The sequence below is a fragment of the Paraburkholderia atlantica genome, from assembly GCF_009362785.1.
In the GTDB taxonomy this organism is placed as follows: Bacteria; Pseudomonadota; Gammaproteobacteria; order Burkholderiales; family Burkholderiaceae; genus Paraburkholderia; species Paraburkholderia atlantica.
In genome coordinates, this window is record NZ_WHNQ01000001.1 from 114,499 (window position 1) to 171,164 (window position 56,666).

General features: G+C 63.5%; 52 protein-coding genes and 1 tRNA gene (2 of these 53 only partly in view). 27 read left to right on the forward strand and 26 right to left on the reverse strand.

Annotated features, from left to right (window positions below):
• Together GCT19_RS00515 and GCT19_RS00520 are read right to left on the reverse strand one after the other, a co-directional pair.
• Positions 1-1,333, reverse strand: partial view of an ATP-binding cassette domain-containing protein gene (locus tag GCT19_RS00515; protein ID WP_018431607.1) — the 5' portion only. Its footprint begins 602 nt before the window's first position; only the first 1,333 of its 1,935 coding nucleotides appear in the window; it begins with the start codon at positions 1,331-1,333; its stop codon lies beyond the left edge, outside the window.
• Positions 1,334-1,493: 160 nt separating this feature from the next.
• Positions 1,494-1,895 carry a DUF4399 domain-containing protein gene (locus tag GCT19_RS00520; RefSeq protein ID WP_013088816.1) on the reverse strand — a complete coding sequence of 134 codons (402 nt, stop codon included), beginning with the start codon at positions 1,893-1,895 and terminating at the stop codon, positions 1,494-1,496.
• 308 nt (positions 1,896-2,203) lie between these two features.
• Here GCT19_RS00520 and GCT19_RS00525 point away from each other — a divergent pair, with 308 nt between their 5' ends.
• The 3 genes from GCT19_RS00525 to GCT19_RS00535 all read left to right on the forward strand — a co-directional run bounded on the left by GCT19_RS00525 (position 2,204) and on the right by GCT19_RS00535 (position 3,860).
• The gene (locus tag GCT19_RS00525; protein ID WP_013088815.1) at positions 2,204-2,395 is read left to right on the forward strand and encodes a rubredoxin; all 192 of its coding nucleotides are present in this window, start codon (positions 2,204-2,206) and stop codon (positions 2,393-2,395) included.
• Between the two features lie 233 nt (positions 2,396-2,628).
• Positions 2,629-2,703, forward strand: a tRNA-Arg gene (locus tag GCT19_RS00530).
• Positions 2,704-2,921: 218 nt separating this feature from the next.
• On the forward strand, positions 2,922-3,860 hold the full coding sequence (locus tag GCT19_RS00535; protein WP_026227943.1) for a class I SAM-dependent methyltransferase: 939 nt from the start codon (positions 2,922-2,924) through the stop codon (positions 3,858-3,860).
• Positions 3,861-3,884: 24 nt separating this feature from the next.
• Here the strand turns inward: GCT19_RS00535 and GCT19_RS00540 are convergent, their stop codons facing one another.
• The 4 genes from GCT19_RS00540 to GCT19_RS00555 all read right to left on the reverse strand — a co-directional run bounded on the left by GCT19_RS00540 (position 3,885) and on the right by GCT19_RS00555 (position 6,354).
• A complete protein-coding gene (locus tag GCT19_RS00540) occupies positions 3,885-4,724 on the reverse strand; it encodes a hypothetical protein (RefSeq protein ID WP_152850752.1) in 840 nt (279 codons plus the stop codon).
• A 151-nt stretch (positions 4,725-4,875) separates the two neighbouring features.
• Positions 4,876-5,583: a glutathione S-transferase C-terminal domain-containing protein gene (locus tag GCT19_RS00545; RefSeq protein ID WP_013088812.1), complete on the reverse strand. Its 708-nt coding sequence runs from the start codon at positions 5,581-5,583 to the stop codon at positions 4,876-4,878.
• Positions 5,584-5,711: 128 nt separating this feature from the next.
• Positions 5,712-5,933: a hypothetical protein gene (locus GCT19_RS00550; protein WP_013088811.1), complete on the reverse strand. Its 222-nt coding sequence runs from the start codon at positions 5,931-5,933 to the stop codon at positions 5,712-5,714.
• Positions 5,934-6,162: 229 nt separating this feature from the next.
• Complete coding sequence (locus GCT19_RS00555; RefSeq protein WP_013088810.1) at positions 6,163-6,354, reverse strand: CsbD family protein; 192 nt, start codon at positions 6,352-6,354, stop codon at positions 6,163-6,165.
• A 204-nt stretch (positions 6,355-6,558) separates the two neighbouring features.
• Between GCT19_RS00555 and GCT19_RS00560 the strand changes: the two genes are divergently transcribed.
• From GCT19_RS00560 to GCT19_RS00580, 5 genes are all read left to right on the forward strand, one after another.
• Positions 6,559-6,885: a hypothetical protein gene (locus tag GCT19_RS00560; protein ID WP_152850753.1), complete on the forward strand. Its 327-nt coding sequence runs from the start codon at positions 6,559-6,561 to the stop codon at positions 6,883-6,885.
• Positions 6,886-7,046: 161 nt separating this feature from the next.
• Positions 7,047-8,339, forward strand: coding sequence for a DNA (cytosine-5-)-methyltransferase (gene dcm / locus GCT19_RS00565; RefSeq protein WP_321576726.1), 1,293 nt, complete (start codon positions 7,047-7,049; stop codon positions 8,337-8,339).
• 30 nt (positions 8,340-8,369) lie between these two features.
• A complete protein-coding gene (locus GCT19_RS00570; protein WP_152850754.1) occupies positions 8,370-8,816 on the forward strand; it encodes a very short patch repair endonuclease in 447 nt (148 codons plus the stop codon).
• Positions 8,817-9,057: 241 nt separating this feature from the next.
• The gene (locus GCT19_RS00575) at positions 9,058-9,561 is read left to right on the forward strand and encodes a YbhB/YbcL family Raf kinase inhibitor-like protein (RefSeq protein WP_018431615.1); all 504 of its coding nucleotides are present in this window, start codon (positions 9,058-9,060) and stop codon (positions 9,559-9,561) included.
• A gap of 120 nt (positions 9,562-9,681) precedes the next feature.
• The gene (locus GCT19_RS00580) at positions 9,682-11,100 is read left to right on the forward strand and encodes an MFS transporter (RefSeq protein ID WP_084598208.1); all 1,419 of its coding nucleotides are present in this window, start codon (positions 9,682-9,684) and stop codon (positions 11,098-11,100) included.
• Between the two features lie 166 nt (positions 11,101-11,266).
• Here GCT19_RS00580 and otsA read toward each other — a convergent pair whose 3' ends face one another.
• From otsA to GCT19_RS00615, 7 genes are all read right to left on the reverse strand, one after another.
• Complete coding sequence (gene otsA / locus GCT19_RS00585) at positions 11,267-12,694, reverse strand: alpha,alpha-trehalose-phosphate synthase (UDP-forming) (protein ID WP_013088804.1); 1,428 nt, start codon at positions 12,692-12,694, stop codon at positions 11,267-11,269.
• Between the two features lie 232 nt (positions 12,695-12,926).
• Positions 12,927-13,139 (reverse strand): hypothetical protein, encoded by a 213-nt coding sequence (locus GCT19_RS00590; protein ID WP_013088803.1) that lies wholly within the window; start codon positions 13,137-13,139, stop codon positions 12,927-12,929.
• A 199-nt stretch (positions 13,140-13,338) separates the two neighbouring features.
• Entirely contained in the window at positions 13,339-13,575 is a 237-nt protein-coding gene (locus GCT19_RS00595; protein WP_375791983.1) for a hypothetical protein, read from the reverse strand.
• Between the two features lie 140 nt (positions 13,576-13,715).
• The gene (locus GCT19_RS00600) at positions 13,716-15,116 is read right to left on the reverse strand and encodes a sigma-54-dependent transcriptional regulator (protein WP_013088801.1); all 1,401 of its coding nucleotides are present in this window, start codon (positions 15,114-15,116) and stop codon (positions 13,716-13,718) included.
• A 27-nt stretch (positions 15,117-15,143) separates the two neighbouring features.
• Positions 15,144-15,329, reverse strand: a complete 186-nt coding sequence (locus tag GCT19_RS00605; RefSeq protein WP_152850755.1) for a hypothetical protein — start codon at positions 15,327-15,329, stop codon at positions 15,144-15,146.
• 74 nt (positions 15,330-15,403) lie between these two features.
• Entirely contained in the window at positions 15,404-15,655 is a 252-nt protein-coding gene (locus GCT19_RS00610; RefSeq protein ID WP_018431619.1) for a hypothetical protein, read from the reverse strand.
• A gap of 100 nt (positions 15,656-15,755) precedes the next feature.
• A complete protein-coding gene (locus GCT19_RS00615; RefSeq protein ID WP_152850756.1) occupies positions 15,756-16,073 on the reverse strand; it encodes a DUF883 family protein in 318 nt (105 codons plus the stop codon).
• Between the two features lie 360 nt (positions 16,074-16,433).
• On the opposite strand from GCT19_RS00615, the gene GCT19_RS00620 reads away from it, so the two are divergent.
• The 3 genes from GCT19_RS00620 (at position 16,434) to GCT19_RS00630 (ending at position 18,949) form a co-directional block, all read left to right on the forward strand.
• Positions 16,434-17,492, forward strand: a complete 1,059-nt coding sequence (locus tag GCT19_RS00620) for a sigma-54 interaction domain-containing protein (RefSeq protein WP_013088798.1) — start codon at positions 16,434-16,436, stop codon at positions 17,490-17,492.
• 345 nt (positions 17,493-17,837) lie between these two features.
• Positions 17,838-18,416, forward strand: coding sequence for a hypothetical protein (locus GCT19_RS00625; RefSeq protein WP_152850757.1), 579 nt, complete (start codon positions 17,838-17,840; stop codon positions 18,414-18,416).
• Positions 18,413-18,949 (forward strand): hypothetical protein, encoded by a 537-nt coding sequence (locus GCT19_RS00630; RefSeq protein WP_152850758.1) that lies wholly within the window; start codon positions 18,413-18,415, stop codon positions 18,947-18,949. Before GCT19_RS00625 ends, GCT19_RS00630 begins: the two co-directional genes overlap by 4 nt.
• 67 nt (positions 18,950-19,016) lie before the next feature.
• Here GCT19_RS00630 and GCT19_RS00635 read toward each other — a convergent pair whose 3' ends face one another.
• A complete protein-coding gene (locus GCT19_RS00635; protein WP_013088795.1) occupies positions 19,017-20,363 on the reverse strand; it encodes an ABC transporter ATP-binding protein in 1,347 nt (448 codons plus the stop codon).
• A 19-nt stretch (positions 20,364-20,382) separates the two neighbouring features.
• Positions 20,383-22,134, reverse strand: a complete 1,752-nt coding sequence (locus tag GCT19_RS00640; protein WP_018431624.1) for an ABC transporter permease — start codon at positions 22,132-22,134, stop codon at positions 20,383-20,385.
• 780 nt (positions 22,135-22,914) lie between these two features.
• Between GCT19_RS00640 and GCT19_RS00645 the strand changes: the two genes are divergently transcribed.
• Together GCT19_RS00645 and GCT19_RS00650 are read left to right on the forward strand one after the other, a co-directional pair.
• Positions 22,915-24,606, forward strand: a complete 1,692-nt coding sequence (locus tag GCT19_RS00645; RefSeq protein WP_026227948.1) for a sensor domain-containing diguanylate cyclase — start codon at positions 22,915-22,917, stop codon at positions 24,604-24,606.
• 170 nt (positions 24,607-24,776) lie between these two features.
• Positions 24,777-25,043, forward strand: a complete 267-nt coding sequence (locus tag GCT19_RS00650) for a hypothetical protein (protein ID WP_013088792.1) — start codon at positions 24,777-24,779, stop codon at positions 25,041-25,043.
• Between the two features lie 60 nt (positions 25,044-25,103).
• Here the strand turns inward: GCT19_RS00650 and GCT19_RS00655 are convergent, their stop codons facing one another.
• The gene (locus GCT19_RS00655) at positions 25,104-26,420 is read right to left on the reverse strand and encodes an ATP-binding protein (RefSeq protein ID WP_018431626.1); all 1,317 of its coding nucleotides are present in this window, start codon (positions 26,418-26,420) and stop codon (positions 25,104-25,106) included.
• On the reverse strand, positions 26,404-27,129 hold the full coding sequence (locus tag GCT19_RS00660) for a response regulator (protein ID WP_018419780.1): 726 nt from the start codon (positions 27,127-27,129) through the stop codon (positions 26,404-26,406). Before GCT19_RS00660 ends, GCT19_RS00655 begins: the two co-directional genes overlap by 17 nt.
• Before the next feature lie 218 nt (positions 27,130-27,347).
• Here GCT19_RS00660 and GCT19_RS00665 point away from each other — a divergent pair, with 218 nt between their 5' ends.
• A complete protein-coding gene (locus GCT19_RS00665) occupies positions 27,348-27,881 on the forward strand; it encodes a periplasmic heavy metal sensor (protein WP_152850759.1) in 534 nt (177 codons plus the stop codon).
• Positions 27,882-28,020: 139 nt separating this feature from the next.
• On the opposite strand, the gene GCT19_RS00670 is transcribed toward GCT19_RS00665, so the two are convergent.
• Complete coding sequence (locus GCT19_RS00670; RefSeq protein WP_152850760.1) at positions 28,021-28,731, reverse strand: pirin family protein; 711 nt, start codon at positions 28,729-28,731, stop codon at positions 28,021-28,023.
• A 602-nt stretch (positions 28,732-29,333) separates the two neighbouring features.
• Between GCT19_RS00670 and GCT19_RS00675 the strand changes: the two genes are divergently transcribed.
• The 5 genes from GCT19_RS00675 (at position 29,334) to GCT19_RS00695 (ending at position 34,381) form a co-directional block, all read left to right on the forward strand.
• Positions 29,334-30,110, forward strand: a complete 777-nt coding sequence (locus tag GCT19_RS00675; protein WP_152850761.1) for an ABC transporter substrate-binding protein — start codon at positions 29,334-29,336, stop codon at positions 30,108-30,110.
• A 281-nt stretch (positions 30,111-30,391) separates the two neighbouring features.
• Complete coding sequence (locus GCT19_RS00680; RefSeq protein WP_018431630.1) at positions 30,392-31,081, forward strand: ABC transporter permease; 690 nt, start codon at positions 30,392-30,394, stop codon at positions 31,079-31,081.
• Positions 31,078-31,791 carry an ABC transporter permease gene (locus GCT19_RS00685; protein ID WP_018419774.1) on the forward strand — a complete coding sequence of 238 codons (714 nt, stop codon included), beginning with the start codon at positions 31,078-31,080 and terminating at the stop codon, positions 31,789-31,791. Before GCT19_RS00680 ends, GCT19_RS00685 begins: the two co-directional genes overlap by 4 nt.
• A 37-nt stretch (positions 31,792-31,828) precedes the next feature.
• Positions 31,829-32,608: an ABC transporter ATP-binding protein gene (locus GCT19_RS00690; RefSeq protein ID WP_008918159.1), complete on the forward strand. Its 780-nt coding sequence runs from the start codon at positions 31,829-31,831 to the stop codon at positions 32,606-32,608.
• Positions 32,609-33,223: 615 nt separating this feature from the next.
• On the forward strand, positions 33,224-34,381 hold the full coding sequence (locus GCT19_RS00695; RefSeq protein WP_018431631.1) for a porin: 1,158 nt from the start codon (positions 33,224-33,226) through the stop codon (positions 34,379-34,381).
• A 183-nt stretch (positions 34,382-34,564) separates the two neighbouring features.
• Here GCT19_RS00695 and glnK read toward each other — a convergent pair whose 3' ends face one another.
• Both glnK and GCT19_RS00705 read right to left on the reverse strand, forming a co-directional pair.
• Positions 34,565-34,903 carry a P-II family nitrogen regulator gene (glnK, locus tag GCT19_RS00700; protein WP_006048444.1) on the reverse strand — a complete coding sequence of 113 codons (339 nt, stop codon included), beginning with the start codon at positions 34,901-34,903 and terminating at the stop codon, positions 34,565-34,567.
• 102 nt (positions 34,904-35,005) lie between these two features.
• Entirely contained in the window at positions 35,006-36,706 is a 1,701-nt protein-coding gene (locus tag GCT19_RS00705; RefSeq protein WP_152850762.1) for an NAD+ synthase, read from the reverse strand.
• A 150-nt stretch (positions 36,707-36,856) separates the two neighbouring features.
• On the opposite strand from GCT19_RS00705, the gene GCT19_RS00710 reads away from it, so the two are divergent.
• Together GCT19_RS00710 and GCT19_RS00715 are read left to right on the forward strand one after the other, a co-directional pair.
• Positions 36,857-38,026 carry a GNAT family N-acetyltransferase gene (locus GCT19_RS00710; RefSeq protein ID WP_152850763.1) on the forward strand — a complete coding sequence of 390 codons (1,170 nt, stop codon included), beginning with the start codon at positions 36,857-36,859 and terminating at the stop codon, positions 38,024-38,026.
• A gap of 10 nt (positions 38,027-38,036) precedes the next feature.
• Positions 38,037-38,354 (forward strand): GIY-YIG nuclease family protein, encoded by a 318-nt coding sequence (locus tag GCT19_RS00715; protein ID WP_152850764.1) that lies wholly within the window; start codon positions 38,037-38,039, stop codon positions 38,352-38,354.
• Positions 38,355-38,360: 6 nt separating this feature from the next.
• Here GCT19_RS00715 and GCT19_RS00720 read toward each other — a convergent pair whose 3' ends face one another.
• Positions 38,361-40,457, reverse strand: a complete 2,097-nt coding sequence (locus GCT19_RS00720) for an FUSC family protein (RefSeq protein WP_152850765.1) — start codon at positions 40,455-40,457, stop codon at positions 38,361-38,363.
• A gap of 287 nt (positions 40,458-40,744) precedes the next feature.
• Positions 40,745-41,272: an inorganic diphosphatase gene (gene ppa / locus GCT19_RS00725; protein WP_013088778.1), complete on the reverse strand. Its 528-nt coding sequence runs from the start codon at positions 41,270-41,272 to the stop codon at positions 40,745-40,747.
• A gap of 297 nt (positions 41,273-41,569) precedes the next feature.
• On the opposite strand from ppa, the gene GCT19_RS00730 reads away from it, so the two are divergent.
• From GCT19_RS00730 to GCT19_RS00745, 4 genes are all read left to right on the forward strand, one after another.
• On the forward strand, positions 41,570-43,009 hold the full coding sequence (locus tag GCT19_RS00730; RefSeq protein ID WP_152850766.1) for an aldehyde dehydrogenase family protein: 1,440 nt from the start codon (positions 41,570-41,572) through the stop codon (positions 43,007-43,009).
• Between the two features lie 91 nt (positions 43,010-43,100).
• Complete coding sequence (locus GCT19_RS00735) at positions 43,101-43,859, forward strand: SDR family oxidoreductase (RefSeq protein ID WP_013088776.1); 759 nt, start codon at positions 43,101-43,103, stop codon at positions 43,857-43,859.
• 137 nt (positions 43,860-43,996) lie between these two features.
• On the forward strand, positions 43,997-45,316 hold the full coding sequence (locus GCT19_RS00740) for an MFS transporter (RefSeq protein ID WP_152850767.1): 1,320 nt from the start codon (positions 43,997-43,999) through the stop codon (positions 45,314-45,316).
• A 138-nt stretch (positions 45,317-45,454) separates the two neighbouring features.
• Positions 45,455-46,672, forward strand: coding sequence for an NAD(P)/FAD-dependent oxidoreductase (locus GCT19_RS00745; protein ID WP_193727356.1), 1,218 nt, complete (start codon positions 45,455-45,457; stop codon positions 46,670-46,672).
• A gap of 62 nt (positions 46,673-46,734) precedes the next feature.
• Here the strand turns inward: GCT19_RS00745 and GCT19_RS00750 are convergent, their stop codons facing one another.
• The 3 genes from GCT19_RS00750 to GCT19_RS00760 form a co-directional block, all read right to left on the reverse strand.
• Entirely contained in the window at positions 46,735-47,028 is a 294-nt protein-coding gene (locus GCT19_RS00750) for a hypothetical protein (protein ID WP_026227950.1), read from the reverse strand.
• Positions 47,029-47,173: 145 nt separating this feature from the next.
• The gene (locus GCT19_RS00755) at positions 47,174-47,815 is read right to left on the reverse strand and encodes a glycine zipper 2TM domain-containing protein (RefSeq protein WP_152850768.1); all 642 of its coding nucleotides are present in this window, start codon (positions 47,813-47,815) and stop codon (positions 47,174-47,176) included.
• 180 nt (positions 47,816-47,995) lie between these two features.
• A complete protein-coding gene (locus GCT19_RS00760) occupies positions 47,996-50,032 on the reverse strand; it encodes a sigma-54-dependent Fis family transcriptional regulator (protein ID WP_152850769.1) in 2,037 nt (678 codons plus the stop codon).
• A gap of 310 nt (positions 50,033-50,342) precedes the next feature.
• On the opposite strand from GCT19_RS00760, the gene GCT19_RS00765 reads away from it, so the two are divergent.
• On the forward strand, positions 50,343-51,869 hold the full coding sequence (locus tag GCT19_RS00765; protein WP_152850770.1) for an aldehyde dehydrogenase family protein: 1,527 nt from the start codon (positions 50,343-50,345) through the stop codon (positions 51,867-51,869).
• Positions 51,870-51,975: 106 nt separating this feature from the next.
• Here the strand turns inward: GCT19_RS00765 and gdhA are convergent, their stop codons facing one another.
• Positions 51,976-53,319 carry an NADP-specific glutamate dehydrogenase gene (gene gdhA / locus GCT19_RS00770; protein WP_152850771.1) on the reverse strand — a complete coding sequence of 448 codons (1,344 nt, stop codon included), beginning with the start codon at positions 53,317-53,319 and terminating at the stop codon, positions 51,976-51,978.
• Between the two features lie 337 nt (positions 53,320-53,656).
• On the opposite strand from gdhA, the gene GCT19_RS00775 reads away from it, so the two are divergent.
• Positions 53,657-56,666 carry the 5' portion of a type VI secretion system Vgr family protein gene (locus GCT19_RS00775; protein WP_321576727.1) on the forward strand. The gene runs 860 nt beyond the window's last position, so only the first 3,010 of its 3,870 coding nucleotides appear in the window; its start codon is at positions 53,657-53,659; the stop codon falls past the right edge of the window.

Genomic DNA, 56,666 nt, shown 5'->3' on the forward strand with positions numbered 1-56,666 from the left:
GCGACTTGACCGGCGAACGCGCGCGCTCCGGCGCGAACAGGAAGTCGCCGAGATAGCTCATCACGTGCTTCTTCTGGCCGTTGATTTCGACCCACTCGCTGCCGGGGCTGATCGTGTCAGCGAGACTCTTTTCCAGATCCAGCGCCGCGCGCATCTGATCGAAATAGGCGACCTGCAGATTGGTGCCGACGCGCACATTGCCTTCATCTGGCGCGAGTTCGCCGAGGATCAGCTTCAGCAGCGTGGTTTTGCCCGCGCCGTTCGGACCGACGAAGCCGATCTTGTCGCCGCGCATCACCGTCGTCGTAAAGCGGTCCACCACCGTGCGCTCGCCGTAGCGCTTCGTCACGTCCGTCAGTTCCGCGACGATCTTGCCGGACTTCTCGCCCTGACCGACGTCGAGCTTCACGTTGCCCTGCACGTTGCGGCGCTCGGCGCGCTCGTTGCGCATCTGCACGAGCCGCGCGATGCGCCCGACGCTGCGCGTGCGGCGCGCCTCGACGCCCTTCCTGATCCACACTTCTTCCTGCGCGAGCAGCTTGTCGAACTTCTCGTTCTCGATACGCTCGACTTCGAGCTGCTGCGCCTTGCGCGTCTGGTACGCGGAGAAATTGCCCGGATACGACAGCAGCCGCCCGCGATCGAGCTCGACGATGCGCGTCGCGACGCGGTCGAGAAACGCGCGATCGTGCGTGATGAACAGCAGCCCCGCGCGCAGCGACACCAGCAGATCTTCGAGCCAGCGGATGCCGTCGAAGTCGAGATGGTTGGTCGGCTCGTCGAGCAGCAGCACGTCGGGCTGCACGACGAGCGCGCGCGCGAGCGCCGCGCGCTTCTGCATGCCGCCCGACAGCGAGCCGACGCGCGCTTCGCCGTTCAGGCCGATCTGCTGCAGCGTGGTCGCGACGCGGGTGCTCCAGTTCCACGCGTCGGCGGCATCCAGCGACGATTGCAGCGTGTTCATGCGCGCGAGCAGCGCGTCGTGTTCGGCGCCTTCAGGCGTATCGGCGAGCTGATGCGCGACCGCGTCGTATTCGTCGAGCAGCGCGCGCGCCTCGGTGAGACCGGCGGCGACCGCTTCGAACACGGTGTCGTCGGCGTTGAACTCGGGCTCCTGCGGCACGTAGACCGTGCTCAGGTGCTGTTGACGCGAGACGAGGCCGTCGTCGGGTTTGGCCAGATCGGCGACGATCTTCAACAGCGACGACTTGCCTGCGCCGTTGCGCCCGATCAGCCCGACGCGCTCGCCCGCTTCGAGCGAGAAATCCGCGTGATCGAGCAACGCGACGTGACCGAACGCGAGCTGGGCTCCGGTAATGGTGTAAAGCGACATGGGAATGGGAGAAGACAGCGATGAGTCGGAACTGCTCATTGTACCGGGCGCGCGGCCGGTCGCAGGGACGCCGGGCGGCAGAGGCGTGCAAGGCAGCGTGCAACGCGATCGGTGCGGGCCGGTGACACCCGCGCGCCGGCCCGACCTTTCGAACGACGGCTTATTTCACATGCACCGTGATCGTTTTGCTCATCTGCGGCCCATACGAGCGATGCGCGCCGTCGCCGAATTGCAGCGTCAGCGTGTGGTCGCCCGGCGGCAGCGTCAGATCGGTTTCGGTCTGGCCTTTGCCGAAGTGCAACGACTTGTCGGTCGCTGCGATGACCTCGCCTTTCGGCAGCGGCTTGCCGTCGACCAGCAGATGATGATGCCCGGTGCCCTCCGTCATCGTGCCCGCGGGGGCAATCTTCATGCCGTCGAGGCCGAACACGACGTGCACCGGATTGGTGACGGTCGCGCCGTCCGCCGGTTGCACGAAGGTCACGCCCTCCGCCTGCGCCACGCCCGACAAGGTGAGCAGTCCTGCCGCCACGATGCCGATCAACCGTCTGTTTTTAAACATCGTTTTCTCCTTTGGAAACGAAATCCGGCCATCCGGCGCCGCCAGCGGCCTGTTCTGGGACCGATCGTCGCAATCCATGCCGGGCGGGCGCCATATCTGTCGAATCAAACAGCTTGCAGATCAAAGCGTACACGCCTTATGTGACGAGGCTGGTCGCCGCGGGCCCGGGCACGACGTAAAGCCGTTGCAACGCGCCGCACTGGTCATCTGCGGCTGGGTTGACTAATTCCGGTAATATTGCGGGTCGCCGCGCCGCCCCATAAAGGGGCAGAGCAAGCCGGCCATTGCATTGAACGAGAGAGTGTGTCGTGAGCGAAGTAATCGAAGTGACAGAATACAAGAGCTGGGTCTGCCTGATTTGCGGCTGGATCTACAACGAGGAAGATGGCCTTCCCGAAGAAGGCATCGCGCCGGGCACGCGCTTCGCCGACATCCCGGAAGACTGGCGCTGCCCGCTGTGCGACGTGGGCAAGGCGGAGTTCGCGGTGGTGGAGTTTTAAGGTTGGAATGACGTCGGGCGATGGGCGCGGTTGCGTGCGCTTCGCCGGATGGTCAGGGTGGTTTGCACGGCCCGGCAGGCGATGTCTGCGGGGCCGTTTGTTGTTCTGGGGTTTTGGGGCCCGCGGGCGCTGCTGGCCTGGCTCTCCTTTTGCCCGCGCCGGTTTGATATACTCTGCGCTCGCCGGTCAGTATGGACTCACCCAGTCCTCGCCGATCTGGCCGGCCCGGTCCTCTCCCTGTAGTTCAATGGATAGAACAAGTGCCTCCTAAGCGCTAGATACAGGTTCGATTCCTGTCAGGGGGACCAAGCAGAGCCAAACCGGCTCACAGATTCGCTCCTAAAAGCCCCGTATGCGTTGCGCTGCGGGGCTTTTTGCTGTTCATCTGCTTTCGACGCGGAATTAGTTCGATCCCTACACATCACGCGGATCCACCCGCTCGGCCACAGCAGCAAACCAGCACTGCTCGAAAATCCTGGATCGCTATAATCTGCGAGCCGTTTTCGAAACGTTTCCGAGGACCGACATGGATCAAACGCTTGAATGCGTTACCGCGTTGAATTTCTGCGAGCAGGCCTATCTCGCCGCAAATCCGGACGTCGCTGAGGCCGTCAGACTCGGCGCATTACGATCGGGAAGATCGCATTTCGAAGTATTCGGCGTCTCCGAAAGTCATCGCAGGCAAGATGCACAGGTGGCCGCTCAATCCAGGCAGGCACGCAGAAAAAGAATAGAGTCGGTCCTTCGCACTGATATGCCCTTTAGCGACGACGGGAAGTTTTTCGATTTCCTGTCGCCCGATCTGCGCTCGCAGTTCGATATCTACGACTCGGAACTGGCTGGAAGCAATCTGTACGATCAGGATGCGCTGAATGTGATCGAGCGCCATCCGTCGGGGATCATTCTGGATTGCGGGGCCGGCAGCCGTCCCGCGATCTACGAAAACGTGATCAATTTCGACATCACCAACTATCCCTCCACCGATGTGCGAGGTGTCGGCGAAGCTCTGCCATTCAAAGATGCATCGTTCGATGGCCTTCTGTCGTTGAATGTCCTCGAACATGTGAAGGACCCATTCACCGCCGCCAAAGAAATTCTTCGCGTGTTGAAGCCGGGAGGCGATCTGGTCGTCGTGGTTCCGCTCACTCAACCCACTCACGGCTACCCGCATCACTACTACAACATGACTGCCGAGGGGATTCTCAATCTCTTCGGATCCGAGATCAAAGCCGAACGCGTATACGTGCCGGAATCGACAACAGCCATCTGGTCGATTTACTGGATCATGAGCGAGTGGGCCGAAGGTCTCGACGAGCATGCCCTGAAGGAATTCAAGGCGCTCACGGTCGAAGAAATTCTGCAGGGACCGCCGACGCTACTGAATCGATCGTTCGTGAAACAGCTGAGCGCAAAAAAGAATCTCGACATTGCGAGTTCGACGACGGTGATCGCGAAACGCGTCTGAGGCGACGCCAGTCCAACGGCTCCGTTATTTTTGCATCGGCCGACGGAGACTTTGCTCGTATACCGACGGATCGACGACGTTCATCTGATCCTTTGGGCGCTCACCGAATACTCGCTCGAAGTCGTCGGCACCCAGAATGTCGGCAGCGTCGTGGAGAAAAGACGAATAGGCCTGATTCAGCTCCGAGGCCGACGGAGCATCGCTACCCTGCGGCGCGTATTGCAAACGCTCGACCCGCACCATAAATGCGCGGCGATGATTCATCAACGACTTGATCTTCGCTTGCGCGTCGGGACCCTTCAAGGTCGCCTGAAGATGCTCCTGAAAATCGTCGACCTCGGATTCCTGATGTCCTGGCTTCATGGCGTCACTCCCGCTTGGCGTCGAGCACTGAATCTTTTTGCTCGCCCATGCAGCATGCTGCTTGCCGTATGTTCCGAAGATCGCGATGCTCAACCAGTAGCCCCTGGATGTGCGGACCGTAGCAGGAGTCGCTCCAACGCTGCCGGTCGCCCAAAGAATCTGGTTCGACAGCTGATGGCATACACCATCGCGACCATAGCTGAATATCGTTCCACGAGCGGCCGGATCGATGTTCGAGTCCACATCGGGCTTACATATACAACTAGCATAAAGCAGATTTGCCGCGCCGGAAGCCAGAAAACCATCCGCACTGACCGGCGTCCCGCCTCGGGCGTGGAAGCTGCCCCAGCTGTACCAGTAGTGCTCGCCAGCGAGCAGAACGTCCGCCAGCGCCGGATAAATCGTTACGCGGCTGTCGTAAGTCGTGACCCATGTGTGATCGACCACGGAACCCTGGAAATACGCCGGAACGGACCATGCGAACAATGTAACGGCGCTCATTGCTTCACCTTTTTGTCCGGTCGCGTCACAGCGCTGCCGCGCGAAACTCGCCCGAAATCCCCGTAAGGACCTCACTTACCTAAAAAGGTTATACGCGCTGAGCGGCATTATTTTCAAGGCCACGAAAATCCGTCGAGGCACGCTTACCGCATCAGGCCGGCCGCTGCGGAATATTCAGGCCGCGCGCCACCGCCGGACGCTCGACGAACGCAGCCAGCACGCGCCGCACGTTCGGGAAGTCCTGAATACCGACCAGCTCGCCTGCCTCGTAGAAGCCGACCAGATTGCGCACCCACGGGAAGATCGCGATATCGGCGATCGAATACTGGTCGCCCATCACCCAGGCGCGTCCTTCGAGGCGCTGCTCCAGCACGCCGAGCAGCCGCTTCGATTCTGCGATGTAGCGATCGCGCGGACGCTTGTCCTCGTATTCCCTGCCGGCGAATTTGTGGAAGAAGCCGACCTGGCCGAACATCGGACCGATGCCGCCCATCTGGAACATCACCCACTGGATCGTCTCGTAGCGCCCAGCGGCGTCCTTCGGGATCAGCTGGCCGCTTTTGTCGGCCAGGTAAATCAGGATCGCGCCCGATTCGAACAGCGGCAGCGGTTTGCCGTCGGGACCGTTCGGATCGAGGATCGCCGGAATCTTGTTGTTCGGGTTCAGCGACAGAAACGCCGGCGTCATTTGATCGTTGGTATCGAAACGCACCAGATGCGGCTCGTACGGCAAGCCGGTTTCCTCGAGCATGATCGAGATTTTTACGCCATTGGGCGTCGGCAGCGAATAGAGCTGAATCCGGTCCGGATGCTCGGCCGGCCATTTGTTCGTGATCGCGAAAGCGGATAAATCGGTCATGGGTTCGGGTCGCCATAGGGACAGGAATTGCAAGACCGCCCAATATAAACCGACTCGCCACAACGCGTGCGAGGCCGCGCGAAGACCTTACAGACGCCGTGGCAACCGCGCCGTTCGCGATCGGCGGATCACCACAAGTCCTTCGTCGCGGTGCCCGCGCGTAGATTGAAGCCCTCTCGCCACAGCGTCGCGCCGACCGTCAGCAGCAGCGTCTTCTCGGTGCCGTCGAGCAGTTCCCACGCGGCCGCAAGCCACGTCGCGAAGCTCGCACAAGTCGCTTCGAGATCGGGCGGCGCCTTGCCTTCCAGGTACTGCCGTTCGAACATCGAAAGGATCTTTTCGGGTGTCATTGGCGCGACCTCCTGGTGGGATTTGCGCCAAGTCTAAAGGGCTCGCGGCGCGTGCGGAATGCCCATCATCGTGATCACGGGTTACTCCCAGGCCGGCCGCCGCGCGAGCGTCAGCCGCGACCCAAACAGTGAAATCGGACTGGCGCGCTCCAATCTGCGCGGTCCGAAAAACAAAGGCGCCGCGACAGTCGCGACGCCTCGCCGTTACGGCAACCTACGCCGAACGGGGTCAGTGATGACCGCGCTTTGCATTGTCCTTGGCGTCCTCCTTCGCATCGCCATAGGCCTTCTGCACCTTGCCGGCGCCCTGCTGCACATCGCCCTTGAGTTCCTTCGCGGGGTCGTTCGTGGCCTTGCCGACGGCCTCGTTGACCTTGCCCTTGACCTGCTCGCCAACGCCCTTCACTTGATCCTTGTTCATGCTTGGCTCCCATATGCGTAGTCGACAGAGATGCCGGCGCGGTATTCCGCCGGTATGTGGGACTCAGCAACGGCCGTTCCCGGCGCCGTTCCGCGCGCGGCGCGGCGCCATCGACGAACGCCGATGCGCGATCGCGCAAATTTTTTATCGAATAAGGCCTAAAGTCTCGCCGCGCACCGCCGTAAATGCGTTCAGGGAGGAGTCATGGACCATACGGACACTACGATTTCGGGATCATCGCAAGCTGCGTTGATCGACCACGACATCGCGCACATTGCACGCGTGATGCACGTATCGCTGCGTGGCGATTTCGGGGGTCCGATCCTGCCAGCCACCTATTGGCGCAAACGGTTGACCGCGCTGGTCGACAGCGGCCAGCTTTCTCCCGCCCAACTGGACAAGGTCGAAAGCCTGCTTCTGCAACTCGATCGGCTCGCCTCGACGCCGCTGCCGGAGTGGGAACGCTTCGCGCCCGCGCCGACCTCACGGTTCGAACCGGCTCAGCCGGCGAAGAAAGCGAAGTCGGCCTGATCTCGTCACGCCGCAGCCCCCTCACCGCTTCTGCACTCGCCGCAGACAAACGCAGCGGCGCTACTTATCGCGAAAAAATCCTGTTCGATCGGCGTCAAAAATAGGGAAAGGGGACGACCTTAGGTCATAATGTCCGCAAAAATTCCCAGCCAGGACGCCACGTGACCCTCGTCGCCCCGTTCGACCTGCTCAAGCAGGCGCGCGCCCGTTTCACCCAACGCGAAATCGCAGCCCATGTCGGCAAGGACACCAAGACGGTGCGTCGCTGGGAAAAAGGTGAAACGCCTTGTCCCGCGATGCTCGAACCCGCGTTGCGCGATCTGCTGCGGCAAGGCGCGCGGGAGGCGCAACATGCGGGCGACGCGGCGCGCTTTCGCTTCATCGATCTGTTCGCGGGCATCGGCGGCATTCGCATGGGCTTCGAGGCGCACGGCGGCGAATGCGTGTTCACCAGCGAGTGGAACGATTTCTCGACGCGGACTTATCGCGAGAACTACGGCGGCAACGCCGCGAGCGGCAGCGCACACGCGCTGATCGGCGACATCGTCGCGTTTCCCGCCGAGGACGTGCCGGGCCACGACGTGCTGCTCGGCGGCTTTCCGTGCCAGCCGTTTTCGATCGCCGGCGTCAGCAAGAAAAACGCGCTTGGCCGGCCGCACGGTTTCGAATGCACGACCCAGGGCACGCTGTTTTTCGACGTCGCGCGCATCATCGCCGCGAAGCGCCCCGCCGCGTTTCTGCTCGAAAACGTGAAAAACCTGCTGTCGCACGACAAGGGCCGCACCTTCGACGTGATCCTGCAAACGCTGCGCGACGAGCTCGGCTACGAGGTACATTACCGCGTGATCGATGGTCAGCATTTCACGCCGCAGCATCGCGAGCGCATCATCATCGTCGGCTTTCGCGGCAAGACCGCGTTCACGTGGGACGACCTGCGCCTGCCCGACGAGGGTCCGCGGCTCGGCGCGATCCTGCACCGCACGGACGGCACCGAACCGGTGCTGCCGTGGGACCACGACCGCTTCTTCGATCACGCCGCGCGCCGCGTGCAGCCGAAGTACACGCTCACCCCGAAGCTGTGGGCGTATTTGCAGAACTACGCGGCCAAGCATCGCGCGGCGGGCAACGGTTTCGGTTTCGGCATGGCGTATCCGGATAGCGTGACGCGCACGCTGTCCGCTCGCTATCACAAGGACGGCTCCGAAATTCTCGTCTATCAGGGCGAGGCGCTGCGCCCGCGTCGTCTGACGCCGCGCGAATGCGCGCGGCTGATGGGCTTTCCCGACAGCTTCAGGATTCCGGTCAGCGATACGCAGGCCTACCGGCAGTTCGGCAACAGCGTCGTGATGCCGGTGATGCGCGAAGTGGCGCGTATCATGCTGCCGCATGTGCAAACCCTGCTCGCCCACCCGACCCGCGATGCGTCGAAACACTCCCTGCCGCTCTACGCGTGAGCGGCCGCGCGACCCGTTGGCCCACTGACGATGGTCGATATCGTCGATAGCGCGACGCGCAGCCGGATGATGTCCGGCATTCGCGGCCGCAACACCAAGCCGGAGGTGCTGATCCGCAGCCTGCTGCATCGGCAGGGCCTGCGTTTCAGGCTCGACGCGCGCGATCTACCCGGCCGCCCCGACATCGTGCTGCCGCGTTATCGCGCGGTGGTGCTCGTGCATGGCTGCTTCTGGCATGGCCACGACTGTCATTTGTTCAAATGGCCGCAGACGCGGCCCGACTTCTGGCGCGACAAGATCGGCCGCAATCGCAGCAACGACGACAAGGTGCGCGCCGCGCTGCTCGCGAGCGGCTGGCGCGTCGCGATCGTGTGGGAATGCGCTTTGCGGGGTGCGAATCGCGATATTGCGGGCATGATCGAACGGCTCGTCGCGTGGATCAGAAGCGACGCGCCGGAGTTCGAGGAACGCGGCTGAAACCACGCGCGAGCTGCCCTGCTCGCGCGAGTCTCGCGGTCGCTGGTGCTACACTCGAAAAGCACACCCGGCATGCTTTCGAGATGCCTTCGAGGCAGGCTTCGGCGGCGATTTCCGGCTGCTTTCCCGACGCTTTCACGGCACGTCCTCACGCGCTCCGGCATGCCACGAGATGCGCCTCGCCCGCCGCGACATCGCGCACTCCGACGATCCCAGAAGCAATCAACAAGGGAGACACATCATGGCTGACTTCCGTCTCTGGTCCGACGACTTTCCCAACAACGGCTTCATGCCGAGAGACCACGAATACAACGACAAGGCGTTCGGCGGCGACGGCGAAAACATCTCGCCGTCACTGCAATGGGAAGCGCCGCCCGCGGACACGCAAAGCTTCGCGCTCACCGTTCACGATCCCGACGCGCCGACCGGCAGCGGCTTCTGGCATTGGGTCGTCGTCAACATCCCGGCCGACGCGCGCTCGCTGCCACGCAACGCTGGCAAGGCCGACGGCTCGCTGCTGCCGCAGGGCGCGATACAGTTGCGCAACGACTACGGGACGGTCGGCTACGGCGGTGCCGCGCCGCCGCGCGGGGATCGCACGCATCGCTTCATCTTCCGGCTGCATGCGCTGAAGGTGCCGCATCTGCCGGTCAGCGCGGAAACCACCAATGCGGTCGCGCGCTTCATGACCCATCTGGACGAAATCGACTCGACGACCCACACGGGCCTTTACGAACTCAAATGACGACGCGAGCGCGGCGCCGGCGTCCCGGCAGCGCCGGCGCCGCGCCGAGCGATACGCCAGCAGCGGCCAGCGCGTAGCCGCGCACAGACGCGGCAACATCACCGACAAATCGAACAATCGATGCACGCACCCTCCCCGCGCACGGATGGCCCGACGCCTTCCACTCCCCGCTTCGAAGGCAAGGAACTGGGCCTGCCGGTTCCACAACGCTACTGGGCGATGCTGGTCATCGCGCTGTCGCTGACGCTCGCGGTGCTCGACAGCGCAATCGCCAACGTCGCGCTGCCGACGATCGCGCGCAACCTCAATGCGAGCGCCGCCGCGTCGATCTGGGTCGTCAACGCGTATCAGCTCGCGATCACGATCTCGCTGCTGCCAATGGCGTCGCTCGGCGACCGCATCGGCTACAGGCGCATTTATCTGTCGGGTCTGATCCTGTTCACGGTTGCGTCGCTCGGCTGCGCGCTGTCGAACTCGCTTGCGACGCTCGCGCTCGCGCGCGTGGTCCAAGGCTTCGGCGCGGCCGGCATCATGAGCGTGAACACCGCGCTCGTGCGCATGATCTATCCGCCGGCGCAGCTCGGGCGCGGCGTCTCGATCAATGCGATGGTGGTGGCGGTGTCGTCGGCGGTCGGGCCGACGGTCGCGTCAGGGGTGCTCGCGATCGCCACGTGGCCGTGGCTGTTCGCGATCAACGTGCCGATCGGGATCGCGGCGATCGTCGGCGGCTTCAAGGCGCTGCCGATGAACCCCGGCCACGAATCGCCGTATGACTATCTGAGCGCGGTGATGAACGCGTTCGTGTTCGGCCTGCTGATTTTCGCGGTCGATGGCCTGGGCCACGGTCAGCGCTTGGGCTACGTGACGCTCGAAGCGCTCGGCGCACTGGTGGTCGGCTACTTCTTCGTGCGCCGGCAACTGACGCGGCCCGCCCCGCTGCTGCCGATCGACCTGCTGCGTATTCCGGTGTTCGCGCTGTCGATCGGCACGTCGGTCTGCTCGTTCTGCGCGCAGATGCTCGCGTTCGTGTCGCTGCCGTTCCTGCTGCAGGAAACGCTCGGCATGTCGCAGGTCGAAACCGGTCTTTTGATGACGCCGTGGCCCGCGATCATCATCATCGCCGCGCCGATCGCGGGCGTGCTGTCGGACAGGATATCGTCCGGCTGGCTCGGCGGCGTCGGGCTCGCCGCGATGACGGTCGGCCTGCTGCTGCTCGCGACGCTCGGACCTCACCCCGACGCGCTGCAGATTTCGTGGCGCATGGCGCTGTGCGGCGCGGGCTTCGGCATCTTCCAGTCGCCGAACAATCGCACGATACTGTCGTCCGCGCCGCGCGAACGCAGCGGCGGCGCGAGCGGCATGCTCGGCACCGCGCGCCTGACCGGGCAAACGCTCGGCGCGGCGCTGGTCGCACTGATCTTCGGTGTCGCGCCGCAAAGCGGGACGGTCGTCGCGCTGTATGTGGCCGCAGGGTTTGCGGCGGTCGCGGCGGTCGTCAGCACGATGCGGGTCATGCAGAAGGTGACGCAGCCGGCTTGAGGGTTGTGGCGGGATTGTGGCCGTGCGACGTGCAACGCATCCACGAAAAAAGGGCGTGCATCGCACGACGCGATGCACGCCCGTTTTGCTTCGATCTTCGTTGTCACTTCATTCACGACGTGACCGGCTCACGCGTCGCCCGCCCGCGCGGGCCGCGACTGTCCGCTCAGGACGATGCCGTCACGTCAGCGAGCTTTACCGCTTTGGCCGTCACCGAAGAAGCGGTCGCGACATGGCGCAGATCGTCGAGGAAGGTATCGCGCCAAACCGACAGATTGTTCTCGCGCATCGGCTCCATCATGTCCGCATGACGCGCCTGACGCTCCGCGAGCGGCATCGACAGCGCGCGTTCGAGCGCTTCGGCCATCTGCGACAGATCGAACGGATTGACGACGAGCGCGCCCGGCAGCTGCTCGGCCGCACCCGCGAATTGCGATAGCACGAGTACGCCCGGATCGGCCGGGTCCTGCGACGCGACGTACTCCTTGGCCACCAGATTCATCCCGTCGCGCAGCGGCGTCACGTAGCCGACCTGCGACTGGCGGAATAGCGCCATCAGCAAATTGCGTTCGTACTTGCGGTTCAGATACTGGATCGGCGTCCAGTCGAGCTGCGCGAACCGGCCGTTGATGCGGCCAGCTTCGCCTTCGAGCGTTTGCCGGATGCGCTGATAGGTCTGCACGTCGGCGCGGGTCGGCGGCGCGATCTGCACCAGCGACACGCGGCCATGCCAGCCGGGCGCGTTCTGCAACAGCCGCTCGAATGCCTGGAAGCGTTCGACCAGCCCCTTCGAATAATCGAGCCGGTCGACGCTCATGATCAGCTTGCGCCCGCGCATGCCGTCGCGCAGGCTGCGCACCGCCTTACGGTCGGTGAACTGCTCGGCGGCTTTGGCGATCGCGTCGGGATAGATGCCGATCGGGTACGCGCCGACCTTCAGGAAGCGGTTGTACGCGTGCACCATGCCGTCTTCGCTCGACGTGCCGTGGTGCCCGCGCTCGATATAGTCGACGAACGACTGGCGATCCGCCTCGGTTTGAAAACCGATCACGTCGTAGCTGCACATCGCCTTGACGATCTCCTCGTGCGGCGGAATCGTGCGCAGCACCTCGGGCACCGGAAACGGAATGTGCAGGAAGAAGCCGATCGGGTTCTTCACGCCGAGATCGCGCAGGTAACGCGCGAACGGCAGCAGATGGTAGTCGTGAACCCAGATGATGTCGCTGGGCTTGAGCAGTTCCTTCAACTGCTTCGCCAGCGTCGCGTTGACGCGCTGGTAGCCCGCGTAGTCCTCGCGGTCGTAGCGGGACAGGTCGTTGCGATAGTGAAAGGTCGGCCACAACGTGGTGTTCGAAAAACCGCGGTAGTACTCGTCGTAATCGCGCTTGGTGAGGCCCACCGTCGCGTAGGTGACGTTGCCCTGCTTCTCGATCACGGGCGCGGATGGCTCGCTGACCGTTTCGCCGCTCCAGCCGAACCAGACGCCGCCGGTTTCCTTCAGTGCGTCCAGCACGCCGATCGCGAGCCCGCCCGCTGCCGGACGCGCTTCCTGAATCGGTGCGACACGATTCGATACCACGATCAATCTGCTCATTAGTGCTCCATTGTTTCGTTGTATGCGGAATTGCGCCAAAACGGTGCATGCAAGCAGCGTGCCGATATTTGAGATATCGGAAATAAAGTTGTATGAAAATGTGACAAACGAGCGAATCCCCGCAATCACCACGAATTGCGAAGAAAATTTTTCTGTTAAATCGGACGATAGCGACGGTCTTTCTTACCGGCATCGCTGCCGCTGGAACACCCCGCGCCGTTACTGCGCTGCGTCAGGCGTCCTGCTCCGAGCCCAGATCGCGCTGGTATTCGAGGCCTTCCTGACGCACCCCGCCCTGGTTGTGCTCGCCGTCCGGCGGCGTATGCGGGGCGATCCGGTTCTGCGCCGCCGGGTCCGGCGACTCCGCCGGCTCAGTCTTGACATCGGCCGGCCGTGGCCCGCGCTTGGAATGGCGCGCGGAACGACGCAATGCGGGGTGTCTCATGATCGTGCCTCCGGGGAAGCCTGCCGCTTGTTGCGGCATCCCTACAGTCTAGGGGGCGAAACCGTAAATTGCCGGTAAAAGATGCGCCGGCTTTGTAACAAGTACAGCAATGCACTGCACCGAAGCGGGGCAACGGTCCGCTGCAGCGCGGGTTTGGTTGCGTCCGGTGCGCGATAGTAGGTCAGCGTCGAGGATCGCATCAGCATTGCAGCGGACGCTCTCGTCGGTCGGCGGCTTGGGGCGTCTGCGTTGGCTGCGGCGGCGGATCGCCGATCGGCGGCGTGACCGGTTCCACGGGCTCGATCGGATCGGGTGTCGGGCCGGGGATCGTGTCGGGTTCGGCCGGGTCCGGCGGCGCGGCGGGAGGCTCGACCGGTTCGGGCCGGTGGGCGTGCAACGGCCCGGACGGCGGGGAAACGGCAGCGTGATGCGGCAGGTGCGGCGGCAGGTGCGGCATGTCGGTGACCTCGTTTTGCGTTCCACCGGAGCGCAGCAAGGCCTGTGCCGTCAGGGTGCCCGCCCGGAGCCCGGGCGGGCGATTGCCGATGATGCAGACGACGTGTGAACGAGTGCGGATCAGGCGTCGGCGCCGCCGAGCGCGCGTGATTCGTCGGAGGGATCGCCGTCCTCGCGCGCATCGTTGCCGTACTCGACGAGCCGGTTGTACAGCGTCTTCAGGCTGATGCCGAGAATTTCCGCGGCGCGCGTCTTCACGCCGCCGCATTGCTCGAGCGTCGCCAGAATCAGCTGACGGTCGGCTTCCGCGAGCGAGGTGCCGAACGGGATCGTGATCGCGGTGCCGGTCGCGGGCTTCGATAGCGTGATCTGCAACGGCACGGTCGCGGTGGTATCCGAATCCGCGCTCGACATGATGTGCGCGCGCTGCACGTAGTTCTTCAGCTCGCGCACATTGCCCGGCCACGGATACGACAGCAGCATCTCCTTCACCGCGACCGGGAAATGCTTCTTCGTGCCGTGACGCTCGTTGAGCTCATCGAGGAACGATTGCGCGAGCAGTTCGACGTCCTTGCCGCGATCGCGCAGCGGCGGCAGGCTGATCGGAAACACGTTCAGCCGATGGTAAAGGTCGAGCCGCAGCTTGCCTTCGAGCACCGCCTGCTCGGGATCGCGATTGGTGGCCGCGATCAGGCGCACATCGGTTTCGATTTCCTTGGTCGTGCCGACACGCATGAACATGCCGGTCTCGAGCACGCGCAGCAACTTCACCTGCAGCTCGATCGGCATCTCGGTGATTTCGTCGAGGAACAGTGTGCCGCCGTTCGCGCGCTCGAAATAGCCCTTGTGCTGCCGATCCGCGCCGGTGAACGAACCGCGCTCGTGGCCGAACATTTCCGACTCGATCAGATTCGGCGAAATCGCGCCACAGTTGACCGCGAGGAACGCGTGCTTGCGACGCAGGCTCAGCTCGTGCAGCGTCTGCGCGGCGACTTCCTTGCCGGTGCCCGATTCGCCGACCAGCATCACCGAGGCCGCCGTCGGCGCGACGCGGCTGATCTGATCGTAGACCTCCTGCATCGCCGGCGAATTGCCGAGCATCAGACCGAAGCGGCCCATGCGGCGCAACTCGCCGCGCAGCGTGCCGATTTCGGCTTTCAGGTCGCCGGGGCGCGGCAGGCGTGACAGGATCGCCTTCACACGCTGCATGTTGATCGGTTTCACGAGGTAGTCGGCCGCGCCCATTTTCAGGGCGCTGACCGCCGACTCGACCGTCGCGTGACCCGTGATCACGATCACCTCGACGCCGGAGCGCGGATCGAGATCTTCGAACAGATCGACCCCGCTGCCATCGGGCAGCTTCAGGTCGGTGAATACGACGTCCGGCATCTGCCGGATCAGTTGAATACGCGCTTCGCGCAGATCGCCCGCGGTGGCGGTGGTCAGCCCGTCTTCCCCGATGATGGCGGAAAGCGCCTCGCGGGTACCTGCGTCGTCATCGACAATCAGTACATGTGGCATCGCGTTTGGAAAGCCTGCAAGCGTGGGTCAGAAAATATGCGGAACATCCCCATGGGCATGCCGCTGGGTCGGGTCGGCTGCATGGCGCGGATTCGACGTGAGTCCCGCTCCGCCGACCATTTGATGAAAAATTGCAACAATAGTGGCGACATTCCAGCCGACTACTGCATCATTGTTGTCTATTTGCCTATTATACGGGTTTATCGAATCCATTTAACAATCCCTTCCAGGCGCCGACCGCCGGTCTGGCTGCACCGCTGCCCTCCCTCGGATTCGAGCGCCGCGCGTTAGCCACGCGGAAATGGCCATGCGCGGTGTTCGCCGGCAACCTGCCCTGAGCCGTTGGTGCTTTGAGAGGCGGGCGCTAGCTCGCTCGACAAAGTTGCCGGCGCCGCCACCGCGCCGCCCTCGTTTTCCCAGCGGCTCAACTCGCGGGCCGGGGAAATCTGGCCCGTGCGTTTGTGTTGCACGTAGCGAACCGCGAGAAAGCCGCCGAGTGCCATCAATGCGCTAAAAAAACCAATCGTGGGACGTGTCATCATGAACTCCTTGGATCGTGATGCGGATGAGTGCAGGTCGTGCCAGACGTGCGCCGCGCCTTTCAGCGAGCCGATGCGAGCGTCGCTCGCCGCGCCGCCTCTAACGTGCGACCAGCACGCCCAGCAGAAAACCGGTGCCCGCCGCGAGCGCGAGCGCGCGCCACGGGTTAGTGCGCACATAGTGCTCGGTGCTGACCGCCGCCTCGCGATACCGGCGATGCACGTTGCGTTGCGCATCGCCGAGCGCCGATTGCAGCGTTTCCACATGCGTGCCGAGCCGGTCGCGCAAGGCGTCCACGCCTTCGCCCGGCACGTTGGCGGCGAGCCGCAGCATTTCCTCCGAGTCCCTCAGCAGCACCCGGAGATCCTCGACGATCTTCTGTCCGCCGAGTGCAAGTTGTTGCGTGGTGTCGGTCATCGTTCACTCCTCGTCTGATTCGGCGTTCCTGGCCGCGCGATGCGGGTTGCCGGGTTGCCGCCCTGCGCTCGCCAGCGCCGCCGCGACGTAGCCGTCAAAAGCTCGCACGACTCGGTCAAACGGTCAATGATGCAATGCATGTGCCCGGTATATTTACCGCTTCAGCGCGATGAAAAAGGCCAATTTCGAGCACTTTCGACCGATTGCGCGCATGGCTACCGCAGCGGCTGCCAGTTCGATTGCCGGAATCCGTGTCGAAGTGGTTAAATCGTCTTTTATGAGATAGTGGCTGTACGGTCTATCGCATTCAAGGCCTGCGCGCCGCATTACGAACTTCATTTGCACAGGACTCCCCCTTTTATGGCGTCAATCGATCTGGACTCGCCCACCGTGTCCGCCGGCGGCAATGCTTCGCCACAATCGAAGCAGCGCGTCGGGGATGCCGTCGCGGGACTGAAATCGTACGGGCTGCTGTACGGCTCGTCGCCGGTGATGCTCGATCTGTACGAGCAGATCGAACGCGTCGCCGATACCGACGCGACCGCGCTGATCATCGGCGAATCGGGCACCGGCAAGGAGCTGATCGCCCGCACCATCCACGAGCGCAGCGGCCGCAAGGACGGCGCGTTCGTCGCCGTGAACTGCGGCGCGATTCCCGATGAGCTGATCGAAGCCGAACTGTTCGGCCACGAAAAGGGCAGCTTCACCGGCGCGGTCCAGGGCCGCATCGGCTACTTCGAACATGCGAACGGCGGCACGCTGTTTCTCGACGAAATCACCGAAATGGCGCCGGTGCGCCAGGTCAAGCTGCTGCGCGCGCTCGAAACCGGCACGTTCTATCGGGTCGGCGGCAACGAGCTGATCAGCGGCAACGTGCGCGTGATCGCCGCGACCAATCGCGATCCCGCGGTGGCCGTCAAGGAAAACGGCTTGCGCGAGGATCTGATGTACCGGCTCGCGGTGTTTCCGCTGCGCGCGCCCCCGCTGCGCGAGCGCGAAAACGATCGCGAACTGCTCGCGCAATACTTCCTCGCGCAATTGAACCAGCAGGAAGCCACCAACAAGAGCTTCAGCAAACGCTCGATCGAAACGCTGCGGTCATGGTCGTGGCCGGGCAACGTGCGCGAGTTGAAGAACGCCGTGTATCGCGCGTTCATTCTCGCGGAGAAGACCGTCGAGTTGCCGCATCCGCATCTTGCGTCGCGAGTCAAGAAAGCGGTCACGCAAGGCGACGCGATGAGCGTGTGGATCGGCACGCCGCTCGCCGACGCGCAAAAGCAGATTATTCTCGGCACCCTCAAGTACTGCGGCGGCGACAAGCGGCGCGCGGCCAAAGCGCTCGGCGTGAGCCTCAAGACGCTGTACAACCGGCTGAGCGCGTACGGCGACGAAAGCGGCGAAGACGAATCCGACTCATAGGCACGCTGCAACGTAGGCCGTTCGCCGATGGCGGCGGCCCGCTGTTGCGCTTTTCGTCGTGATCCTTTCGCCGCGCGTTTTCGCGGCACCGAATTCACCCCGCCAGCTCTCACATCGTCAGCGAATCTGCCTGGCGTCCCGAACACCTGGCAGAGCCAGGCAAGGCAAGCCCTCCCGCCCTTGCAACAGAAAACATCGCGGCGCACGGTGTTTTGCAATTGCTTGCATTTTTTCGCTGCCAATTACAAAACGCATCCTGCACAATGCGGCAGCGTAGTAAACGACGTGTCCTTCGTTACACGCAACGCGTGAACGCAGACACCTGTACGGGCAGGGACGGGAGAAATGCAAAAGAACATGGTGTGGGCCGACAACGCGAAGTCCGTTGTCGCAGGCAAACGCCCCCACGTAACAGCGCTGCTTGCGCTGGCGCTGGCGGTGTCGTCGGCATTGAGCGGCTGTAGTTCGTTGTACTCGGAAGGCGCAGTCGCGGGCGCCGGCATCGCGGGTGCCGCGGTCGCGGGCAAGGTCACCAGCAACGCGGCGGTCGCGACCGGTATCGGTCTTGGCGCGGTCGCCGCGGCGCGCGCCGGCGTGCAGTATTCGGAGCGCGTGGTCCACACGAATACGCAGAACAGCATCGCGCAAGCGGCCGGTCCGCTCGAGGTCGGCGCGGTCGCCCCCTGGAGCATCACCCACTCTTTCCCGATCGAAGACGACGAACACGGCCGCGTGACCGTCAGCCGCCTGATCAGCACCGGTGCGCTCGATTGCAAGGAAATCGTCTTTTCCGTCGATCAGAACGCAACCCCCGACAAGCCCGCGAACAGCGCGTTCTATATCGCATCGGTCTGCCGCGACGGTAAGGACTGGCGTTGGGCATCGGCCGAACCCGCCACCGAGCGCTGGGGTGCGCTGCAATGAGATTGCGTTCGCCTGGCGTTCCGATGGGTGATCGGCTGCGGCTCGTCGCGGCCGGCGCGCTATGCGTCGGCGCGAGCCTGCTAGCGAGCGGCTGCGCGTCGATCGGCGCCGCGAGCGGCGCGGCGGCGGGTGTCGCTTCGGGCCTCGTGACCAGCAATCCGGCCATCGCGTTCGGCGTCGGCGTGGCCGTGCAGGCAGCCACCGACGAAGCGGTCGCGCGCTACATGCGCAGCATGCACAAGGATCAGCAGGATCTGATGGCGGCGCTGGTCGGCACGATGCCGGTCGGCGAAACGAAACCCTGGTCGGTCAAACACACGTTGCCGATCGAAAACGGTCACGGCCAGGTGCGCGTAACGCGCGCGGTCAACTCGGCGCTGGCGCTGTGCAAAGACTTCGTGTTCTCGGTGCAGGACGGCGACGGCCCGAACGCGCCCGAGAGGTGGTTCACGGCGAGCGCGTGCCAGCAGGACAAGGGTTGGAAGTGGGCGACGGCCGAACCGGCGGTCGCACGCTGGGGCAACCTGCAATAAAAAAGCGGCGAGGCTTTCCTCGCCGCTTTTTTGTCCGAACCGCGTTCGTTTCCGCGACGACCCGGACTTAAGACTCCACGTCTTCCAGACTGAAGATTTCAGTCTGATCGTTGTACGAGAAGATCTCGCCGTAACGGCCCCAGTTGATCACCGCGTCGAGCGTCTCTTCGGCCGCGCTGTCCGACAGGAAGTCTTCCAGTTCCTGCTCGAAGCGCACGCGCGGCGCGCGATGTCCCGGCCGCTCGTTCAACACCTTCTTGATCCGCGCCGCGAGCGGCACATGCCGCAGCAGATGCTCGGCGAACATCATCTTCCGTTCCTGCGTACCGAATTCAGAGAACACGCGCGCCGGCGGCGTCAGGAAAATGTCGCCCTCGCGCACGTCGGCGAAACCGAGGTGCTGCAGCACTTCGGCGATCGGGAACAGATCGTCGACCTCCAGATGCAGCGAGCGCGCGATTTCCGGCATGTCCGCGCGGCCGTGATACGGCGCGGCGGCGAGCGTTTCGATCAGACCGGCCATCAGGTTGGTCGACACGTGCGGCAGCCAGCTGCCGAGTTCGAGCCCCTTCCTGGTCTTTTCATCGGTCTGGCGCGCGGTCATCTTCGCGTAGATCTCGTCGACGAGACGACGGAACGCCGGGTCCAGACGATTGCGCGGATGCTTGAACGGCACCTTGATCTCGGCGATCACGCGGCCCGGATTCGACGACAGCACCAGAATGCGGTCGCACATGAACACCGCTTCCTCGATGTTGTGCGTGACGATCAGCACCGCCTTGATCGGCATGCGGCCCTGCGTCCACAGATCGAGCAGGTCGGTACGCAGCGTTTCGGCGGTCAGCACGTCGAGCGCGGAGAACGGCTCGTCCATCAGCAACAGCGTCGGATCGACGACGAGCGCGCGCGCGAAGCCGACGCGCTGGCGCATGCCGCCCGACAGCTCGCGCGGATACGCGTTTTCGAAGCCGTCGAGACCGATCAGGTCGATCGCCGCGAGCGCGCGCGTGCGCCGCTCCGACGCGCCGACGCCTTGCGCTTCGAGACCCGCTTCCACGTTCTGCAGCACGGTCAGCCACGGAAACAGCGCGAAGGTCTGGAACACCATCGCGACGCCTTTCGCCGGGCCTTCGAGCGGCTTGCCCATGTATGTGACTTCGCCGTCGGTCGGCTCGATCAGGCCCGCGATGATACGCAACAGCGTCGACTTGCCCGAGCCCGAACGGCCGAGCAGACCGACGATCTCGCCCTCGCGCAGCGACAGATTCGCGTCGTCGAGGACGAGCAGTTCACCCTGAGTCTTGTTGAAGCCGCGGCACACGTCCTTGACGCGCAGGATTTCCTCGCCGAGGCGCGGGGGCTTCGGCGGCGTCTGGATCGGCGCGGCGGTCATAGCAGCTTTAGGATTTTGCATCGCGTTAAGCCTTCATTTCTCAATCTAGACGGAGCTTGCCTTCGGCGTAGGCGTACATCGGACGCCACAGCAGACGGTTGAACAGGGTCACGAACAGGGACATCACGGCGATGCCCACGATGATCTTCGGATAGTCGCCCGCCGCGGTGGTCTGCGCGATATAGGCGCCAAGGCCATGCGCGGCGAGCTTGGTATCGCCCCACTGCACGAACTCGGCAACGATGCTCGCGTTCCACGCCCCGCCCGACGCGGTGATCGCGCCGGTCACGTAGTACGGGAAAATGCCCGGCAGCATCGCTTGACGCCACCACTGCCAGCCGCGAATGTGGAAATTCTTGGCCGCCTCGCGGTAGTCGTTCGGATACGAGCTCGCACCGGCAATCACGTTGAACAGGATATACCACTGCGTGCCGAGCACGATCAGCGGCGACAGCCAGATGTCCGGATTCAGGTGAAAGCGCACGATGACGATCACGAACACCGGGAACAGCAGGTTCGCCGGGAACGCCGCGAGGAACTGCGCGAGCGGCTGCACCTTTTCCGCGAGCGCCGGGCGCAGGCCAATCAGCACGCCGACCGGCACCCAGATCACCGAAGCGATCGCGATCAGCACGACCACGCGCAGCAGCGTGATCAGACCCAGCAAGAACACGTGGCCGATCTCGTCGAGCGTCACGCCGGTGCGCACATACAGAAACACGCGGTACACCACGTACACCGTGGCGAGCAGCACGATCGCCGCCCAGATGATGTCGCCGAGCTTCGAGTTCTTCTCGCGCTGCGGGATGTGAAAGCGCGGTGCGCTGAACGCCGGCAACTGGAAACGCACCCGAGCCGCGCGCGCGAACATCCAGCCGAGCGGCACGAGCAGCCGGTGAATCAGCCGCGTGCGGCGGATCAGGTCGAGCAGCCACGATTCCGGCGCGTCGCCCGAGCTCGTGAACTCCATGCGGAACTTGTCGGCCCACGCGACGAGCGGACGGAACAGCAGCTGGTCGTAGGCGAGAATCACGACCGTCATCGCGAGGATGACCCAGCCGATCGCGTGCAGGTTCTTGTCGCTGATCGCCTGCGCGAGGTAAGCGCCGATGCCCGGCAGCGTGATCGTGTTGTTGCCGACCGTAATCGCTTCGGAAGCGACCACGAAGAACCAGCCGCCCGACATCGACATCATCATGTTCCAGATCAGGCCCGGCATCGAGAACGGCACTTCGAGTTTCCAGAAGCGCTGCCACGAGGTCAGGTGAAAGCCGCGCGACACTTCATCGAGATCGCGCGGCACCGTGCGCAGCGACTGATAGAAGCTGAACGTCATGTTCCACGCCTGGCTCGTGAAGATCGCGAAGATCGCGGCGAGCTCGGCGCCGAGCACGCGGCCCGGGAACATCGCGAGGAAGAACGTGACCGTAAACGAGATGTAGCCGAGCACCGGCACCGACTGCAGGATGTCGAGAATCGGCACCAGCACGAGACCGGCGCGGCGGCTCTTGGCGGCCAGCGTCCCGTAGACCAGCGTGAATATCAGCGACGCGACCATCGCAGCGAGCATGCGCAGCGTGGTGCGCATCGCGTATTCGGGCAGGTTGGCCGGATCGAGCGAGATCGCCTGGGTCTTTAGCGTCGACATCGGCGCGAGCGTCTCGTGAAAGCCGATCGACGCCATCGCGATCAGACAGATGATCAGCGGGAATGCAACGAAGTCCCAGCGGTTGGGCAACACCCGCCATGCCGACGCATTGGCGGTGCGCTTCAGGTTGAAGCTGAAATCCATCAGATGCCCTCCCTCTTGAAACAGGCATTCGAACGCTCGAAGGAGGCCGCGGCTGCTCCGCGGCGGTCTATGGGTCGGTCCGGAAAGCGGAAATCGGGCATGGCAAAACGCGCGTGCGTGGTAAATCGTTAGCGTTGGAGACACATGGGCCGGCAATGGACAGCTACGTGGACGCGTCGCCCACGACCACAACCATCACGCCGAACTCCTGTCGCCGCGTGCGCCGCCCGAGGGCTGGCGGGCTTTCCTCGTTTTGGACGGCACGACACTACACCATCCTATGTTTCAGGCACAACCTTTCGCCGCAAATCGCGAGACGGCGTCGCAAGGCCGTGGCGTAAGGCTTCAGCAAGCCCTGGCACGCGCCGCCGCGCCGCACTGTATCCCGCTCGCGCGTACTTCAGCGTGACACGTCGCGGGGCTGTCTCGCGACGTGGCGCGCAAGCCACATCGGCGCGACACCGCGGCCGTCGCCGCTCATTCGCTCCATCCGTCGACACAGCTATCAAGAATGCCGCGCGGCTGCCGTTAAGAATCTAATCGGCGCGGCATATGCAGACAGCATCCCACCAATAACGGTGGCAACGTGCTTCGCGACGGTTAAAATCGGGAAACGACGTACCTGTTTATCAGCGGTTCATCCGGGCATGGCGACGACGCAGCGCACGTCGCTCGTGGCGGAACGAAACCGCAGCTGACGCAGATAACGACACAGCGTTGAGAGCGCGCTGCCCACCAACAAGCAAGTTGCATGTCACAGCCAGACGGATCAGAGGGTCGATGAACAGGACAACCTTGCGCCAGATTGCCGGGCCGGTCAGCTTCGTGCTGATCGTCCTCGCCTGCTGGTTCGTGGCTGGCATGGTCGCGGACCGGATGGTACAGCAAGAGCTGGACGCGGCGTTGCACACGCAGCGGCAAATGTCCACGTCGATCGTCGACAACATGGCCGAAGTGATTGCCAGCGACCTCGCGATGTCCCGCGCCATCCCCGCAACCATGGCCGAAATGGACGTGGTCCAGCGTGCCCTCGTGCAATCGCAGAATTATGCCGCGAACAGCGAGGCGGCGGAACCCGCCTTGCGGGCCGCGTTGCTGAAGGACCCGCAGATGGCGGCGGTCAGCAGGTTCCTGCATGAAGCGCAAGGCTTCTCCGGGCTCGATCAGGTCTGGATCGTCAATGCGAACGGCATCTGCGTCGCTTCCAGCAGCACGATGTCGAACCCCGAGGGTGCGCAGCAATCGTTCGTCGGCGTGGATATGCGCGCGCGCGGCTATCTGACGAGCGCACTGCTCGGCGCATTCGCCGAAGCGTACGGGGTCGGTCGCGCGAGCGGCGAGCCGGGCATCTTCATCGCCGCGCCGGTGTACTCGGACGGGCTGCTGGTCGGCGCGGTGGTCGCCAAGGTCGGCATCGCGCGACTGCGCCACTGGGTCGCGCACGCGGGCACCTTCGTCTCTGACGACAACGGCGTCATCATCATGGCGCACAACAGCGCGCTCGAAGGCCACGCGTTGCCGAACTCGCGCGTCACGCAGATGAGCCCGACCGAGCGGCGCATCATCTACCGCCGCGAGACGTTCCCCGACATGCTGATCCGCGAAGACACGCAAGTGCGCGAGCAGGCGCCGTGGGTGCCGGCGTCGGTCGCCGCGCAGCTGTTCGGCATGATCGAGCAGCCGACCCCGGCGCTCTATCAGAACCGCGGCGGCCTGAACTCGGGGCTCTCCGCGCATCTGGTCGATCCGCTCGCCGCGTGGCCGGAGCTGCTGCGCAATCACAAGCGCGATCATCTGCTAGTGTTCCTGACACTGTCCGGCACCGTCGCGCTCGCGTGGGTGATCACGGTGTCCTACGTGCGCGAGCGGCGCCATCACCGCGCGACACGCGATCTCGCCGAGCAGTTGCAGTCGGCCAATACGCTGCTGTCGGCGGAGGCGCGGCACGATGCGTTGACCGGCGCGCTGTCGCGGCGCTATTTCCTCGACCTGCTGCGCCATGAGATCGATCGCGCGCACGCGGACCGCGAGCCGCTGTGCATGGCGATCGCCGATCTCGACCACTTCAAGCAGATCAACGACCGCTTCGGCCATGCCGCCGGCGACCGCGCGCTCGAACATTTCGTCGATACATGTCGCGCCGAGCTGCGCAGCTCCGACGCAATCGGCCGGCTCGGCGGCGAGGAGTTCGGCCTGCTGCTGCCGGCCACCGATTTGGCAGGCGGGCGCGAGGTGGTCGAGCGTCTGCGGCTGCGGTTGAAAGCGATGCCCTCGCCGAAGCTGCCGGCCTCGGCGGGGCTGAGCGTGAGCATCGGCATCACCGAGCTGTCGCTCGATGATCTGCCCGAGCGCCTGATGAGCCGTGCCGACACCGCGCTGTACGCGGCAAAAACCGGCGGGCGCGATCGCACCGAAGCACTGCCGCCCGACGATACCGCGCCGCCTGCGCGCACGGCGATGAATGCGTGGTGAATGCCTGACGCTCGCGGAAATACTCAGCGCGCGTCGGTATCGCCCTCTCCGTTTAGCCAACCCACGCCAACACCCTGCCCGCGCTAAAACGACGCCGGGCTTCACGCAGCGAAGCAGGTATCATCGATCCTGATATCGGATTGTCACTATCGCACTAACGGGAGATTCGAATGAAGGGAAATCTGGTGATCGTCTGTCGCGATCAGGACGCTGAGGCATTCGACCATCTGCTCGCCGAATACGGCGCGTTCCAGACGCGTCTGTCGTCGACCGCGTGGTATCTGAAACTGGAAGTCGCGCCGGAACTGATTCAGGAGGAAATACTCGCGCGCCTCGGCAAATATACGACGCACTATATTTTCGAGGCGGAATCGGTGACGTGGAATACCGTCGACAGCGAAACGGCGAACGCATTGAATACGTTGTTTTCGGACTGACCTCTCGCCGCTCGCGATGCCGACGCCCCGCGCGCGCATCGCGACGCCAACACCCTGCTCCTACCAGGCGTTTTCCGATGCCGTCGCGACGCGCGGCAGCACTTCGAACGGAAAGCTCATCAACACCCGCAGACCGCGGCCGCCGTGATTGCCGATTTGCCACTCACCGCCCGCGCGCCGCACCAGCCGCTCGACGATCGCAAGGCCCAGCCCGCTATGGCCGTTGCCGCCGCGCGCCGGATCGAGCCGCACGAACGGCCGGCTGGCGCTGATCAGGTCCTGGGCGGCGATGCCCTTGCCGTTGTCGCTGATGGATAGCGTAAAGCCCTCCGGTGTGCGCGCGGTCGCTACAACCACCGGCGGCGCCCCATATGCATGCGCGTTGTCGATCAGATTCGACAGGATCCGGTCGAGCGTGGCGGCCGGCAACAGAAACGACGGCCCGGCGTTCAGCTCCGTGTAAACGGTCGGAGCATCGCTGGTCACCGCCCGATAGCTGCGCACGACACGCTCGCACTGCGCATCGACTTCCACGGGTTCGCTGCGGTCTGCTCCGTCGTGCGCGAACAGCAGGAACTGCTCGACGATATGCGTCATCGAATCGACGTCGCGCACGACGCCGTCGCGCGTCTTCGCGTCGTCCATCATTTCGGCGCGCAGCCGCAGACGTGCGAGCGGCGTCTTCAGGTCATGCGCGACACCGGCCAGCATCACCGCGCGATCGTTCTCGGTGCGCGCGACTTCCTGCACCATCTGATTGAAGCCGTGCGTGAGTTGCCGCAATTCGCGCGGCCCGCGCTCGGGCACCGGCGGCACCGGCAGCCCGCGGCCGAAGCGCGCCACCGCCTGCGCGAGCAAGCGCAGTGGCCGCTGCAGCGCCCACGCGGCGAACAGCGCCGCCATCACCGCAAACGAGAAAATAATGGCGAGCCACAACACCGTGCGGTCGAGCGAGCGCGGCATGCGCAGCGGCTGAACCGGCACGACGATCCAGTTTTGATCAGTCGCGGCGCGCACCCATAGCATGGGCGGTCCGCCGGGCGGACCGACGCGCACCTGGGTATCGGCCGGCATGCGGTCGCGCACGTCCTCGACGAAACGCTCGAGCGGCGGTGGCATGTTCGCGCTGGCTGCCGGCACGTCCGGGCTCGCCGGGTCGACTAGCTTCACGCGCGACGGCAACGGTTGATCCGGTGTGCGAGCGACGTGCTGACGCACCGCGTCGACGAGGAAGGTCGCTTCCTCGACCGCGTAGCGCGTTTGCAGTTGCGAACGTTCGAGCCGCATCAGCGCATACCACGCGAAATGCGACAGCATCAGCACCGCGACGACGAGCAGCGCGAGCCGCCCGAATAGCGAATCAATGGGCCGACGCATGCTGCTCGCCGTCCGGCACGAACACGTAACCGCGGCCGCGCACGGTCTGGATGAAGCGCGGTGTGGATGGATCGGTTTCGAGAATGCGACGCAGGCGCCACACCTGCACGTCGATGCCGCGGTCGGTGCCGTCGTACTCGGGACCGTGCAGCAGTTCCAGCAGGCGCTCGCGCGTGAGCGTGCGCATGGGGTGATTGACGAAGATCTTCAGCAGCGCGAACTCGCTGCCCGACAGCGTGAGCGGCTTGTCTTCGAGATGCAGCGTGCGCGACTGGAAATCCAGCGTGAAGCGGCCGAAGCTGAACGGCTCGCGCTGCTCGGGCGCAGCCGCGGACGGCAGCGTGCGGCGCCGCCGCAGCACGGCCTGCACGCGCGCGAGCAGTTCGCGCGGATTGAACGGTTTGCCAAGGTAGTCGTCCGCGCCGAGTTCGAGGCCGACGATGCGGTCGACGTCGTCCGCGCGCGCGGTCAGCATGATGACGGGGATATCGTCGCCCGACGCGCGCAGCTTGCGCAGCGCGGTGAGCCCGTCCACGCCGGGCATCATCAGGTCCAGCACGATGAGGTCGGGGCGCTCGCGCTCGAGGCGCCGTTCGAGCGAGCCCGCGTCGTGCAGCACCGAAACTTCGATGCCCTGGCGGGCCAGATAGTCGCGCAGCAGATCGCGCAGTTCGACGTCGTCGTCGACGACCAGGATTTGAGTAGCCATGGAATGAAGTTTAACGCGCGGCAGAAAGGGATTTCGTTTTCCAAACGGTCTGAAGGGTTACCGGGTGTTACGGTGAAAGCCGCGCGTAATTGCTGGTAATGGCGGCGTCCTGGCGCGTAACACAGCGGCGCACGCGGTTCTCTACGCTGTGCCTTACCGAGTGCAGGCAGTCCAAAGACCGGTTGCATCGTCGGCTATTCCATTACAAGGAGCCTCATATGTCCACCAAAAAGATGTCGCGCGTTCTCGCCGTTGCTGCCACCGCTCTCGCCATCGGCGCGGGCGCCGCTTACGCCGCTCAACCCGCCGAGCAGGCGCACGGCGGCCCCGGCGGCTGGCATGGCCACTTCATGAAAGAACTGAGCCAACTCCACGATCAGCTGAAGCTGAACGCGGATCAGGAAAAGCTGTGGCAAAGCGCGCTCGATACGATGAAGCAGAACCACGAAGCGATGCGCGCCAACCACCAGCAGGCTCACGACCAGTTCAAGGCCGCGCAGCAGCAGCCTATTCTCGATCTGAACGCGATGGCCGCGACGCATCAGCAGATCGAGCAGAAGGACGCGCAACTGCGTCAACAAACCAGCGACGCGTGGCTCAAGTTCTATAACGGCCTGAACGACCAGCAGAAGACCACCGTCAGCACGGCGATCAAGCAGCGCTTCGCGCGGATGGAACAGCGTCACGAGAAGATGCGCGAGCGTTGGAAGCATCACAATGGCGCGGCGTCGGCGCCGGCCGCCAAGCAGTAAGCGGCACGTTGCATCCGCGAGGCGTACCAGGGAGGGCGCCTCGCTAATAGAAAAACGCCACGGAAGAGGTTTTCCGTGGCGTTTTCGTTTGACGCGGCTCAGTGCATGAGGCGCAGGCCGCGCGAACCAACCGCTCGGATCAGCCGTTCAACTGACCGAGATCGAACAGCAGCACTTCCGCGTCGTCGCCCTTTTCGAGCGTCACCGCGTCGACGTCGCTGAACTTCGCGGCATCGCCCGCTTCGAGCACCGTGCCGTTCACGCTCAGCGTGCCGCGCGCGACGTGCAGATAGGCGAGACGTCCCGCCGGTATTGCGAACGACGCGTGTTCGGCGCCGTCGAACAGACCCGCGTAGATCGACGCGTCCGCATGGATCGTCACCGAGCCGTCGCGACCGTCGGGCGACGCGATTACGCGCAGGCGGCCGCGCTTGCTGTCGGCGTCGAAGCGCTTTTCCTCGTAGCCGGGCTGATCGCCCGCGCGGCGCGGAATGATCCAGATCTGCAGCAAATGCGCGAGTTCGTCGCGCGACGCGTTGAACTCGCTATGCTGCACGCCGGTGCCCGCGCTCATGCGCTGCACGTCGCCGGGACGGATCGTCGAGCCGTTGCCCATGCTGTCGCGATGCGCGAGCGCGCCCTCGAGCACATACGTGACGATCTCCATGTCACGATGCCCATGCGCGCCGAACCCCTGGCCGCCGGCGATACGGTCTTCGTTGATCACGCGCAGCGGCCCGAAGTGCACGTGCTCGGGGTCACGGTAATCGGCAAACGAGAAGCTGTGATACGAGTCGAGCCAGCCGTGGTTGGCGTGACCGCGTTCTGCGGAGCGGCGAATCTCGATCATGGAAAGTCTCCCGGGAAGTACTCAATCAGAGCGATGACGGAAATGTAGGGGCTGCGTGTCCACTAAACAATCGTGCGCGACCGCACCGCAGCGTTCCATCGCTGCATGCAATCGCGCGCACGGCGCGACCGGCGCGCGGATGGCCGACGCCCGGATGCCCCGCGCCCGGATGCCCGGCGCCGGGATGCCCCGGCGCCCGCAAATCCGCGCCGGCGTCGCGCACGCACAACGCGCTGCGCGGCGTCTTGCCGCTCGCTGCCGCCCTGCACTGGCAGCTTGCCGCTCTTCGGGTAAAATACCGCGCTTTTCAAGCCGCGTGGACGTCCAGCGGGACGTGCAGGCCGCGCTGGCAAGCCTCACCGGGCCGGCCGCAACCGTGCGGCGGGCTCCGACTCGGCGCCACCCTGCGAGGCACGTCCGGCAAGCACCGAACGCGCCGGAGCAGCGCACCACGTCGGACGAACCGCCCGCGCAAGAACACCAGCGCGCGGCGACAATCCCCGCGGCACGGCAATTTTGACCGCCTAGAATAGCGACCGTCGGCCTCGGCCGGCATTCGTCGGGTCGAGTCATCACGACGATCAGTTTGATTCAGGAGAAACATGAAGAAGTTCGCACTGTGCGTGGCTCTGGCAGTCATGGCCACCGGCGCGATGGCGAAAGAATGGAAAACGGTGCGCATCGGGGTCGACGCCAGTTATCCGCCGTTCGAATCGAAGGCGCCTAACGGCGACATCGTGGGCTTCGATGCCGACCTGGCCCGCGCGCTGTGCGCGAAGATGAACGCGAAGTGCGTGTGGGTCGCGCAGGATCTGGACGGCCTCATTCCGGCGCTGAAAGCACGCAAGTTCGACGCGATCATTTCCTCGCTCAGCGTCACCGACAAGCGCCGCGAGCAGATCGACTTCTCCGACAAGATGTTCGACGCACCCGCCCGCATGATCGCGAAGACCGGTTCTCCGCTTCTGCCCACCCCTGAATCGCTGAAAGGCAAGCGCGTCGGCGTCGAGCAGGGCTCGACGCAGGAACAGTACGCGAAGGTCTGGTGGGAACCGAAGGGCGTGGTCGTCGTGCCGTACCAGAATCAGGACCAGGTGTACGCGGATCTCGCATCGGGCCGTCTCGACGCCGCGCTGCAGGACGAAGTGCAGGCCGACGCCGGCTTTCTGAAGACGCCGCGCGGCAAGGGCTTCGGCTGGGCCGGTCCGGAAGTGAAGGATCCGAAGACGATCGGCGAAGGCACCGCGATCGGTCTGCGCAAGGGCGATGCCGACCTGAAGGCGAAGTTCAATCAGGCGCTCGCCGAGGTTCATCGGGACGGCACGTTCAAAAAGCTCGAGAAGCAGTACTTCGACTTCGACATTTATCCTGGCCGTTGAGCGAAACAGGCAGGATACTGAGTGGTAAGCCGGCTCGGGCCGGTGGCGATGACAGTGCAAGTGGCATCGAAGGTGGCAACACAAGGCAGTAGATTCAAAACAATCCGAGACGAAAGTCCCAAAAGCGCGCTGCAGGAGCCACCAACGTTTCTGCGGCATGATTTGCACAGCGGCACGCTGTGTGCCGCGGATCACGGCGAGCCAGGCGCTCGTCCCCGACGCGGCGCATCGCGGGCCGCGTCTTTCGCGGTGCGCGAGAAGCGCATCGTCGAGGACTACCTATGTTCCTTCAAGGCTACGGCCCGCTACTCCTCAGCGGCACCTGGCAAACCGTCAAGCTGGCGGTGTTCTCGCTCGCGCTCGCGTTCGTGCTCGGTCTGCTCGGCGCGGCGGCGAAACTGTCGAAAAACCGCCTGTCGAACGGCGTCGGCACCGTCTACACGACGCTCGTGCGCGGCGTGCCCGATCTCGTGCTGATGCTGCTGCTGTTCTATAGCATCCAGATCTGGCTGAACAACCTGACCGACGCGATGGGCTGGGAACAGATCGACATCGACCCGTTCGTGGCCGGTGTCGCGGTGCTCGGCTTCATCTACGGCGCGTACTTCACCGAGACGTTCCGCGGCGCGTTTCTGGCGGTGCCGCGCGGCCAGCTCGAAGCGGGTGCGGCCTACGGCATGACGAGCTGGCAGGTGTTCTCGCGCGTGATGTTCCCGCAGATGATGCGCTTCGCGCTGCCGGGCATCGGCAATAACTGGCAGGTGATGGTCAAGGCGACCGCGCTCGTGTCGATCATCGGTCTCGCCGATGTCGTCAAGGCCTCGCAGGACGCCGGCAAGGGCACCCTGCGGTTCTTCTTCTTCACCCTGCTCGCGGGGGCGATCTATCTCGTCATCACCACAGTGTCGAACTTCGTGCTGATGTACCTCGAAAAGCGTTACTCGACCGGCGTGCGAAAGGCGGATCTATGATCGAGATCATTCAGCAATACTGGCGCAACTATCTGTTCACCGATGGCTATCGCTTCACCGGCGTCGCGATCACGTTGTGGCTGCTGGTCGTGTCGATCGGCCTGGGCTTCTGCCTGTCGGTGCCGCTCGCGGTTGCGCGTGTGTCGAAGAAGAAATGGCTCGCGGGCCTCGTGTGGCTCTATACCTATATCTTCCGCGGCACGCCGCTCTATGTGCAGTTGCTGCTGTGTTACACGGGTCTCTACAGCCTCGAGATCATCCGCAACAACGAGCTGACCAACGCGTTCTTCCGCGACGGCATGCACTGCACGCTGCTCGCGTTCACGCTGAACACCTGCGCGTACACGACCGAAATCTTCGCGGGCGCGATCAAGGCGACGCCTTATGGCGAGATCGAAGCGGCGCGCGCGTACGGCATGTCGTCGTTCACGCTGTACCGGCGCGTGATTCTGCCGTCGGCGCTGCGTCGCGCACTGCCCTACTACAGCAACGAAGTGATCCTGATGCTGCACGCGACCACGGTCGCGTTCACGGCCACGGTGCCGGACATCCTGAAGATCGCGCGCGACGTGAACTCCGCGACGTATCAGTCGTTCAACGCGTTCGGCATCGCCGCGCTGCTGTATCTGTGCATTTCTTTCGCGCTCGTGTGGCTGTTCCGCCGCGCCGAGCGTCGCTGGCTCGCTTACCTGCGGCCGCAAGGCAAGTAACCACGCGTCCCTGGACAAGCAAGCGTTAAGGACCCTGATGAACTCCAAGAAGCAGAAGCTCTTCGTCGACGAGCTTCACAAAAAGTATGGCGACAACGAAGTCCTCAAGGGCGTGTCGCTGAAAGCCAATGCCGGCGACGTGATCAGCGTGATCGGTTCGTCCGGTTCGGGCAAGAGCACGATGCTCCGCTGCATCAACTTTCTGGAACAGCCGAACGCCGGGCGCATCTTCGTCGACGGCGAGGAAGTACGCACGCAGACCGCCAAGGACGGCGCGTTGCGCGTGTCGGACCCGAAGCAGTTGCAGCGCGTGCGCACCAAGCTTTCGATGGTGTTCCAGCACTTCAACCTGTGGTCGCACATGAACGTGCTCGAGAACATCATCGAGGCGCCGGTACATGTGCTCGGTCTGAAGCGCAAGGAAGCCGAAGACCGTGCGCGCGAATATCTGGAGAAGGTCGGTCTCGCGCCGCGTCTCGAGAAGCAGTATCCGTCGCATCTGTCGGGCGGCCAGCAGCAGCGTGTCGCGATCGCGCGGGCGCTGGCGATGCACCCGGACGTGATGCTGTTCGACGAACCGACCTCGGCGCTCGACCCGGAGCTCGTCGGCGAAGTACTGAAGGTGATGCAGAAGCTCGCCGAGGAAGGCCGCACGATGATCGTCGTCACGCACGAAATGGGCTTCGCGCGCAACGTGTCGAACCATGTGATGTTCCTGCATCAGGGACGCGTCGAGGAAGAAGGCCATCCCGACGAAGTGTTCAAAAACACGAAAAGCGAGCGTCTGAAGCAATTCCTGTCGGGCAGTCTCAAGTAATAAAAATTACCCGCGACTTACGATGCGAATAACATCGAAAATGTAGTCAATGTAGTTTTACAAGGCGCTTACGAGCGCCTTTTTCGTTTTTGCCGCCCCCTTCCTACCGGCCATTCGAACGACGAAAAAGCGCCGAAAATCCCACAAAACGGGCTATTCAAGCCTGTTTTTCGCCCTAACCTGCCACTTTGGACTCGTCAATAGTGGCAATCCTTAATACGGCCTGTTCCGAGCCGCGATTCCCTTGCCGGACAAGGCTTTGCGCCCTTTTCCAAGGGACTCCACCGGGTCCCGCCGCACATTCGTATTGCAATTTGGCGACACCGCCTGTGGACGGTACTAATTTCTTCTCCCAGTTAAAGTTATTTTTGATAAATTGGTAACCAAAGTAGCAAAACAAAGTTGATTAAAAGTAGTTTCACTTCAAAACACAGAGGAGAACCGGTCGGCGTGGGATCGGCATGACGCAAAGATAGCTCGACGCTACATGTCATGGCAGGAGCACCCCTATCCACCCGCCACTCTCCCCTGGTACCGCTTCCTGTTCGGTGCTGACCGCGTCCGAACACCACTCGCAGTACTGGGTTTCTTTTTTGACAGGGTATGGAGGAGAAGATGAAGAAAGCTTTGCTCGTCGCTGCGCTGATGTCGGCCGGCGTTGTTGCACACGCTCAGAGCAGCGTCACGCTGTATGGCCGTTTGGATGCAGGTCTCGAGTACATGTCGGGCGTCCCGACCGGCGCTAACGCCAACGGTGCGGCCAATACCAGCTCGAACCGCTTCAAGGCGGAAAGCGGCGACTGGGGCACCAGCCTGTGGGGCATGAAGGGTGTCGAAGACATCGGCGCCGGCAACAAGATTCTGTTCCAGTTGGAAGGCTCGTTCAACACGATGACGGGCGCGGGTCCTGGCGGCGGCGGTCTCTTCAATCGCTGGGCAACGGTCGGCATCTCGAACGACCAGTTCGGTACGTTCACGATGGGCCGCATGCTGTTCATCTCGAACGGCGTGTGGGACTTCGACCCGTTCGGTCAGTCCAACTGGTCGTCGGCATCGCTCGTGCGTGGCCGCAACTGGCCGCAGTCGAGCAACAACTTCGCGTACCAGTCGCCGAAGATCGCGGGCTTTGACTTCTACGGTCAATACGCGCTGTCGAACGCGACGAGCTGGAACGGTAACGGCACGACGCCGCAAGGTCGCGAAGCTGGCGCGCAGGTCACCTACACGACCTCGCTGTTCCAGATCCGCGGTCTGTACGACGAAATTCGCAACCCGACGACCGGCGGTTTGTGGGGTGGCCCGGTCGCCAACAACGGCATCAATACGGCTAACACGAGCAACGGCGTCTTCGCGGCATCGCGCGAGTACTCAGCTCTGGTGAACGTGTTCCTCGGCCAGTTCAAGATTCAGGCCGCTTACCAGGCAGTCCGCTCGGCAGGTGCGACGAACGTTGCTCCTGGTCAGCCGACCACCCTGGATCACGAATGGGGCGGTGTGACGTGGCAGGCAACGCCGGCTGCAGCGCTGATCGCGGCGGTCTACCACGTGAACGGCAACAACGGCGCGGGCAATGCGACGATCTACACGATCGGCGGTTCGTACAACCTGTCGAAGCGCACGCTGCTCGACCTGCAGGCAGCAACGGTGCGCAACAGCCGCAATGCCAACTTCGGTCTGAACGCGAACAATGCGGGCTTCGCCGCTGCAACGGACAACCCGCTGCAAGGCCGCCAGCAAACCGGCGTCTACGCAGGTATCCAGCACTCGTTCTAATCGAACGGTGCGCCCCGAGGGTCACACCTCGGGGTGTAACACAGGTTTCTTCAAGAGAATCTTTTTCACGCTGCTGCGAGAGGCGCGTATCGGTGCAATATCCGCAAGGGTATTGCACCGTTTTTTCTTCGGCGGCCGAATTCGAGTACTTGCCCGCACCCGGCCGGTGCGTGCTTGCGCAGCTTAGACGGCCGCTTCGTTCTCTTCGCCGGTACGGATACGGATCACGCGCTCGACATCCGCGACGAAAATCTTGCCGTCGCCGATCTTGCCGGTGCGCGCCGCGCCGATGATCGCGTCGATGACCTGATCGCACTGGTTGTCCGCGACCACGACTTCGATCTTCACTTTCGGCAGAAAGTCGACCACATACTCCGCACCACGATACAGCTCGGTATGCCCTTTCTGGCGGCCGAACCCCTTGACCTCGGTAACGGTCAGGCCGGTGAGGCCGACTTCCGCGAGCGCCTCGCGCACTTCGTCGAGCTTGAACGGTTTGATGACTGCGGTGATGCGCTTCATGGCGAACCTCGTCTCTTGATGGGAAGAGTGGAAAGGGAAAGGATGATTTTTATTCTACGCCGCGCCGGATGCATTGCGGCATCCGCGCGCGGGTGCCGTCTTTCACTCCACCGGTTCGGTGTAGCGCGACGTGATCGGATAACGCCAGTCGCGCCCGAACGCGCGATGGGTGACGCGAATGCCGATCGGCGCCTGACGGCGCTTGTACTCGTTGATCTTGATCAGGCGCGTGACGCGCTTCACGTCGTCGACCCGATAGCCCGCCGCGATGATTTCCGCCAGCGAACGGTCCTCCTCCATGTACATGCGCATGATCGCGTCGAGTACTTCGTATTCGGGCAGGCTGTCCTGGTCGGTCTGGTTCTCGCGCAACTCGGCGGACGGCGCGCGGGTCAGAATCCGCTCGGGGATCACGTCGCGCGTCGCAAACGTGGTGGCCGCGTTGCGATAGCGGCACAGCCGGTACACGAGCGTCTTCGCGATGTCCTTGATCACCGCGAAGCCGCCGGCCATGTCGCCGTACAGCGTGCAGTAGCCGACCGCCATTTCGCTTTTGTTGCCGGTGGTCAGCACGATCGAGCCGAACTTGTTCGACAGCGCCATCAGCAGCGTGCCGCGAATGCGCGCCTGAATGTTCTCTTCGGTCGCGTCTTCGGCGCGGCCGGCGAACTCCTCCGCGAGCGAGCCGCGGAACGCATCGAACATCGGCGCGATCGCAATCTCGTCGTAACGCACGCCGACGCGGCGCGCCATCTCGGCGGCGTCGGTGGTGGAAATGTCGGCCGTGTAGCGCGACGGCATCATCACCGCGCGTACCTTGTCGGCGCCGAGCGCATCGCACGCGACGGCCAGCACGAGCGCCGAATCGACACCGCCCGACAAACCGATCAGCGCGCCCGGAAAACCGTTCTTGCCGATGTAGTCGCGCACGCCCATCACGAGCGCCGCGTACACCTGCGCTTCGATCGATTGCTCCGGCGCGATCGCGGCCGGCAGCGGTTCGCCGTCGTCGAACTCGACAATCGCCGTGGCTTCCTCGAACTGCGCGAGCTTCGCGACGAGTGCGCCCTGCGCGTCGAGCACGAACGAACCGCCGTCGAACACGAGTTCGTCCTGGCCGCCGACCATGTTCACGTAGACCATCGGAATGCCGGTCTCGCGAATCCGCGCGCGCAGGATGTCGAAGCGCACCGCTTCCTTGTTCAGGTGATACGGCGAGCCGTTCGGAATCAGCAGCACCTGCGCGCCCGCGGCCTTCGCCATCTGCGCGGCCGACGCATGCCATGCGTCTTCGCAGATCACGACACCGTACTTGAGCCCATCGAGTTCGAACACGAACGGCTGCGGGTCAGACGCGAAGTAGCGCTTCTCGTCGAACACCTCGGTGTTCGGCAGATCCTGCTTGCGATAGGTGCCCTTCACTTCGCCGTCGACGATCAGCGACGCCGCGTTGAACGTATCGACCGGCGGCACGCCGCGCTCGATCGGCGCGTTTGCATTACCATGGCCGTTCGCCGGGTTGTCCGACCCGTCGCGCAGCGGATGACCGACGATCACATGCAGACCGGTGAACGGCTTCAACTGCGCGGCAAGATCGGCCAACGCGGCCGCGCTTGCGGTGTAGAAAGCGGGGCGCAGCAGCAGGTCTTCGGGCGGATAACCCGACAGCGCGAGTTCAGGCGCGACCAGCAGTTTCGCACCACCGCTGTGCGCGGCGCGCGCGGCGGCGACGATCTTCGCGACGTTGCCGGCGAAGTCGCCGACGGTGACATTGATTTGAGCAAGAGCGATTCGGGTCTTCATGGCAGGATCGACAGGCAAGCCTTCACGGGCCGCGGTACCGCGGCTCGATGGCTCGACGGAATTGAACAAACCGGATAAACGAACTCAACGAACGACGTGGCAGCTTCAGCTTCACAGCGCCGCGCCGGTCATTGCAAACAGTCACGCAGATTGAACCAGCAACGTATCGATTATCGCACGGGCATTCTGGCATCGCCCTCCGAGGTGGACGCCGCCGAGTGGAACGCCCTCCTCGCCGCGCAGCCGCAGCCCACGCCGTTTTTGCGGCATGAGTTTTTGAGTGCGCTCAACGCGACGCAATGCGCGGTTCCCGACACCGGTTGGGCGCCGCAATTCGTCACGCTGAGCGACGCGCGCACGGGCAAGCTCGCGGCGGCGGCCCCCGTCTATCTGAATGGCCACTCGTACGGCGAGTACGTGTTCGACTGGGCCTGGGCCGACGCGTACAAACGCAACGGCCTGCCCTACTACCCGAAGCTGCTGTGCGCGGTGCCGTTCACGCCGGTGCAGGGCAACCGCCTGCTATCGGCGAACGAGCACGCGTTGCGCCATCTCGCGGCCACCTTGATGGCGTTCGCCGAGCAGGCCGAGGTGTCGTCGCTGCATGTGCTGTTTCCGACGCAAAGCGAAGCCGACGCGCTCACCGATATCGGCATGATGCAACGCGAAGGCGTGCAGTTTCACTGGCTCAACGACGGCTATCGCGACTTCGAAGACTTTCTGTCGACGCTCGAACAGAAGAAGCGCAAGAACATTCGCGCCGAACGCCGCAAGGTGCACGAGGCCGGCATCACGATGCGGCGCATCCGCGGCGAAGACATCAAGGATGCCGACTGGCGCTTCTTCAGCAAGTGCTATCGGCAAACCTATCGCGAGCATTTTTCGAGTCCGTATCTGAACCTCGATTTCTTCCGGATGATCGGCGCGTCGATGCCGGAGAATCTGCTGCTCGTGATCGCCGAATATGAAGGCAAGCCGATCGCGAGCTCGCTCGTCGTCTATCAGCGCGACGACAAAACCGGCGGCACCCTGTATGGCCGCTACTGGGGTGCGCTCGAACACGTGCCCTGCTTGCACTTCGAAACCGCGTACTATCAACCGCTCGAATTCTGCATCGAAGAAAAGCTCGGCGCATTCGAAGGCGGCGCGCAGGGCGAGCACAAGATGGCGCGCGGCTTTCTGCCGACGGTCACGCGCTCGACGCATTGGCTCGCACATCCGGCGTTCGCCGATGCGGTCGGCCATTTCCTCGACAACGAAAAGAACAGCATCCACGCGTACGTGGACGAGCTGCGCGAACACAATCCGTTCAAAGGCTAGAAGCGCGGCTATGGCGTGGTTTCTCTATCTGCTCGAATGCTCGGACGGCAGCGTCTATACCGGCATCGCGACCGATGTCGCTGCCCGCTTCGACAAACACATGAGCGGCACGGGCGCGCGTTATACGCGCTCGCGCAAGCCGGTGCGGGTGCTGGCGTCGTTCGAGCTGGCGGACCGTTCTAGCGCGTCGAGCGCGGAGTATTGGGTCAAGCGGCTCACGGCAGCCGATAAGCGGGCGCTAGCGGCCGGGGTGTTCACGCTGCAGTCGGTGTTGCCGGTAGTGGCAGTGGATGACGACGCGGAAGACGGCGACAGCGCCGACGGCTGAGTCGCGCTACCCCCGCGCCTCCCGCATCCTCTCCGTCAGCAGCCGATGCACGCGCGCGAGCTCGCCCACCACATCCGCTTCCAGCGACGTCAACTGCTCGCGCGCCGGTAACTCGAGCCGCACCGGCCGCAACGTGCGGTTCAGCGCGGCCTCGATCGCCGCGCTCATCGCCACGACCCATTGATCGAGTTCGCTATGCATGTCGCGACGGTTGGCGCTGAGGCGCAACTGCGTCGCGGTACCGGCCATCCGTCGCAGCAGACTCAGCACCGTCAGCGTGACCGTATCGGCCATCGAGTCCTCGAGCTTTTCGAGCCGCACGCGGCCGATCGCTTCTTCGGCGTTGTTGCTGGTGAGACCTGCCGCGCGGCGCAATTGCTCGATCTCCTTGCCGCCGTGCCGCGGCGCTTCGAGCGACGCGCGCAGATACGCGAGATTCGCGCGCACCGCGTCGCCGAGATAGACGCGCAGGTCGAGCTTCTCGCGCGTCGGCCACAAAAGGAAGGTCGCGAGCAGCGCGAGCACGCAGCCGAGCACGTTGTTGCCGAGCCGCGTCAGCGCGAACGCCAACTCGTTGGCGCCAGGCGTCGCGAAGTCGGCGACGAGCACGAAGGTCGGCGTCAGGAACAGCACGAACAGGCTGTAGCTGACGGGGCGCAGCGCCATCGTCGCGATCACGAGCGGGAACACCGCGAGCGAAATGCCGAGCGGCGAATGAATCGCATAGCCGATCGCCGCCGCGAGCACGCCGCCGACGATACTGCCCGCCGCACGCTCAATGCTGCGCGGCCAGGTCGCGGCAATCGACGGCTGCAGGATCAGAAGAGTGGCCATCGTCGCCCAATAGCCGAACGGCAGACCGAGCGCGCGAATCACGGCGAAGCCCGCGGTCGTCGTCACGCCGACACGCGCCGCATGGCGCAAGCCGACCGACTGCCACGACAGGTTCGCCTTCAGCGTCGACCACGCGCGCGCCGTATAACGCGCGACGCACGCGCTCCACGGCTCGACGTGCACCTCACGCGGGGCGAAATCGACGAGCTCGAAACCGGATTGCAGCTTCACCGGTTCGAGCAGCGCGCTTTCGAGCCGATGCGCGAGACGCCGCAGACGCGCCTGCGGCTCCCCGAGACATTCCCAGCGCGCGTCGCCGGTCGCGTTGCCGATGTCGCTGAGCACTTCGCCGATCGCATTGAGCAAGCGCACCGCGCGTTGCGTGCGGCGCGGATCGTCGGGCACTTTCTCGCCCGCGCCCGACACCGCGATCAGATACGCGAACAACGCTTCGCCATCGGTCAGCAAGCCGAGCAGCGTGTCGTAGACGGCCGCGCCGGCCGCTTTCGATGCAGGCACGTTCGCGAGCGCATCGCGCGAACGTTCGAGCGACGCGCGCGCATCGGCGCGAAAGCGCGCGGCATGCGTGGCCCATTCACGCGGCGCGGCCCGTCCGCCGACGAGCCGCGCGGTATCGAACGCGATATCGGCGAGGCGCCGATACACCGCGCGCAGCGACGCCCGGCTCGCGCCGAACGGATGGATGCGCCACACGGTCAGGCTCAGCACGATCGCGAACAGACAGCCGACCAGATACACGCCGAGAAACTCGACGCCGGCACGCGCGTCGTGCATCGGCCGATCGACCATCACGACGCAGGCGGTCGCCGCGAGGATCGTCACCTGCGAGGTGGCCGCGCCCCAGATGCGGCCGAACGCGCCGAGCGTCGTGAACGCGAGCACCGCGAGCGCGGCCCACGCAACGCCCGACGCCGATGCGAACGCGGCGATGCCGCCGCATAGCGTCGACAGCAGCGCGAAGCCCATCATCGACATGAAGCGCGCACGGTTCGAGCCGGCCGCATCGGCGAGGCAGGTCCAGAACGCGCCGATCGCGGCCCACGCGAACACCGGATCGTGCAGCACGTTGCCGAGCGCGAGCATCGCCGTCGATGCGCACGCCGCCCGCAAACCTTCCGAGAGATTCGCCTCGCTCGCCGCGAACGACACCATCCAGACCGGCCGCTTGCGATAGATCGCGGTGACGACCGAATGGAAGCGGGTCGACCAGCGCGGCGATGTCGAGTGGGACTTGCTGCGGTTCATCATCCGGACGGTGGTTGTTGAAGTGATGGAAAGGCGCGTAGATGCCGTGAGTCCGCGCGCAAGCTCGTGCGGCGAATGATAAGGGTTTACACCTAAATATAAAAATGCGTTCCGTTCATCGGAGCGATGCCTTCAGGTTATGCGCGCGACATCAAGCGTGCGGGACGACGCTCGCGGCGGTCGTTGCACGGTAGTCGAGCGCCGCGCAACGCGCATAAAAAACCGCGCGGTCCTTGCGGACTCGCGCGGTTTTCGTACTGCATGCAGCGCGCGGGTGAACCGCGGCCTGCTTACTTCTTGTAGTTCGCCACGCCTTCGCTGATTTCCTTGTGGGCGGCATCGACGTCGGCCCAACCTTCGACCTTGACCCACTTGCCCTTCTCGAGCGCCTTGTATTGCTCGAAGAAGTGCTTGATCTGGTCCTTCAGGTAAGCCGGCACGTCGTCGACCGACTTCAGGTTCGCCGTCATCGGGCAGATCTTGTCGTGCGGCACGGCGATCAGCTTCGCGTCGACGCCCGATTCATCGGTCATCTGCAGCATGCCGAGCGCGCGGGCACGCACGACCGAGCCTGCCAGCAGCGGGAACGGCGTGATCACCAGCACGTCGACCGGATCGCCGTCGCCCGACAGCGTCTGCGGAATGAAGCCGTAGTTGGCCGGATAGCGCATGCCGGTGCCGATGAAACGGTCGACGACGAGCAGGCCCAGCTCCTTGTCGGCTTCGTACTTCACCGGGTCGCTTTGCGCCGGGATTTCGATGATGACGTTGAAATCGTGCGGAAGGTCTTTGCCTGCGGGAACGTGATTGAAGCTCATGAGCGCTCTCTGAAGGGGATGGAAATCGGAAGGCGGCGAACGGCGCGCGGGCTGCGGATGCGGTGCGAACTGCGTGCGAACCGCGAACGCCGGGCCCTGAAGCCCTCTCGCCCCGAACGACGGGGCCGCGCACCGGACCGTACGGAATGCGCCATTATAGCCAATCGGCAGGTGGCATCCGCGGTCGGATCGGCGCGATAATCGTCTGGCGAGTCTCGCTTCGCGTCTCTACCGTTTTGTGTCTCCCCTTCGAACCCGCGCCGCCGCACGCCGGCCGCACGTCATCAAGGAGCATGCATGGAAGAAGCACGGCATTTCATCGGCGGCGAGTGGTGCGCCGCTTCCGGCGGCGAGTCGATCGCCGTACTCGATCCCTCGGACGGCCAGCCGTTCACGCGCATCGCGCGCGGCACCGAGGCCGATATCGACACCGCCGTGCACGCGGCGCGCCGCGCGTTCGACGGCGCGTGGGGCGCGCTGAGCGCCGCCGAGCGCGGCCGCGTGCTGTACCGGCTGTCGCTGCTGGTGGCCGCGCGCCAGGAAGACCTGGCCCAGCTCGAAGCGCGCGACACCGGCAAGCCGCTGAAGCAGGCGCGCGCCGACGCCGCTGCCCTGACCCGTTACTTCGAGTTCTACGCCGGCGCGGCCGACAAGCTGCACGGCGAGACCCTGCCCTACCAATCCGGCTACACGGTGCTGACGATCCGCGAGCCGCACGGCGTAACCGGCCACATCGTGCCGTGGAATTACCCGATGCAGATTTTCGGGCGCAGCGTCGGCGCGGCACTGGCGACCGGCAATGCGTGCGTCGTCAAACCGGCCGAGGACGCGTGCCTGTCGGTGCTGCGCGTCGCCGAACTTGCCGCCGAAGCGGGCCTGCCGGCTGGTGCGCTGAACATCGTCACCGGCTACGGACACGAAGCGGGCGCCGCGCTCGCGCGTCATCCGGGCATCGACCACATCTCGTTCACGGGCTCGCCCGAAACCGGCAAGCTCGTCACGCAGATGGCAGCCGAAAATCACGTCCCCGTCACGCTAGAACTCGGCGGCAAGTCGCCGCAAATCGTCTTCGCCGACGCCGATCTCGACGCCGCGCTGCCGGTGCTGATCTCCGCGATCGTGCAGAACGCAGGGCAAACCTGCTCGGCGGGCAGTCGCGTGCTGATCGAGCAGGCGATCTACGAGCCGCTGCTCGACCGGCTCAGCAGCGCCTTTCAGGCGCTGCGCGTCGGACCGTCGAAGGCCGATCTCGATTGCGGACCGCTGATCAGCGCGAAACAGCAGCAACGCGTGTGGGACTTCCTGTCGGATGCGCAGCATGACGGCATCGCGATGGCCGCGCTCGGCGAAGTGATTCCCGAAGCGCCCGAAAGCGGCTTCTATCAGGCCCCGACGTTGCTGCGCGACGTGCCCGCGAGCCACCGCCTCGCGCGCGACGAAGTGTTCGGCCCGGTGCTCGCCGCGATGTCGTTCCGCGACGAAGCCGAAGCGCTCGCGCTCGCGAACGGCACGCAGTTCGGGCTCGTCGCCGGGATCTGGACTCGCGACGGCGCGCGTCAGATGCGGCTCGCGCGACGCGTGCGCTCGGGCCAGGTGTTCATCAACAACTATGGCGCGGGCGGCGGCGTCGAATTGCCGTTCGGCGGCGTCAGGCACTCGGGACACGGTCGCGAGAAAGGTTTCGAGGCGTTGTATGGCTTCACGGTGCTGAAGACAATCGCAATCCGCCACGGCTAGCGAATCCGGCAAGGCTCGCTCGCGATCAGCGCGAGCAGCACGTTACATGCAGCAACGCAGCGCTCTATCCATCACAAACAACGGAGACATCATGCGGTTGACAGGTAAAACGGCCATCGTCACGGGCGGCGGTTCGGGTTTCGGCGAAGGCATCGCGAAGACCTTTGCGCGCGAAGGCGCGAACGTCGTGGTCAACGACCTCAACGGGCCGGCCGCCGAACGCGTCGCGAGTGAGATCGCGATTGCGGGCGGAAAGGCGATCGCGGTGCCAGGCAACGTCGCGCAACGCGACGACTGGCGCACGCTGCGCGAAGCCGCGCTCGAAGACTTCGGCAGCGTGCAGATCGTCGTCAATAACGCGGGCACTACGCATCGCAACAAGCCGGTGCTCGAAGTGACCGAGGCCGAATTCGATCGCGTCTATGCGGTGAACGTGAAAAGCATCTACTGGAGCGTGCAGGAGTTCGTGCCGTATTTCCGCGAGCAAGGCGGCGGCAGCTTTATCAATATCGCGTCGACGGCGGGCGTGCGGCCGCGGCCGGGCCTCGTCTGGTACAACGGCAGCAAGGGTGCGGTGATCATCGCCAGCAAGTCGCTCGCCGTCGAACTCGGGCCGGAGCGGATTCGCGTGAACTGCGTGAATCCGGTGATCGGCGAGACCGCGCTGCTGTCCGAGTTCATGGGGGTCGAGGATACGCCGCAGAACCGGCAGAAGTTCCTCGCGGGGATACCGCTCGGGCGGTTTTCGACGCCGCAGGATATTGCGAATGCCGCGCTGTACCTGGCTTCGGATGAGGCTGAGTTCATTACCGGCGTGTGCCTCGAAGTGGATGGGGGGCGCTGCGTGTAGTGTTGTCAAACGCTGCGCACGCGCTGCGTGCGCAGTTAGTGTTTTCCCCCAATATCGATTCGTCGTGCAAATGGCCTGGCGCGGATAGAATCGATCGGCGGTGGCATTTCAATTCCATAACAAGAGGAGACACAGTCATGGCTAGTCCTGCAGATCCGCTCCACCATCCCGGCGCTGGCGCGCCGCCTTCCACGTTCGAAGAAGCGACTTATCGCAAGGTTACCTGGCGGCTCGCGCCGCTGTTGATGCTGTGCTACATCGTTGCGTATCTCGACCGCGTGAACGTTGGTTTCGCGAAGCTGGGGATGAGCACGGATCTTGGCTTGAGCGATGCGGTGTACGGCTTCGGCGCGGGGATTTTCTTTATCGGCTATTTCATCTTCGAAGTGCCGAGCAACGTGATCCTGCATAAGGTCGGCGCGCGTGTCTGGATCGCGCGGATCATGGTTTCGTGGGGCGTGATATCGATGCTGACGATGTTCGTCACCACGCCGACGATGTTTTACGTGATGCGCTTTTTGCTCGGACTTGCCGAGGCGGGGTTCTTTCCCGGGATTATTTTGTATCTCACCTACTGGTATCCGGCGCATCGGCGTGGGCGGATGACGACCTGGTTTATGACGGCGATTGCGTTGTCGGGGGTGATTGGCGGGCCGGTGTCTGGGTACATCCTGAAGAACTTTAATGGCGTGAATGGATGGCACGGGTGGCAGTGGCTGTTTTTGCTCGAAGGGATACCTTCGGTGCTCGTTGGGATCATCGTGTTCGTGGTGCTCGACGATCGGATTTCGAACGCCAAGTGGCTTACTCGGGAAGAGCAGCAGTTGCTCGAGAGCCAGGTGTCGGCTGAGGAAGCGACCAAGCACGATATGCCGATTCGGCAGGTGTTCACGAGCGGGCGGGTGTTGATGCTGAGTCTCACCTACTTCTCGTTTGTGATGGGGCTTTATGGAGTGAGCTTCTGGTTGCCGACGATTATCAAATCGACCGGCGTTAGCGATGCGTTCCTGATCGGGTTGCTGTCGGCGGTGCCGTTTGCGGCGGCTGTCGTCGCGATGGTGTTTGTGGCGCGGAGTGCGGATCGGTCGAGGGAACGGCGGTGGCATATTGCGGTGCCGGCGTTTCTTGGTGCCGTGGGGCTCGTGCTTTCCGTCGTTTGGACGCATAACACCGTGCTTGCCATGACCGGATTGACGCTGGCTACTATGGGCATCCTCACTACACTGCCGTTGTTCTGGAGTCTGCCTACGGCGATTCTTGCGGGGACTGGGGCGGCGGCGGGGATTGCGATGATCAATTCGATTGGGAACCTGGCGGGGTTCCTTAGTCCTTATGCTGTGGGGTGGCTGAAAGAGGTTACCGCGGCTAATGACTCAGGAATGTATATGCTCGCGGCGTTTATGGTGCTCGGCGGTTTGCTTGCTATTAGTGTGCCGGCGAGAATGGTCAATAGATAAGACAGACTCGCAGATGAGAAAAGCCCTGGCGATGCTTCTACGCCAGGGCTTTTTTGTTTGGCATAGGTGCGAGCATCTAGTCATCGAATGACCGCTTTCCCGACGTTGTATCGAATGAGCGAGGCAGGAGAAGTATCGATGATCGAATCGGCAGATGTGATCGTCATTGGCTCCGGCGGGTTAGGCGCAGCGACAGCCTTTCACTTGTCGAAGAGAGGCGCTCAACGGGTCGCGATGATCGAGCGGCTCGAAATCGGCTCACAAACGTCACCGCGCGCGGCTGGTATGGTCAGTTGCCTGCGCAAGAGTGACTTGATGATCGAGCTGATCAAGCTGGCGGCTGACAGAATCAGGCAATTCTCTGAGGACACCGGTCAGCCGCTGGATTGGCTGCGCTCGGGCAGTCTCAAAGTGGCGCGCAGACCGGCGGATGCCGAAGTCATTCAGGAAGACATCCTGCGTGGCCGGCGCCACGGTCTGGACGTGGAGGAAATTTCCGTCGACGCGGCCCACCGGCTCAACCCGTTTCTTCAAACAACGGGAGTTGCCGCGGTGATGCACATCGCCGACGACATGTATTTCAATCCCGCACAAGTGGCCATCGGCTTCGCTCGTGCAGCACAGGCAAACGGGGCTGTGTTGCTGCCGAACACCGCGGTGACGCGCGTCGTGATCGACGGCGGCGAGGTGACCGGGGTCGACACCACGTGCGGCCGTATCCACGCACCGGTCGTGGTCGATGCGGCCGGCGCCTGGACGCGACAAGTGGCCGAGGCCAGCGGAATTCGCGTTCCTCTTGTTACAACAGCGCAGCAATTGTTCGTCACCGAGCCCGTGCCCGATGCCCGAGCCGATTTGCCGATGGTCCGAATTATGGATGCCGCGGTGTATATGAGACCTTGCGACGGAGGATTTCTGTGGGGAGTCTACGAGGAAAATCCGAGGTTCTTCGACATGAATGGCTTCGACGCCAACTTCGACGTCAAGGATCTGTCGCTCGATGCCGACGTTCTCTGGCACTATGCGCGGGACGTCGAGGCTCAGCTTCCGGTGCTTCTGAACACCGCGATCCGCGAGCATCGTGGCGGACTGCCAACGATGACGGCCGATGGCCAGCACGTCGTCGGCCCCGCGCCGGCCATTCGGGGGTTTTACTTCGCGAGCGGTTGCAATGTCGCAGGACTCTCTATCGCCCCGGCACTGGGGGAGATGCTCGCCGCGTGGATCGTCGACGGTGCTCCCCTCATCGATTTATCGCCTCTATCGATTGCCAGATTTGGAACCGGGCCATGGCCGGATGACGAGTTGATCAGGCAGTCCGCGTGGCAGTACCGTCATTTCTACGGTGCAAGATAACTCAACCATCGACGCGTTCTTCATCGAGCGCTGCGATGTCGGGAACTGGATGCAGTGCTGGATCAGTCGTCATCGTCCCTGTGACGATGATGCTCCCAGCCCTTGTGCCAGCCACGGTCATGGCGCCAGTGCCTGTCACGGTCGTCGTTGTATTCGTACCCATAGCCATACCCGTAGCCATAGGCCGGAGCAGGCACGTAGGTCACTGGTGGCGCCTCGTAGACCACTGGGGGCGGCGCGACATAAACCGGCCCCGGCGCGCCAAGGTAAACACCAAGGTCGACATGAGCCAGCGCAGCGCTGGAAGCGCACGCAGCGCAAACGCCTGCAATCCACAAAATGAAGGTGCGCTTCATGTATCTCTCCCTGTTCGCTGGCATCGGATGTTGATGCGATTTAGCGATATCGATTGTATGTGTCGTGCCGGTTGGCAAGTAAACGTGAAGTGTCAGTCAGGTAACCGTTTGTAAGGCGTTGTGCCCTCCGCGGTTCTATGCGTGCTCACGAAGCGCTCAGCGAATCGCCATAGACATGCACCCGCTCACCAACCTGAACGGTGGGCTGATTGTCGTAGTTGAAGTTTCGATAACTGCCATCCTGCATCCTGACTTGCACCTGGTAGGTGGCGACCTTGCGTACCGCATGTTCGATACCGTTACCGGCAAGGCCGCCGCCAACCGCACCCGCTATCGTCGCCAGAACACGGCCGCGACCTTGACCAACCTGATTGCCCAGCAGGCCGCCTGCCACCGCACCGCCTACAGCGCCGAGCCCGGTGGCCGGCTCTTGTGTTTGGACCGCGTTGACCGCGACGACTTCACCTGCATTAGGGTCGACGGCAACGGCTCGAGGTGACGGCTGGGTGGTATCGCGGTGACTATCGTCGTGCGCGTACCGGGGCGCTGGCGACGACGCATTGCTATGGCGGGTATGAACATGGGATTCGAGCGGCGTGCTGGCTGGCTGCACCGCCACCGATGCAGTTTGCGACGGCGGCGGCGTTACCGCACGGGATGTCGGAAGCAGACCGGTCATCGCGGCAATGCCGGTGCCACTGGCGAGAATGACAGCAACAGCAGCCCCGGCGACCAGAGGATGAATGCGGCTGCGCGGGGATGAATCGGAAGGCAAGTTCGTGTTCATTGCTGGCTCCGTGGTATGTGCCTTCAAGAACGCCGATACCATCGAGCCGGTGGACCTTGCTATTGTGAGATCTGTAAGCAGTTGTAGTTCGCCGGTACGCGTTGGCAAGCAAACCGACTCATAGAAAAACAATGGCCGGTCGCCCGGCCATTATCGACTGGTCCTGCGAACACTCCCGCGTCAATCCTTTTCGGGCCGCCGTCCCGACTGCGCCGCTGGCATCCTGCGATAAATGGTGTTCCGCGACACCCCAAGCGCACGCGCCGCCGCCGAAACGTTGCCGCCGTAACGCGCCAGCGTCATAGCGACTACCGACGCGGCGACATCCTGCAGCCGCGCGCCGTCAGGTACCGGTGCATCGCCTGCAGCAAGCGCGTCCGCAGCCGCAACGTCGGAAACGGCCGATATGGCAGAGTCAGCTCGATCTGCGTCGCCACCGCCGCAACCCGCACCACGAACGTCATCCAGAAAATCATCCGGCAAATGCTCCCACCGGATCACCCCATCGTCCTCCACCATCGCCGCCGCAGTCCGCAGCAGATTAGCCAGTTGCCGGCAATTGCCCGGCCATATATGTCGCCCGAACGCCGCCATCACATCAGCCGCAACGCTGAGAGCCTGCCGCCCTCCGCTTTCAACTGTCTCCCACTGCAACATCTTCTCAACGACGACCGCGAGATCGCTCCGCTCCCGCAACGCCGGCAACCGAACCGCAAGCCCGTTGATCCGATAGTAAAGATCCTCACGAAACTGATGCTGTGCAATCATCTCGCGCAAGTTGCGGTGTGTCGCGCAAATAACGGAGACATCGACGGGAACCGCCCGCGCCGCCCCGAGCGGCGTCACGACCCGCTCCTGCAAAACGCGCAGCAAGCGCACCTGCAACGAACAAGGCATATCCCCAATCTCATCGAGAAACAGCGTGCCGCCACTCGCCTGCATCAGCTTGCCGATCGCCCCTTTCCGCCGCGCGCCGGTAAACGCACCCTCTTCATACCCGAATAGCTCGGATTCGATCAGCGACTCCGGAATCGAAGCACAGTTGACCGCAACAAACGGCCCATCACGTCGCGGCGAATCGTTGTGAATCGCCTGTGCGAGCAGCTCCTTGCCGGTACCGGTCTCGCCGGTGATCAGGATCGGAATATCCTTGCCGAGCACCTTGCGAACCTTCGCAATCAGTGCAGCCACACGAGCATCGCCGGTATCGAGATCGCTGAGCCGCGACAGTCCCGCAGCCGGTTGACGCGCATTCGCACACACCGGTCGCGGCGCAACTGCACCCTGCGCATCAACGGCGCCGCGCTCTAGCCCAAACGACGCCCGCCTGAACTGCCCACGTGCGCACACCACCGCACCGTTGTGCAGATTCAGCATCAGATGCGGCGCAACGCCATGCGTCAAACGATCGATCAGTTGCGCATACGAGATCTGAAACAGCGACGACAGCGTATGCGCGCGCAACGCAGCGAGCGGCAAGCCCAACTGAAATTGCGCACTGCGATTCGCGGACAGAAAGCGGCCATCGTCGGTAAACGCAATGATCCCTTCCATCAGCGTGCCGAGAAACTCAGGACGTCCGTGAAAAGACACTTGCAGCACGTCGCGAAACGCCGTCGAGAACAGATGGTTTTCGATCATCTGTACCGACATCTTCGCGAGCGCCATCGTGTGCTGGTGATAGCTGCGATGGTCGCCCGTCACGTCGAGCACGCCGATCAGATCACCATACGGATCGAGAATCGGCACACTCGAACAGGTCAGGAAGCGGTTCGCCGCCAGATAGTGCTGATCGCCATGAACGACCATCGCACACCCCTCGGCCAGCGAGGTACCGATCGCGTTGGTCCCCTGACGATCCTCGGCCCAGTTCGCGCCGGGCCGCAGCGCCACTTTTTCCGCGCGATGCAGAAAGTCGTCGTCGCCGATCGAATGCAGGATCAACCCTTCGGCGTTGGTCAACACGATCATGCTTTGCGTGTTGACGATCTGCTCGCGCAGCGTCTCCATGACCGGCATCGCATGCGCGCACAGCACCTGGTTCTGTTCGCGCTTCAACGCGAGTCCCGTGTCGGACAGGATGTCGTAATCCGGCCGGAACGATGCACGCAGGCCGAACGTCTCGGAGCGTTCGTGGGCTTTCTGGATCGCCGGTGCAGGCCAACCTTTGGCGCGGTTAGCCGCCGCCACGCTGACCGGATGAACGTCGTCGCGCATTGTCTCCTCCTGAATGCGCCCGGGTCGTGCCGGACGCTTTGATGCGTGTCAACAGAATACTCCCTTTGCCAGTCCGCCCGACGCCCGCCGTGACCCCGCGCGGGCCCGCATCCTTGATCTGCATCAGCGTCGGCCGGATCTGCGGCGTTTCTGAACAACCGCTGCCCGCATAACTGTTCCGAAACGGAACGCTTCGGCCTATACAGCCCACCGCGGTCCCTGAAATCTCGTATGTCGATGCATTGGTATGGTTCCTGCCTGATGTGGTACCGCGCAGTCACCCGATCACCATCACAAACGGAGACAAGTGATGAATCCATTTGACCTGAAAGCCCTCGGCATCGACATCGAGTATCCCTACCGCCAGCGCTACGAAAACTACATCGGCGGCAAGTGGGTGCCGCCGGTCGGTGGCGACTATTTCGACAACGTGTCGCCGATCAACGGGCAGCCGTTTTGTCGCGTGCCTCGCTCGAGCGCCGCGGACATCGACCTCGCGCTCGACGCCGCGCATGCAGCGCGCCGCAAGTGGGCGAAGACCTCGGTGACGGAGCGCGCGAATCTGCTGCTGGCGGTGGCCGAGCGCATGGAGAAGAACCTGAAGCTGCTCGCGGTCGCGGAGACGATCGATAACGGCAAGCCGCTGCGCGAAACGATGGCCGCTGACCTGCCGCTCGCCGTCGACCATTTTCGCTATTTCGCGGGCTGCATCCGCGCGCAGGAAGGCGGCATCTCGGAGATCGACGGCAACACGGTCGCTTATCACTTTCACGAGCCGGCTGGTGTCGTGGGTCAGATCATCCCGTGGAATTTCCCGCTGCTGATGGCCGCATGGAAGCTCGCGCCCGCGCTCGCGGCCGGCTGCTGCATCGTGATGAAGCCCGCCGAGCAGACGCCGGCTTCGGTACTCGTGCTGATCGAGCTGATCGGCGATCTTTTCCCTGCCGGCGTCATCAATATCGTCAACGGCTTCGGCAAGGAAGCGGGCGAAGCGCTCGCCACCAGCAAGCGCATCGCGAAGATCGCGTTCACCGGCTCGACGCCGGTCGGCAAGCGCATCCTGCATGCAGCCGCGGATAACCTGATTCCGTCGACGGTCGAACTCGGCGGCAAGAGCCCGAACATCTTCTTCGCCGACGTGCTCGATCGCGACGACGCATTCCTCGACAAGGCGCTCGAAGGCCTCGCGATGTTCGCGTTGAATCAGGGTGAGGTTTGCACGTGCCCCTCGCGCGTGCTGGTTCAGGAGTCGATTTACGAGCGCTTCATCGAGAAGGCGATCGCCCGTGTGGAACGCATCAAGGCCGGCCATCCGCTGAACCTCGAAACGATGATCGGCGCGCAGGCATCACAGCAGCAGCTCGACAAGATCCTGTCGTATATCGATATCGGCCGGGACGAAGGGGCGCGGTGTCTCGTCGGTGGCGAGCGCGCGACCCCTGGCGCCGGCCTCGGCGAGGGCTTCTACGTGAAGCCGACGATGCTGTTCGGCAACAACGATATGCGCGTGTTCCAGGAGGAAATCTTCGGGCCGGTCGCCTCGGTGATGACGTTCAAGGACGAACAGCAAGCGATCGAACTCGCGAACGACACGTACTATGGCCTGGGCGCGGGCGTATGGACGCGCGATGGGACGCGCGCTTACAAGATGGGACGCGAGATCGAGGCGGGACGCGTGTGGACCAACTGCTATCACCTGTATCCGGCGCACGCGGCATTCGGTGGCTATAAGCAGTCGGGGATCGGGCGCGAAACGCACAAGATGGCGTTGTCGAATTATCAGCAGACGAAGTGTCTGCTGGTCAGCTATCAGGCGGAAGCGCTCGGGTTCTTCTGAGAGAACGGCGCGCGTCGTTCACTGACGACGCGCGCTCTAGCCGCGCGTGCTCTACACGTTAGGTACGCGCGGGAGCCAGCAATTGCGCTGGCATCCCACCCGTCGCTCAGATCACGCCTTGCGCCAGCATCGCGTCGGCGACCCGCACAAAGCCGGCGATATTCGCTCCGTTCACATAGCTGACCGAACCGTCGTCGCGACGACCATGTCGCAGGCAGACCTCATGAATGCTGCGCATGATGTCGTGCAGACGTGCATCGACTTCTTCGCGCGGCCAAGAGATGCGCATCGCGTTCTGACTCATTTCCAGACCCGACGTGGCGACACCGCCGGCGTTGCTGGCTTTGCCAGGAGCGTACAGGACGCCATTGTTCTCGAAGCACTTGGCGGCGTCGTTGGTCGACGGCATGTTGGCGCCTTCCGCGACGCAAATCACGCCGTTCTTGATCAGCGTTGCGGCGTCCTCGGCATTCAGTTCGTTTTGCGTGGCGCACGGCAGCGCGACGTCCACGGGCACATGCCACGGACGCTGCCCCGGCAGGAAATCGAGTCCAACGCGTTTTGCGTAGTCGCTGACACGGCCGTAGTGATGGTTCTTCACGTCCATCAACTCGGCCAGTTTTTCGGCGGTGAAGCCGTCTTCATCGACGACGGTGCCGCTCGAATCCGAGACCGTGACGACCTTGGCGCCGAGCGCCATGGCTTTTTCCACGGCATATTGGGCGACGTTGCCGGAACCCGACACGCTAACGCGCAAACCGTCGAAGCTGCGGCCGGTCTGCTTGAGCATTTCCTCGGCGAAGTACACGGTGCCGTAGCCGGTGGCTTCCGGGCGAATCAGCGAGCCGCCGAATGACAGTCCCTTGCCGGTGAACACGCAATCGGCGCGATTGGAGAGCTTCTTCATCATGCCGGCCATAAAACCGACTTCGCGGCCGCCCACGCCGATGTCACCGGCGGGGACATCCGTGTCGCTGCCGACGTGGCGGAACAGTTCGCTCACGAAGGCCTGGCAGAATCGCATGACTTCACCGGGGCTCTTGCCTTTCGGGTCGAAATCGGAGCCGCCCTTGCCGCCGCCCATGGGCAGGGTCGTCAGGGCGTTCTTGAAGGTCTGTTCGAAAGCCAGGAACTTGAGGATCGACAGGTTGACCGACGGATGGAAGCGCAGGCCACCCTTATACGGCCCGATTGCCGAGCTGTGCTGGATGCGATACCCGCGATTGACCTCGACGTCACCGTGATCGTTGACCCAGGACACCCGGAACATGACGATGCGCTCCGGTTCGACCAGCCGGTCGAGCAGGCCGTGCTCGGCGTATTTCGGATGCTGCGAGATGTACGGCCACAGGCTTTCCATCACCTCGGTGACAGCCTGCAGGAACTCTGGTTGGCGCGGGTTGCGCTCGGCGGTAAAGCCCAGGAAGGCTTCAAGGGATTGATATTTCATTTCGAATGCTCAGGAATGGTGCATGTTTTTGTGCGGGAAAGCATTTTGCCCCAGGTGTAGTCTCCATGTAAGGCAAACGAATCGAATTGTAGGAATCGAGCTTGTCCCGAAATGTAGTGCCAAATGAACCGGCCATCAGGCGTCCGTTCGCCCGACGAATCAAATTTATCGCCTGATCACGCTAAAAATTCATCCAATTCCGATCGCCGCGGGTCATCTCCCTTCCGATACTTGTCGTTCGCACATAACAAGGAACGACGATGACGAACGGCAACGGCCGGCCAATGATCCGGCTCGCAGGCAATAGCACCGGCAGCGGCGCGATTCTGATTCCATCGTGAGCGCATGCCAATTGCGAGAACTTGCTCACCTCCGCGAACGCATCCTGGGCCTTTCCTCTGACGCACTACCCACATGGGGCAATGCGCCTTTGCTGGTCCCGCTCCGCCTGCGCGGCACCGAAACCCTGGGCAAGCTCTATCGATACACGCTCGATGTCGCGACGATCGAAAGCCCGACGCTCGGAGTGTGGCAAGCACAGGAACTCGTCGTGCCTAATCGCCTGATCGGCAAGGTCATCGACATTTCGATCGCTTTCGACGGCAACGGATTGTTCGGTCGTCATGGGTTGGTACGCGGCGACGTGGCACACGCGAGCGCCGGCCGCCGCACGATGTCGGGCCTCATCACAGGCATCAAACAGATGGGTACCGATGAACGGCGCGCCTATTACCGCCTCGTCGTCCGTCCCTGGCTGTGGCTGGCCACGAAGAACTGCGACAGCAGGATCTTCCAGGACGCCAGCGTGGTGGACATCACTGACCTGGTACTCAAGGAGCGATATCACTTCCCGGTCGTGATGGAACTCGGCGCGCCAGGCCTGCGCAACGGCTACCCGAAGCGGGACTATGTCCGGCAGATGTGGGAATCCGACTTCGATTTCCTCACGCGGATCTGGAGAGAATGGGGAATCTACTACCTGTTCGACGGAATGACGCTGGTACTGTGCGATTCGCCCGGCTCGCACAAGCGACACGACAACGCATACGACACGCTGCGCTACCATGCGCCCGACAGCAGGCACGTCGACGAGGAGCACGTTCACAAGCTCGAGGTATCGCATCAGATCACGCCAGGCAAGGTCAGCCTGATCGATTACGACTACACGCGCCCCGGCGCGCGCTTCGAGGGCGAGTACGAGAGCCACAGTGAGCAGGCCCACGACAACATCGAGCAATACGGCTGGGGCGACTATTCGCAGCCGCTTGCGGGTGCGACGGGACTGTCAGGCGAGCGGAACGACTTCCGCGATGAAGCCGGGCACCTCGCGAGCGTGCGTGTCGATGCAATGCGCAGTCATCGTCTGCGGCTGAAGGGTCAGGGGAATCTGCGCGGTCTGACAACCGGGAAAACATTCTGGCTCGACAACCATCCGCTGCGGGAAGTCAACGCCGAGTACCTGGTCGTATCGACGACCCTCGATATCCGCAATGCACCGCAGAACACGCAGTCACCCGGTGCAGACAGGAACGATCCGCTGCGCCAGTGCATGACCGACTTCGTGCTCCAACCCGCCAATACGTTCTTCAAAAACCGTCCGAAGAAAAAGCCGCGTTGCGCGGCGGAAACGGCAATCGTGGTCGGCCCCGAGGATCAGCCGATATGGGTCGATGGATACGCACGCGTGAAGGTGCGCTTTGCGTGGGAGCGGCTTGCCCCGAAGAACGACAGCGCCAGTTGCTGGGTGCGGGTGTCGTCGCCGTGGCAAGGCAACGGCTTCGGTGCGATCTATCCGCCGCGCATCGGTCAGGAGGTCACGGTCAGTTATCACGAAGGCGACCCGGACAAGCCTTACGTGTCGGACCGGATGGTCAACGGGCAGAATCAGCCGCCCTGGAGGCTGCCCGACAACCAGGCGCTCTCGGGCATCCTTAGCAGCGAGCTCAAGGCGGGCTGCGCGAGCCAGACCAATCACGTCGTACTGGATGACACGCCGGGCCAACTGCAGGCACAGATCGCCAGCGACCACGCCCAGTCGCGCCTCGTGCTGGGCTACAACACGCATGTCGTGCGCGACGCAGGCCGGCAGCAGGCACGCGGTGAAGGCTGGGAACTGGCGACGAACGCATGGGGTGTCGCGCGAGCCAACCGAGGCATGCTGATCACCACCGAGGCACGTCACGGCGCTAGCACCCCGGCAAAGGATGCCGGTGAGACCGTGGCGCGCCTCACTCAGGCGCGCGACACCCACGAGAACCTCGCGAGTCTCGCGCGGCGGCACGAGGCACAGGAACAGCAGACTAGTCAAAGCGAAGTCGCGCGGGCCATCAAGGCGCAGAACGACGCGATTCGCGGCGGCAAGGCAAGCGCGGAGCTTCCGTTTCCGCAACTGACCCAGCCCGAGCTGGTGCTGGCCAGCGCGGCGGGTCTCGGTCTCACGGCAGCGCAAAGCACGCACGTGGCGAGTGCCGAACACATCGCGCTCAGCGCGGGCGGACACGTCAGCGTCGCGGCGATGAAATCGCTGCTGGCGTCGGCGGTCAACGGCGTGCGGGTGTTTGCGCAACATCTCGGCATCCGGCTCAAGGCCGCATCGGGCAAGGTGCAGATCGACGCGCAAAACGACGACGTCGAGATCATCGCGCAACGCGTCGTCAGCATCATCAGCAGAGCCGATTCGATCAATCTGATGGCCAGCAAGGAAATCGTCTTGCATGCTGGTAATACGAAAGTGGTCATCAATTCGGACGGGTACAAGGTCTATACGGGTGGCGAGCATCGCGTCCATGCGAGCGATCATCGGACCGACGGGCCAGCGGCACGGCCTGTCAGTCTGCCCGTCACGCCAGAAAGTCCCGGCAGGCTGGCGGCGCATCATGTGCTGATCGAACACGATTCCGGCTTTGCGCTGCCGAACCAGCCGTACCGGATCACGCTCGACGATGGTCGGCTGATTCAGGGTGTGACCAACGCACTTGGCGAGGCGAGTCTCGTCACCAGCAATATGCTTGCGTTCGCGACGGTCGAACTGCTTGCCGCGAGCGAGCCGGACAAGGTGATTGCGGTTAGCAGAGGCGCGGTGATCAGAGCGGCGAATGAGTCATTCGCTGGCGCTGTACCCAATGCCGAGAAACGCAGTGCCACGGTCGCAGGAAAGGCCGTGGCCTCTCCGAACGAGAGCGCGACGACGGAAGATAAACCACCGGAATTCGTCTCGTGCGATCCGATGAACTTCGGGCTGCGGTTTTATCACTTCGTTAACGGTGCGACCGAGGGTGACACGCCTGCCGGTATGTCGATGCGCAAGGGTGTCGAATACCCGGTGACCAAGGCTTATGCGGCTGCGA

What these genes read in the sequence shown, in the direction of transcription:
- GCT19_RS00520 (WP_013088816.1), bottom strand. Translation starts at nt 1,895, where the DNA reads ATGTTTAAAAACAGACGGTTGATCGGCATCGTGGCGGCAGGACTGCTC.
- GCT19_RS00535 (WP_026227943.1), top strand. Translation starts at nt 2,922, where the DNA reads ATGGATCAAACGCTTGAATGCGTTACCGCGTTGAATTTCTGCGAGCAG.
- GCT19_RS00540 (WP_152850752.1), bottom strand. Translation starts at nt 4,724, where the DNA reads ATGAGCGCCGTTACATTGTTCGCATGGTCCGTTCCGGCGTATTTCCAG.
- GCT19_RS00545 (WP_013088812.1), bottom strand. Translation starts at nt 5,583, where the DNA reads ATGACCGATTTATCCGCTTTCGCGATCACGAACAAATGGCCGGCCGAG.
- GCT19_RS00550 (WP_013088811.1), bottom strand. Translation starts at nt 5,933, where the DNA reads ATGACACCCGAAAAGATCCTTTCGATGTTCGAACGGCAGTACCTGGAA.
- GCT19_RS00555 (WP_013088810.1), bottom strand. Translation starts at nt 6,354, where the DNA reads ATGAACAAGGATCAAGTGAAGGGCGTTGGCGAGCAGGTCAAGGGCAAG.
- GCT19_RS00560 (WP_152850753.1), top strand. Translation starts at nt 6,559, where the DNA reads ATGGACCATACGGACACTACGATTTCGGGATCATCGCAAGCTGCGTTG.
- GCT19_RS00570 (WP_152850754.1), top strand. Translation starts at nt 8,370, where the DNA reads ATGGTCGATATCGTCGATAGCGCGACGCGCAGCCGGATGATGTCCGGC.
- GCT19_RS00575 (WP_018431615.1), top strand. Translation starts at nt 9,058, where the DNA reads ATGGCTGACTTCCGTCTCTGGTCCGACGACTTTCCCAACAACGGCTTC.
- GCT19_RS00580 (WP_084598208.1), top strand. Translation starts at nt 9,682, where the DNA reads ATGCACGCACCCTCCCCGCGCACGGATGGCCCGACGCCTTCCACTCCC.
- otsA (WP_013088804.1), bottom strand. Translation starts at nt 12,694, where the DNA reads ATGAGCAGATTGATCGTGGTATCGAATCGTGTCGCACCGATTCAGGAA.
- GCT19_RS00590 (WP_013088803.1), bottom strand. Translation starts at nt 13,139, where the DNA reads ATGAGACACCCCGCATTGCGTCGTTCCGCGCGCCATTCCAAGCGCGGG.
- GCT19_RS00600 (WP_013088801.1), bottom strand. Translation starts at nt 15,116, where the DNA reads ATGCCACATGTACTGATTGTCGATGACGACGCAGGTACCCGCGAGGCG.
- GCT19_RS00605 (WP_152850755.1), bottom strand. Translation starts at nt 15,329, where the DNA reads ATGGATTCGATAAACCCGTATAATAGGCAAATAGACAACAATGATGCA.
- GCT19_RS00610 (WP_018431619.1), bottom strand. Translation starts at nt 15,655, where the DNA reads ATGACACGTCCCACGATTGGTTTTTTTAGCGCATTGATGGCACTCGGC.
- GCT19_RS00615 (WP_152850756.1), bottom strand. Translation starts at nt 16,073, where the DNA reads ATGACCGACACCACGCAACAACTTGCACTCGGCGGACAGAAGATCGTC.
- GCT19_RS00620 (WP_013088798.1), top strand. Translation starts at nt 16,434, where the DNA reads ATGGCGTCAATCGATCTGGACTCGCCCACCGTGTCCGCCGGCGGCAAT.
- GCT19_RS00625 (WP_152850757.1), top strand. Translation starts at nt 17,838, where the DNA reads ATGCAAAAGAACATGGTGTGGGCCGACAACGCGAAGTCCGTTGTCGCA.
- GCT19_RS00630 (WP_152850758.1), top strand. Translation starts at nt 18,413, where the DNA reads ATGAGATTGCGTTCGCCTGGCGTTCCGATGGGTGATCGGCTGCGGCTC.
- GCT19_RS00635 (WP_013088795.1), bottom strand. Translation starts at nt 20,363, where the DNA reads ATGCAAAATCCTAAAGCTGCTATGACCGCCGCGCCGATCCAGACGCCG.
- GCT19_RS00640 (WP_018431624.1), bottom strand. Translation starts at nt 22,134, where the DNA reads ATGGATTTCAGCTTCAACCTGAAGCGCACCGCCAATGCGTCGGCATGG.
- GCT19_RS00645 (WP_026227948.1), top strand. Translation starts at nt 22,915, where the DNA reads ATGAACAGGACAACCTTGCGCCAGATTGCCGGGCCGGTCAGCTTCGTG.
- GCT19_RS00650 (WP_013088792.1), top strand. Translation starts at nt 24,777, where the DNA reads ATGAAGGGAAATCTGGTGATCGTCTGTCGCGATCAGGACGCTGAGGCA.
- GCT19_RS00655 (WP_018431626.1), bottom strand. Translation starts at nt 26,420, where the DNA reads ATGCGTCGGCCCATTGATTCGCTATTCGGGCGGCTCGCGCTGCTCGTC.
- GCT19_RS00660 (WP_018419780.1), bottom strand. Translation starts at nt 27,129, where the DNA reads ATGGCTACTCAAATCCTGGTCGTCGACGACGACGTCGAACTGCGCGAT.
- GCT19_RS00665 (WP_152850759.1), top strand. Translation starts at nt 27,348, where the DNA reads ATGTCCACCAAAAAGATGTCGCGCGTTCTCGCCGTTGCTGCCACCGCT.
- GCT19_RS00670 (WP_152850760.1), bottom strand. Translation starts at nt 28,731, where the DNA reads ATGATCGAGATTCGCCGCTCCGCAGAACGCGGTCACGCCAACCACGGC.
- GCT19_RS00675 (WP_152850761.1), top strand. Translation starts at nt 29,334, where the DNA reads ATGAAGAAGTTCGCACTGTGCGTGGCTCTGGCAGTCATGGCCACCGGC.
- GCT19_RS00680 (WP_018431630.1), top strand. Translation starts at nt 30,392, where the DNA reads ATGTTCCTTCAAGGCTACGGCCCGCTACTCCTCAGCGGCACCTGGCAA.
- GCT19_RS00685 (WP_018419774.1), top strand. Translation starts at nt 31,078, where the DNA reads ATGATCGAGATCATTCAGCAATACTGGCGCAACTATCTGTTCACCGAT.
- GCT19_RS00690 (WP_008918159.1), top strand. Translation starts at nt 31,829, where the DNA reads ATGAACTCCAAGAAGCAGAAGCTCTTCGTCGACGAGCTTCACAAAAAG.
- GCT19_RS00695 (WP_018431631.1), top strand. Translation starts at nt 33,224, where the DNA reads ATGAAGAAAGCTTTGCTCGTCGCTGCGCTGATGTCGGCCGGCGTTGTT.
- glnK (WP_006048444.1), bottom strand. Translation starts at nt 34,903, where the DNA reads ATGAAGCGCATCACCGCAGTCATCAAACCGTTCAAGCTCGACGAAGTG.
- GCT19_RS00705 (WP_152850762.1), bottom strand. Translation starts at nt 36,706, where the DNA reads ATGAAGACCCGAATCGCTCTTGCTCAAATCAATGTCACCGTCGGCGAC.
- GCT19_RS00715 (WP_152850764.1), top strand. Translation starts at nt 38,037, where the DNA reads ATGGCGTGGTTTCTCTATCTGCTCGAATGCTCGGACGGCAGCGTCTAT.
- GCT19_RS00720 (WP_152850765.1), bottom strand. Translation starts at nt 40,457, where the DNA reads ATGATGAACCGCAGCAAGTCCCACTCGACATCGCCGCGCTGGTCGACC.
- ppa (WP_013088778.1), bottom strand. Translation starts at nt 41,272, where the DNA reads ATGAGCTTCAATCACGTTCCCGCAGGCAAAGACCTTCCGCACGATTTC.
- GCT19_RS00730 (WP_152850766.1), top strand. Translation starts at nt 41,570, where the DNA reads ATGGAAGAAGCACGGCATTTCATCGGCGGCGAGTGGTGCGCCGCTTCC.
- GCT19_RS00735 (WP_013088776.1), top strand. Translation starts at nt 43,101, where the DNA reads ATGCGGTTGACAGGTAAAACGGCCATCGTCACGGGCGGCGGTTCGGGT.
- GCT19_RS00740 (WP_152850767.1), top strand. Translation starts at nt 43,997, where the DNA reads ATGGCTAGTCCTGCAGATCCGCTCCACCATCCCGGCGCTGGCGCGCCG.
- GCT19_RS00745 (WP_193727356.1), top strand. Translation starts at nt 45,455, where the DNA reads ATGATCGAATCGGCAGATGTGATCGTCATTGGCTCCGGCGGGTTAGGC.
- GCT19_RS00750 (WP_026227950.1), bottom strand. Translation starts at nt 47,028, where the DNA reads ATGAAGCGCACCTTCATTTTGTGGATTGCAGGCGTTTGCGCTGCGTGC.
- GCT19_RS00755 (WP_152850768.1), bottom strand. Translation starts at nt 47,815, where the DNA reads ATGAACACGAACTTGCCTTCCGATTCATCCCCGCGCAGCCGCATTCAT.
- GCT19_RS00760 (WP_152850769.1), bottom strand. Translation starts at nt 50,032, where the DNA reads ATGCGCGACGACGTTCATCCGGTCAGCGTGGCGGCGGCTAACCGCGCC.
- GCT19_RS00765 (WP_152850770.1), top strand. Translation starts at nt 50,343, where the DNA reads ATGAATCCATTTGACCTGAAAGCCCTCGGCATCGACATCGAGTATCCC.
- gdhA (WP_152850771.1), bottom strand. Translation starts at nt 53,319, where the DNA reads ATGAAATATCAATCCCTTGAAGCCTTCCTGGGCTTTACCGCCGAGCGC.